This is a genomic window from Streptomyces aureoversilis (assembly GCF_042657885.1).
Lineage (GTDB): Bacteria > Actinomycetota > Actinomycetes > Streptomycetales > Streptomycetaceae > Streptomyces > Streptomyces aureoversilis.
Map to the genome: position 1 here is coordinate 444,755 of NZ_JBHSKJ010000003.1, position 51,990 is coordinate 496,744.

The 51,990-nt window shown below is 71.2% G+C and carries 40 protein-coding genes and 6 pseudogenes; 32 read left to right on the plus strand and 14 right to left on the minus strand.

The genetic code is table 11. From position 1 onward, the window contains the following. Nucleotides 1–453: 453 nt before the first annotated feature. Both ACFPP6_RS07585 and ACFPP6_RS07590 read right to left on the minus strand, forming a co-directional pair. Nucleotides 454–813 (minus strand): transposase, encoded by a 360-nt coding sequence (locus ACFPP6_RS07585; RefSeq protein WP_382038429.1) that lies wholly within the window; start codon nucleotides 811–813, stop codon nucleotides 454–456. Between the two features lie 85 nt (nucleotides 814–898). Further along, entirely contained in the window at nucleotides 899–1,372 is a 474-nt protein-coding gene (locus ACFPP6_RS07590) for a carboxymuconolactone decarboxylase family protein (protein ID WP_382038431.1), read from the minus strand. 356 nt (nucleotides 1,373–1,728) lie between these two features. Between ACFPP6_RS07590 and ACFPP6_RS07595 the strand changes: the two genes are divergently transcribed. Continuing rightward, the gene (locus ACFPP6_RS07595; protein WP_382038433.1) at nucleotides 1,729–2,313 is read left to right on the plus strand and encodes a hypothetical protein; all 585 of its coding nucleotides are present in this window, start codon (nucleotides 1,729–1,731) and stop codon (nucleotides 2,311–2,313) included. A 182-nt stretch (nucleotides 2,314–2,495) separates the two neighbouring features. Further along, the gene (locus ACFPP6_RS07600; RefSeq protein ID WP_382038435.1) at nucleotides 2,496–6,254 is read left to right on the plus strand and encodes an eCIS core domain-containing protein; all 3,759 of its coding nucleotides are present in this window, start codon (nucleotides 2,496–2,498) and stop codon (nucleotides 6,252–6,254) included. 193 nt (nucleotides 6,255–6,447) lie between these two features. Here the strand turns inward: ACFPP6_RS07600 and ACFPP6_RS36645 are convergent. After that, nucleotides 6,448–7,090, minus strand: a pseudogene (locus tag ACFPP6_RS36645) (IS701 family transposase); the annotation flags it as partial. A 589-nt stretch (nucleotides 7,091–7,679) separates the two neighbouring features. Continuing rightward, complete coding sequence (locus tag ACFPP6_RS07615; protein ID WP_382038440.1) at nucleotides 7,680–8,486, minus strand: helix-turn-helix domain-containing protein; 807 nt, start codon at nucleotides 8,484–8,486, stop codon at nucleotides 7,680–7,682. Between the two features lie 248 nt (nucleotides 8,487–8,734). Between ACFPP6_RS07615 and ACFPP6_RS07620 the strand changes: the two genes are divergently transcribed. The 5 genes from ACFPP6_RS07620 to ACFPP6_RS07640 all read left to right on the plus strand — a co-directional run bounded on the left by ACFPP6_RS07620 (nucleotide 8,735) and on the right by ACFPP6_RS07640 (nucleotide 13,788). Beyond that, complete coding sequence (locus ACFPP6_RS07620; protein WP_382038442.1) at nucleotides 8,735–9,313, plus strand: hypothetical protein; 579 nt, start codon at nucleotides 8,735–8,737, stop codon at nucleotides 9,311–9,313. A 215-nt stretch (nucleotides 9,314–9,528) separates the two neighbouring features. Beyond that, nucleotides 9,529–10,071 carry a hypothetical protein gene (locus ACFPP6_RS07625; RefSeq protein ID WP_382038444.1) on the plus strand — a complete coding sequence of 181 codons (543 nt, stop codon included), beginning with the start codon at nucleotides 9,529–9,531 and terminating at the stop codon, nucleotides 10,069–10,071. A 181-nt stretch (nucleotides 10,072–10,252) separates the two neighbouring features. Continuing rightward, entirely contained in the window at nucleotides 10,253–12,505 is a 2,253-nt protein-coding gene (locus ACFPP6_RS07630) for a glycoside hydrolase domain-containing protein (RefSeq protein WP_382038446.1), read from the plus strand. Nucleotides 12,506–12,511: 6 nt separating this feature from the next. Further along, the gene (locus ACFPP6_RS07635; RefSeq protein ID WP_382038448.1) at nucleotides 12,512–13,027 is read left to right on the plus strand and encodes a hypothetical protein; all 516 of its coding nucleotides are present in this window, start codon (nucleotides 12,512–12,514) and stop codon (nucleotides 13,025–13,027) included. Further along, nucleotides 13,024–13,788 (plus strand): hypothetical protein, encoded by a 765-nt coding sequence (locus ACFPP6_RS07640; protein ID WP_382038449.1) that lies wholly within the window; start codon nucleotides 13,024–13,026, stop codon nucleotides 13,786–13,788. Before ACFPP6_RS07635 ends, ACFPP6_RS07640 begins: the two co-directional genes overlap by 4 nt. Nucleotides 13,789–14,401: 613 nt before the next feature. Here the strand turns inward: ACFPP6_RS07640 and ACFPP6_RS07645 are convergent. Continuing rightward, complete coding sequence (locus tag ACFPP6_RS07645; protein WP_382038451.1) at nucleotides 14,402–15,307, minus strand: NADP-dependent oxidoreductase; 906 nt, start codon at nucleotides 15,305–15,307, stop codon at nucleotides 14,402–14,404. A gap of 47 nt (nucleotides 15,308–15,354) precedes the next feature. On the opposite strand from ACFPP6_RS07645, the pseudogene ACFPP6_RS07650 reads away from it, so the two are divergent. The 6 genes and pseudogenes from ACFPP6_RS07650 to ACFPP6_RS07675 all read left to right on the plus strand — a co-directional run. Further along, nucleotides 15,355–16,227, plus strand: a pseudogene (locus ACFPP6_RS07650) (lantibiotic dehydratase); the annotation flags it as partial. A 226-nt stretch (nucleotides 16,228–16,453) separates the two neighbouring features. Then, nucleotides 16,454–17,239: pseudogene (locus tag ACFPP6_RS07655) on the plus strand (thiopeptide-type bacteriocin biosynthesis protein); the annotation flags it as partial. A gap of 10 nt (nucleotides 17,240–17,249) precedes the next feature. Continuing rightward, nucleotides 17,250–17,915, plus strand: a pseudogene (locus ACFPP6_RS07660) (lanthionine synthetase LanC family protein); the annotation flags it as partial. Between the two features lie 71 nt (nucleotides 17,916–17,986). Continuing rightward, nucleotides 17,987–18,469 carry a lanthionine synthetase LanC family protein gene (locus tag ACFPP6_RS07665; RefSeq protein ID WP_382038452.1) on the plus strand — a complete coding sequence of 161 codons (483 nt, stop codon included), beginning with the start codon at nucleotides 17,987–17,989 and terminating at the stop codon, nucleotides 18,467–18,469. Between the two features lie 140 nt (nucleotides 18,470–18,609). Then, a complete protein-coding gene (locus ACFPP6_RS07670) occupies nucleotides 18,610–18,942 on the plus strand; it encodes a hypothetical protein (protein ID WP_382038454.1) in 333 nt (110 codons plus the stop codon). Nucleotides 18,943–19,678: 736 nt separating this feature from the next. Continuing rightward, complete coding sequence (locus ACFPP6_RS07675; protein WP_382038456.1) at nucleotides 19,679–21,331, plus strand: APC family permease; 1,653 nt, start codon at nucleotides 19,679–19,681, stop codon at nucleotides 21,329–21,331. Between the two features lie 644 nt (nucleotides 21,332–21,975). On the opposite strand, the gene ACFPP6_RS07680 is transcribed toward ACFPP6_RS07675, so the two are convergent. Further along, nucleotides 21,976–22,737 carry a MerR family transcriptional regulator gene (locus tag ACFPP6_RS07680; protein ID WP_382038457.1) on the minus strand — a complete coding sequence of 254 codons (762 nt, stop codon included), beginning with the start codon at nucleotides 22,735–22,737 and terminating at the stop codon, nucleotides 21,976–21,978. A gap of 276 nt (nucleotides 22,738–23,013) precedes the next feature. Beyond that, on the minus strand, nucleotides 23,014–24,429 hold the full coding sequence (locus ACFPP6_RS07685) for an amino acid permease (RefSeq protein ID WP_382038459.1): 1,416 nt from the start codon (nucleotides 24,427–24,429) through the stop codon (nucleotides 23,014–23,016). Nucleotides 24,430–24,762: 333 nt separating this feature from the next. On the opposite strand from ACFPP6_RS07685, the gene ACFPP6_RS07690 reads away from it, so the two are divergent. From ACFPP6_RS07690 to ACFPP6_RS07700, 3 genes are all read left to right on the plus strand, one after another. Next, the gene (locus ACFPP6_RS07690; RefSeq protein ID WP_382038461.1) at nucleotides 24,763–26,130 is read left to right on the plus strand and encodes a radical SAM protein; all 1,368 of its coding nucleotides are present in this window, start codon (nucleotides 24,763–24,765) and stop codon (nucleotides 26,128–26,130) included. A 184-nt stretch (nucleotides 26,131–26,314) separates the two neighbouring features. Next, the gene (locus ACFPP6_RS07695; protein WP_382038463.1) at nucleotides 26,315–27,655 is read left to right on the plus strand and encodes an erythromycin esterase family protein; all 1,341 of its coding nucleotides are present in this window, start codon (nucleotides 26,315–26,317) and stop codon (nucleotides 27,653–27,655) included. A 103-nt stretch (nucleotides 27,656–27,758) separates the two neighbouring features. Beyond that, the gene (locus ACFPP6_RS07700; RefSeq protein ID WP_382038465.1) at nucleotides 27,759–28,223 is read left to right on the plus strand and encodes a cytidine/deoxycytidylate deaminase family protein; all 465 of its coding nucleotides are present in this window, start codon (nucleotides 27,759–27,761) and stop codon (nucleotides 28,221–28,223) included. A gap of 14 nt (nucleotides 28,224–28,237) precedes the next feature. Here ACFPP6_RS07700 and ACFPP6_RS07705 read toward each other — a convergent pair whose 3' ends face one another. The 3 genes and pseudogenes from ACFPP6_RS07705 to ACFPP6_RS07715 form a co-directional block, all read right to left on the minus strand. After that, nucleotides 28,238–28,513, minus strand: a complete 276-nt coding sequence (locus ACFPP6_RS07705) for a DUF1876 domain-containing protein (protein WP_382038467.1) — start codon at nucleotides 28,511–28,513, stop codon at nucleotides 28,238–28,240. Between the two features lie 20 nt (nucleotides 28,514–28,533). After that, nucleotides 28,534–29,172: pseudogene (locus ACFPP6_RS07710) on the minus strand (phosphoribosyltransferase); the annotation flags it as partial. Between the two features lie 201 nt (nucleotides 29,173–29,373). Next, a complete protein-coding gene (locus tag ACFPP6_RS07715; protein ID WP_382038469.1) occupies nucleotides 29,374–29,808 on the minus strand; it encodes an HIT family protein in 435 nt (144 codons plus the stop codon). A gap of 174 nt (nucleotides 29,809–29,982) precedes the next feature. Between ACFPP6_RS07715 and ACFPP6_RS07720 the strand changes: the two genes are divergently transcribed. The 4 genes from ACFPP6_RS07720 to ACFPP6_RS07735 all read left to right on the plus strand — a co-directional run bounded on the left by ACFPP6_RS07720 (nucleotide 29,983) and on the right by ACFPP6_RS07735 (nucleotide 35,693). After that, nucleotides 29,983–30,747: a DUF72 domain-containing protein gene (locus ACFPP6_RS07720; protein WP_382038471.1), complete on the plus strand. Its 765-nt coding sequence runs from the start codon at nucleotides 29,983–29,985 to the stop codon at nucleotides 30,745–30,747. 113 nt (nucleotides 30,748–30,860) lie between these two features. Next, complete coding sequence (locus tag ACFPP6_RS07725) at nucleotides 30,861–32,543, plus strand: serine/threonine-protein kinase (RefSeq protein ID WP_382038473.1); 1,683 nt, start codon at nucleotides 30,861–30,863, stop codon at nucleotides 32,541–32,543. A 127-nt stretch (nucleotides 32,544–32,670) separates the two neighbouring features. After that, nucleotides 32,671–34,293, plus strand: coding sequence for a DUF6777 domain-containing protein (locus ACFPP6_RS07730; RefSeq protein WP_382038474.1), 1,623 nt, complete (start codon nucleotides 32,671–32,673; stop codon nucleotides 34,291–34,293). 80 nt (nucleotides 34,294–34,373) lie between these two features. Continuing rightward, the gene (locus tag ACFPP6_RS07735) at nucleotides 34,374–35,693 is read left to right on the plus strand and encodes a TerD family protein (RefSeq protein ID WP_382038476.1); all 1,320 of its coding nucleotides are present in this window, start codon (nucleotides 34,374–34,376) and stop codon (nucleotides 35,691–35,693) included. Between the two features lie 13 nt (nucleotides 35,694–35,706). Here the strand turns inward: ACFPP6_RS07735 and ACFPP6_RS07740 are convergent, their stop codons facing one another. Then, the gene (locus tag ACFPP6_RS07740) at nucleotides 35,707–36,876 is read right to left on the minus strand and encodes a glycosyltransferase (protein ID WP_382038478.1); all 1,170 of its coding nucleotides are present in this window, start codon (nucleotides 36,874–36,876) and stop codon (nucleotides 35,707–35,709) included. A gap of 134 nt (nucleotides 36,877–37,010) precedes the next feature. On the opposite strand from ACFPP6_RS07740, the gene ACFPP6_RS07745 reads away from it, so the two are divergent. From ACFPP6_RS07745 to cynR, 4 genes are all read left to right on the plus strand, one after another. Continuing rightward, entirely contained in the window at nucleotides 37,011–37,808 is a 798-nt protein-coding gene (locus ACFPP6_RS07745) for a glutamate racemase (RefSeq protein WP_382038480.1), read from the plus strand. Between the two features lie 68 nt (nucleotides 37,809–37,876). Then, nucleotides 37,877–38,482 (plus strand): hypothetical protein, encoded by a 606-nt coding sequence (locus ACFPP6_RS07750; protein WP_382038482.1) that lies wholly within the window; start codon nucleotides 37,877–37,879, stop codon nucleotides 38,480–38,482. A 74-nt stretch (nucleotides 38,483–38,556) separates the two neighbouring features. After that, a complete protein-coding gene (locus ACFPP6_RS07755) occupies nucleotides 38,557–39,054 on the plus strand; it encodes an NUDIX hydrolase (RefSeq protein WP_382038483.1) in 498 nt (165 codons plus the stop codon). Between the two features lie 74 nt (nucleotides 39,055–39,128). Next, nucleotides 39,129–40,028 carry a transcriptional regulator CynR gene (cynR, locus tag ACFPP6_RS07760; protein ID WP_382038485.1) on the plus strand — a complete coding sequence of 300 codons (900 nt, stop codon included), beginning with the start codon at nucleotides 39,129–39,131 and terminating at the stop codon, nucleotides 40,026–40,028. On the opposite strand, the gene ACFPP6_RS07765 is transcribed toward cynR, so the two are convergent. Beyond that, a complete protein-coding gene (locus ACFPP6_RS07765) occupies nucleotides 39,976–40,704 on the minus strand; it encodes a DedA family protein (RefSeq protein ID WP_382038487.1) in 729 nt (242 codons plus the stop codon). The two genes, cynR and ACFPP6_RS07765, sit on opposite strands and share 53 nt — an antisense overlap. A 78-nt stretch (nucleotides 40,705–40,782) precedes the next feature. Beyond that, nucleotides 40,783–41,151 (minus strand): hypothetical protein, encoded by a 369-nt coding sequence (locus tag ACFPP6_RS07770; protein WP_382038488.1) that lies wholly within the window; start codon nucleotides 41,149–41,151, stop codon nucleotides 40,783–40,785. A 616-nt stretch (nucleotides 41,152–41,767) separates the two neighbouring features. On the opposite strand from ACFPP6_RS07770, the gene ACFPP6_RS07775 reads away from it, so the two are divergent. The 8 genes from ACFPP6_RS07775 to ACFPP6_RS07810 all read left to right on the plus strand — a co-directional run bounded on the left by ACFPP6_RS07775 (nucleotide 41,768) and on the right by ACFPP6_RS07810 (nucleotide 51,700). Then, nucleotides 41,768–43,120, plus strand: coding sequence for an MFS transporter (locus tag ACFPP6_RS07775; protein WP_382038489.1), 1,353 nt, complete (start codon nucleotides 41,768–41,770; stop codon nucleotides 43,118–43,120). Between the two features lie 261 nt (nucleotides 43,121–43,381). Continuing rightward, complete coding sequence (locus tag ACFPP6_RS07780; RefSeq protein WP_382038490.1) at nucleotides 43,382–44,791, plus strand: NADP-dependent succinic semialdehyde dehydrogenase; 1,410 nt, start codon at nucleotides 43,382–43,384, stop codon at nucleotides 44,789–44,791. A gap of 271 nt (nucleotides 44,792–45,062) precedes the next feature. Then, on the plus strand, nucleotides 45,063–45,170 hold the full coding sequence (locus ACFPP6_RS07785; protein ID WP_382038492.1) for a keywimysin-related RiPP: 108 nt from the start codon (nucleotides 45,063–45,065) through the stop codon (nucleotides 45,168–45,170). A 78-nt stretch (nucleotides 45,171–45,248) separates the two neighbouring features. Then, nucleotides 45,249–47,111, plus strand: a complete 1,863-nt coding sequence (locus ACFPP6_RS07790; protein WP_382038493.1) for a lasso peptide isopeptide bond-forming cyclase — start codon at nucleotides 45,249–45,251, stop codon at nucleotides 47,109–47,111. A gap of 31 nt (nucleotides 47,112–47,142) precedes the next feature. Further along, a complete protein-coding gene (locus ACFPP6_RS07795; RefSeq protein WP_382038495.1) occupies nucleotides 47,143–47,373 on the plus strand; it encodes a lasso peptide biosynthesis PqqD family chaperone in 231 nt (76 codons plus the stop codon). Nucleotides 47,374–47,407: 34 nt separating this feature from the next. After that, entirely contained in the window at nucleotides 47,408–47,824 is a 417-nt protein-coding gene (locus ACFPP6_RS07800) for a lasso peptide biosynthesis B2 protein (protein ID WP_382038497.1), read from the plus strand. A gap of 4 nt (nucleotides 47,825–47,828) precedes the next feature. Further along, nucleotides 47,829–49,703, plus strand: coding sequence for an ABC transporter ATP-binding protein (locus tag ACFPP6_RS07805; RefSeq protein WP_382038499.1), 1,875 nt, complete (start codon nucleotides 47,829–47,831; stop codon nucleotides 49,701–49,703). A 104-nt stretch (nucleotides 49,704–49,807) separates the two neighbouring features. After that, a complete protein-coding gene (locus tag ACFPP6_RS07810) occupies nucleotides 49,808–51,700 on the plus strand; it encodes an ABC transporter ATP-binding protein (protein WP_382038501.1) in 1,893 nt (630 codons plus the stop codon). Between the two features lie 94 nt (nucleotides 51,701–51,794). Here ACFPP6_RS07810 and ACFPP6_RS07815 read toward each other — a convergent pair. Continuing rightward, nucleotides 51,795–51,990: pseudogene (locus ACFPP6_RS07815) on the minus strand (hypothetical protein); the annotation flags it as partial.

Consider the following 51,990-nt stretch of genomic DNA (forward strand, 5'->3'; position numbering starts at 1 on the left):
CTCGGCGCACTCGGCACGAACGCCCTGCTCACGCTCGGCTTAAGCCAGCTGGCCACGCCACCGACCGACGGCAGCGGCCTGCCAGCGCCAGGCGATTACGCCTTCGCACACCGGGTCGACACCGTGGAAGAGGCTCGCCGGGCCGATCAAGCCGGTCATCTCGGGGCCCCGACAGGGAAGCGACTATCAAGTCACCTTCCTTGAACGACACTTCTCAGACTCCCTCTAGACCCAATGCCGTTGCATTACGGGTTTGCGGTTTGGGGTCTTGTGATGAGGATGGCTTGTCTGCCGGTGCGAATCGGTTGCGGCCAGTCACGGTGTTGAGCTCACTTGAGTCCGTAGTTGGACATCATGCGCTTGACGACTCGGGGCTGGCTGCGGAGCTATCTGATGGGCAGGAGTCTTTCCCAAAGATCCTGCTCGAGCATCATCTAGGCCCTGACCAGGAGGTCAGGGGGAAAGGCTGCCCGGCGTGACGGTCACGCTGCGCCGGGCAGAGCGCAGGGTTTCGGTGAAGGAGACCCGATCGAGGTCCAGACCCCGCGTGGCAGCCGTTCTCAGCATGAGCGTGCGCAGGGCGTGGTGGACCAGCAGGTGTGCCCAGATCTGCTGACGGACGCCATCAGGCGTTTTGCTGCTCAGAACGACGCGGGCGCCGCGCTGATGGGTTTTGATCTCGGCGAAGACGGACTCGGCCTCCCAGCGCTCGTGGTAGAGCGCGGCCAGCTGCCGGGCCGGATGGCGCCGGGCGCCCCTCAAAACGTTCTCACCTGGCCGTATTCGCCGGCGCAGGCGCTTTCTGGTGATCATCCGGACCAGCGGCGGGTCAGAGTAACGCCCCCGGGCCCGGGGCCCTCGGGCCCGTAGCCGGTCCCGGGCCAGTCGCCCGCGCCGTTCAGTGGAGCTGCCCGGGCCAGTAGGCGCCGGCCGGCTGCCGGGTGATGACGTTGATCCGGTTTGCCATGTTCATGAAGGGGATGAGGAGCACCAGAGCGGTGAGCTGCTTCTCGTCGTAGTGCTTGGCCGCGGGCGCCCACACCTCGTCGCTGACCCCACCGGCCGCGTCCGCGACCCGGTTCCCCTCCTCCGTCAGCTCCAGCGCGGCACGCTCGGCCTCGGTGAAGACCGTGGCCTCCCACCACGCCGCGACCAGGTGCAGCCGCACCGGGGTCTCGCCGGCAGCGGCGGCCTTCTTGGTGTGTATGCCGATGCAGACGGCGCAGCCGTTGATCTGGCTCGCGCGCAGCGCCACCAGTTCCTGCGTCGCGGCCGGCAGCGACGATTCCTTGACCGCCTTGCCCGCGGACATGAAGTACTTGACGGTCTTGCCGGCGGTCGGGTCGGGGAGGAAGTTCAGTCGCGCGTCCACGGTGTGCTCCTCCGTGTTCGTCAGTGGCTACACCCCCGAGACGAGATAGCCCCGCCCCTGTGGCATTGGCGGATGTGACCTGCGTCTCCCCGGCGGCATCGGCGACGGCAGGGCTGGCAACCGCCCGCGGAAGACGAGCCGGGCGGCTGCGACAGCGCCGGGTCGTGCTCCCTGTTCAGTACCTGGCGCAGCGGCCAAGCGAGGGAATTTCCCTGTGCGGCCCTGCTGGGTGACGTCGGCCTCGGCACGGCTGGCTCTAGTGTCAAGCATGTGATCAGAAAAAGGATCATCATCTCGGCCACGGCGTGCTGTTGCATCGCCGATACTGCCCTGGACGCCCGGGCTGCACGACTGCCGTGAACGGCACTACGGCGACGGTGCAAGGCAACCCCGTCGAACTTCCGGACAACGCCAAGGGGGACAACTACGAAAGTTTCACTCTCTGGCGCCGCCCTTCGGGAGGCTTGTTTGCGGTGTGGGCCACTCGGGGCAAGAGCAACGAAAAGGCCGTGGTGCGCGCAGCCCCGGCAACCGTCGACCGGAACGGGTTCCGCATCGGCAGACCCACCGTGCGACGCGTGTTCGCTGTGCCGTTCCCGAACCAGGACGAGGCACGGCACGTCAGCGACCTCAAGGTCCTGACCGGCGGGACCGTGCTGGTGGCCTCGGCATCCGATCCCGATGTGGACGACGGGCCGTTCAGCTCGGCGGTCTACAAGGCGGGACGGCTGTCCGCGAACAACACGCGCCAGGCCGCATTGACCCTGAAGGAATCGAGGAGCCTTTTTCCGCTGCGCAAGTTCACCCGGCAGGACAACCGCAAGATCGAAGCGATCGCCGTCCTGCCCGACGGGCAGCCGATCTGGGGCACCGACGACGAGAACCACGGAGGATCCATTCGGTTCGATCAAATCGGACGCACGACGACGCCCCGCACATGACCTGGGCCCGGGTACCTGCCGACCAATGAGTGCCGCCACCCCAAGGCCGCAATAGGCATCGATCGGCGGTGACATGGTAGGTACGGGCGGAGGCGGAGGCGGAGGCGGAGGTGGGGGTGGGGGCGAGGCTGCGGCGGCGCTGATTCACCCTGTCCGCCGCCCTGAGCGAGGGAGCAGTCAGGATGGCCCGATCGGTCGTAACAGCGGCGAACCCGCAGCCGAAGGCGGCGAACCGGCCGGTCACCGACGCCCTCCGCTCACCGGGGCGGCCGCTCGACACGGCCACGCGCCGCTTCATGGAGCGGCGCCTCGCCGGCGAGCTCGCGCACCGGCCCCCGCAGGCATCACCGAGGCCGGTCCAGGGCTTCGCCGTCGGCCGCCAGGACGATCCGCTGGAAGCCGCCGCGGACGCCGCCGCACTGCGCGCACTCATGAACGGACCGCAGGTCCCGCCGGGGTCCCGGTACCCGGACTTCAGCAAGGTCCGCGTCCACACTGACCCACGCGCGGCGGACGCGGCCCGGACCGTCGGCGCCCGTGCCTTCACGCTGGGGCACGACATCGTGTTCGGGGCGGGGGAGTACCGGCCTCACACCCACACCGGCCGGCGCCTGCTCGCCCACGAGCTCGCCCACGTCCTCCAGCAAGGAGGCCCGGCGGCAGCGCCCTGCCGGATCATCCGACGGCAGCCGGCGCCCGTCAAACCGGACGCCGACGAGTACGCAGCACACTCCATCAAGATCCCGCCCGGGATCACGAGCCGCCCGCAGCTGCTCCGGTACGTCGAGACGGTCATCTTCGGGCACCCCATGAAATTCAGCTGGTCTTCGCCGTCGCAAGCCGTCGAAGCCGTCCTGAACGACCCCGGGAAGCACGTCGGCACTCAGCTCACCTTCAGGGTCCTTCGCTCACTGCTCGCCGAACACGGCGGCCCGCCTTCGGCCGGAGCGAAAGCCGCGGCCGACAAGGCGTACAACGAGTTGGACCGGCAAGCCCGCGACGCTGTCAACCAGGAGATCGACCGCCGGTACTTCTCGGGCACCGGCCTCGCGCCCGGCACGGTGATCGAGAAGGGACAGCAGGGCCGGGCCGAGATCTGGCACGGTTTCAAGCGCCAGGTCATGGGCGACAAGCAGAAGCTCGACGCGCTGCCTGAGGAGATCAAGGCGCTGCTCGGCGGCCCCCAGAACTTCACACCGGCGCAGTTCGCGGTCATGGTGCGACTTGCCGGCAAGCTTTCTCCGCTCTCCGCCGCCGACCTCCGGGAGTACGCAGCCGGCGTCACGAGCCGGACCTCGGACCTCGCGCAGCTGGAGACGTCGATCGACCGTTTCCTGGCCGTGAAGGCCGAGCGTGCGAAGGCGGAGGGGCGACGGGAGGACCTGACCCGGAGGCTCCATGGTCTCCGTGGCCTCTACGAGGAGTACCGGCAGCTGGGACAGCAGTCCGCGGAACTGGAGAAGAAAGCCACCGCGATGGAGGCAGGGGGCCCGGGACCCGAGGAAGGCGCTCGGGGCCTGCGCCTTCAAGCCGCGCAGCTCCGCCGGGATGAGGTCGCCGCGCTCACTCCGAAGGTCAAAGCGGCCGGCTTCGCGGGCATCGAGGACTTCGAGCGGACACTCGACGCCTACGAGAAGGAATTCCTCGACGAGACAGTGGCGATCACTCTCACGTATCTCCAGCAGTACGAGCACCGGCTCTGGAAGGCCGAGCAACAGTACGCGAGCGACGCCGCGGTGGATGCCCTCATCGCCCAGGCCAAGGCCACGGCGGCGCCGAATCTCATGGCGGAGGCCGCGAAGAAGATCGACGAGGGCGCGAGGATCAGCGCCCGTACCGTGCGGGGAGCCAGGGACACGCCCGACGACGTCCCGTACGAGGCCCGCAAGAAGTACAAGGAGGCGGAACAACTCGTCAGCAAGGCGAGCGGGGTGCTCAAGACACTGCCGGGACAGCCACTTGTCGAGGACGAGAAGTTTCCGCGCCTCGAACTGCTGACCCGTGACCGTGCCACGGTGAAAGCGGCGATCACCGCCTACGTCAAGGACCGGCGGGTGGCCATCAACACGTCGCGTGACCATCTGCGGCAGGAACCGAAGACGGTCTACAAGTTCCCGAAGATCCTCGAGTCGTCCATGAAGGAACAGGGCGTCGAGCAGGGCTCGGTGTTCCACTCGATCATCATGGACCGCCGGGACCGGTACCACGCCGACGAGAAACAGCTGGTGACCATCCTCGCGGTGGTGGGCTTCGCGCTGACGCTCATGACGGCCGGAGGCGGCGCCCTTGCCGCTGCGGCGGCGATCGGCGCCTTCGGCATCAGTGCGTACCAGGCGGTACTGGAATTCCGGGAGTACGAGCAGAAGTCCGCGTTCGCCGGCGCCGGTCTGGCCGATGACCCGAGCTTTACCTGGGTGATCGTCGCCATGGTCGGGGCAGCCATGGACCTGGGTGCGGCGGTCTCCGCGATCCACGGTATGAAGGGCGCCATCCTCGCCTTCAACAGAACACGTAACCTGGCGGAACTGAGGGCACCCGTTCAGCAGCTTCCGGAGAAGGTGCGCCAAGAGGTGCTGAGGGCAGCGGTGGCGAAGATCGAAGCCGACGAAGCCCTGCTGAGGTTCGGCTCGAAGGTCACGAGCTCGATGTACGGCGGTGGCGGCGGACTCAACGCCGTCCCCCAACTCGCCGAAGTGATCTACCGCATGGCGAAGCACGCGCGCATCAGCTTCGGACGTTTCATGCGGGAAGCGACGGCGATGAAAATGATCGACGAGGCCAAGCTGTCGGCCGAGGAGCTCACGCGGCTGAAGTCGATGTTCCAAGAGGCGCGCAGCGTCGTCACCGACGTGACCGGGCAAGGAAAAGCCCTCGGACTCACGGAGGAGGAGATCGGCGGTTTCATCAAACAGATGGCAGCCGACCCCGCGCTGTCGACCGGGCAGGTCAAGGCCGCCATGAACGTGGCCGCCAAAGCCAAGCGCGTCGCGGGTGCCGCCAAGGCCGGGTCGCGGGGGAAACCGAAGACCCCGCTCGACGTCCGGGAGCAGGTCGCGGCGGCGGAAAAGCTCAAGAGCACGGCGAAGCAGGCATCCGAGGTGAGCGCGGCTGTCCACGCACAGGAAAACGCTGTCGCCGGCGCCAGGCTCGAAGCGAAGGAACTCGCCGAGTCCCGGCCGCCGCTTCCCGACTCTCTCAGGGGCGCGCTCGACCGCCTCCACAGGCTCGACAGCCTCGAAGCCAGGGGCGAGGCCCTCGAGAAGATGCTCAGCGCCGGGAACCTGACCACCGAGGAGAGGAACTACCTCCAGTGGCGAAGCCGGGCCTTGCTGCTCCAGCAGCAGGTAGCGGAATTCGAAGGCACCATCGGCGCTCTGAAAAGACAGCTCGAGGGGCTGGAGGTGGCGGAGAGGGCTGCGGCGGCCAGTCTCCAGCAGGCCAGCAAGGACGTGAAAGGCGTGCTGCGAGAAGTGGGGCCGAACTACCGGGCGAAGAAGGGCGCAACTTTCGACGCGATCATGGGCGCGGAAAGCCCCGTATGGAAGTCCTTGAAACCAGAGCAGCGGGCCCTCTCTCCGGATCACCTCGTAGCCCTCGACCGGATTGCGAAGCTGCCTCAGCTGGACCCGCTGATCAAGCTGTACGCAGAGGCGTCACCTGCCGTGAAGGACGAGATCCGGGCTGGGCTGAAGGGCCTCGGTGACCGGTCGAGCAACCTCTACGCCATGAGAAGGGACGCCAACTTGATGAAGTCGAACAAGTCATGGGAGGACGTGACGTATCAGCAAGCGCAGAAGTTCGGGTACAGCGTGGCCGACGTCGATAAAATGCGCAGGTTGGAGAAGGCGGAATTGGCCGAGATCACTCGGGAGGTCGAGGGAATGACCGCCAAGTACGCGAACAAGGTCAAAGCGCCGGCGGTGCCGGCACCGGCTCCGTAGCGGCGCCCGGAGCGCCTGGCCCGAATTCGGGCGGACCGATGTGCTCAGCCGGAGACGGCGGCTCCGGCGGTCCGGTAGACGTCGATTGCCCGGGCCACGGAGTCGTGGATCAAGCCGTAGTCGTTGACCAGCTGGGGGGAGACAGGGCCGGTATCCGTGCGGAGGTCGCTGCCCGTACGGGCGTCGGCTGGTCGACGGTGGTGCTGGCGGGAGCGTGGGCCAGGTAGTAGGCGATCTCTTCGGGGCGGGCGAAGCTGCGGCGGGCCATCACCTACCTGCGGTGCGACGCTCGCCGCTGTCGAAGAACGGGATGGCCGGCAGCTGGGCGGCGGCCCAGTCGTAGAGGCGCGGGCCCTTGGCGCCGTCTGCGCAGGACAGTCTTTCCCAGGCATCGTCGGGGGCGTCGCCGATGAGCTGGTCGATGCGCCAGCAGCCGGCGAGGGACCTGACCTGCTGCGATTTCGGGACCGCGACGACGTAGCCGAGGCCCGCGTCCTCGATCATGCGGCGGAAGTGCCAGTCCTGGCCGTAGAGAGCGTCCGCGGTCACCCAGGAGAAGGGCAGCGGCGAGGCCAGTGCCCGGGTGACCAGGACCCGGGCCAGCTCGGTCTTCGTGGCAAACCACGGTGGTCGGGTACTTTCGCCGCCCGGCACCGGCACCGGCACCGGCACCGGCCCCGGTCCGAGGTCCAGGCCTTCGGCAGATACGACTTCCGGTCCACCAGCGTCCGGCCCCGCGAGGACGTGTAGGCCGCGAACACCGCGACCTGGCAGTTCTCCGTACGCCCTGCGGTGGGGCTGCGGGGCTGGCTTTTGCCTCCAGTGTCGTCTACCAGCCCCTCAGGGGGAGCCCCCGCGCCGGCTGGCGCACATTCGTGGGCGAGAGTGGCGAGGAGTCCACCGCCAGGACCGGCGGCGTGCAGGCGTACTCCACTGCCCACGACGGCTGTAGCCATGAGCAGCAAGCCCGTCAACGCTGCGAGGTGCTCGCCCGGGGTGGCGACCCGTACGAAGGGGGCAAGGGCTTCGGCAAGGCAGGGCTGACGTGCGTGATGCGTCTCCGCCCGCCGTGCGAGACGACCGGGGCTGGCAGGGGGATCGGCGCGGCCAGGGGGTCGGCGGTCATATCGTCGGGCCGCCCCGGAGCCAGTATGTGCTCGGCCAGCTGCTCGCACTCGTCGGTCTGGGGGTGACTGCATCCGGCCGCGGTCATGTCTCCCTCGTCCAGCAGTCGCTGCACCAGCCCCGAAGGGGAAGGACTGCCTCAACGACGACGGGGTCGGCAACGAAAGCCGCCGCCGACTTCCCCGCGACGAACGACTCCAGCTGATCATCAAGGAGCGGAAATCGGCCACCTTCCCGTTGAGGAGGAAGGAAGCTGCGCGGGAGCGGGCGCCGGACCGTCGGGCCGGGAGCGTGATCGCACTACTGACTTGGCTGAGCCGGCCTCCACACCAGGGAGCATCGAGAGCCCGCACCGGGAGCCGGCGAGCCGTCGTCGCGAGTCTGCGGTGCTCGCCGGGCGGAGAGGACATGTTGCCAGTGCTCGACGGACCGGAGCAGGTCGTGGCTGACGTGTTCGAGGAGCTGACCCATGTTGTTCAGCCGGGCCCCGGCGGGGCTTTGGGCTCCAAGGACGCCGGCGCCGTCACGGGCGGTCGCGGCCAAGGCGGTGTTGAACCGGATGTTGGCCAGCATGGCCCGGTGCCACACGTCATCGTCGATGACGTACCGGTCGCGCCGTTCACGGGCGTCGCGTTCGCGCCGGATCAGCTCCTGCTTTGCAAGGCGGCCGACAGCCTTGGAGATTGAGGCCGGGCTGACGCTCAGCCTCCGGACAAGGTCGGCGGCCGTGACGCTGCCGGAGTCGGTGGTGAATATACAGGCGAGTATGCGGGACATCATTCGTGGTACGCCCATATCGACGAAGAGTTGTGTGAGCCGCTCTTCGTAGTCGCGCACCGCTTCCCCGTCCCGGACGCGGATGCCGGTGGCGGAGGCGGCGACCTGCGGGGCGCCGGCGCCCGCACGCCCGCGTCGCCGGGCACGCCGCGCTGCCGCCTGGTGAGCGGGATCCGCGCGGTACTCGACGGGACCGCCGTTGCGCATCACCTCCCGGGTGACGGTCGACGTCGACCGGTCCAGACGCCTGGCTATCTCGGTGTACGAAAGCCCTTCGCCCAGCCCTGCGGCGATGCGTCGGCGGTCCTGCCGCGTGAGTCTTCCCGGCATCGGTGGTCACCTCATGTGGTGTGGAGTCAGCGGCCAGCGTGCGTTCACCATCAGATCGTTGCAACAATTTTTCTCAGTTGACCTGCGGTCTTACCCAAACCTCATACTTCATTCATTGACGTAGACATGAACGCAACATAGTTTTCCTCACAGTGAAGGCCGCAGCTACTTTGCGGTACTAGCGGGAAGTCAAGGGCATTCGCGAACTCTCCAGTCGCGTTCACCATGCGATCAAGAAGCCTGGCCGAATGCTGGCGCTACGGCGAGTACTGGCCGTCGAAGACATTGCAACGGAAGTGAGGCTCACCGTGTCAAGACTGTTGGGCGTCAAGCGAGGTGTTCTCGTCGCTGCAGTCATGGTCTCAGCTGTGGCGGCTACGCCTTACGCTGTCGCGTCGGACGTGCCGGGTATGCGCGTCGCGGCAGATGCCGATGCGACCACGAGGGCCATAGCGCAGACGGAACCGCAGGTCGTGGAGGCGGCTGCGACAGTTTGCGGGGCCGGCTACACGTTGCGAAAGGCTGTACCCCTACCCCTGGGAGACCCGCCCCGCGAGCGTCTGGCCACTCTGTTTGCGTACGAGAATTCTGGGAAGGGCTGTGCGATCCTGGACAACAACATCGGCAGCAAGCGGTATATGTACCTGAAAGTCTGCAAAGTAGGCGGTTCGAGCTGCGATACCAACTCCGGGAACTTCACTGAGTATGCGGGGCCCGTGCGCGTCTCGAACTTCGCGTGTGCTCCGGTGACTGCCAAAATGGCAAAAACATCCAGCAGCACGCCGTTCATCAACTACAAGTCCGACTATGTTTTTCCCTGCGGGTAAGACCAGCCCGCGGGCGCCGGAAGCCTACATCCTCCTTACTCTTCGCAGTGGCCGTGTCGCTTACGCCGACCTCCTGCGGAACCGAGTGGCTCGGCGCCCCTGCATTCGCTTGCCGATCCAAGAACCCGTCCGTCCGCAAGCATGAATTCGGCAAGGGACACCAGCGTACGCCGGGCGCCGCAGCGCCCAGCCGTGCCTGAAAGGATGCCAGATTCGTGAGACGTCGTATTGGCTCGCTGATCGCGGCGGGCGCCGTCGCGGCCGGTTCCGTGTTGCTGTCCGGAACAACTCCTGCACAGGCAGCTCCAGTTCCCTGTACGGGTAAGGAAGAGAACGTGCAGGTGTTCGCCGGGAGTAACGTAAACCGGGTCGATGTGAAGCTGTGTGGGTGGCGCACTGTGGATGAAGACACGGTGCAGGGGTTCTCCGAGATCGACTGGCTCATAGAGGACCCGGACATCACCTTCTCAAAGTTCAAGATACAAACGCGGGTTGAGAAGCGGGCAGCGGCAGACGGCAAAGACACCGTGGTTGACTCCGCAACATGTGACATCACCAAGGCACTCAACTCGGCGGCCGAGCCTCGCTATCCCGAGCAATGCCACCCGGCAGCGGTGGTGTGGTACGACCCGAAATACTGGTGGTCGACTGACGCCACGGTCACCTACGACGTCGAAGGGGACGGCAAGGGCGACATCACGTGGGAGCTGAGCGGTTCGCCGTTGGTTCACACGCCGCCACTGGTCCACGCCCGGTGAGATGACATGCCGCGATGTGCCCCTGGGGCGCCGGTGGTTCGGGGCGCATCGCAGGCGGCTCAGTAACGCTGTCTGCCCACTCCCAAGGATGTGAGTGTGTCCGTCATGGCGACGGAGAAGGATTCAATTTCTCAGGCCAGGGCATTGCTCGCATCGACTGCGTAAAAGGATTATGCATTCTGTGGCTGATGAGATGGTGCGTCGCGCTCAAAGATTCATCAATGCCCAGTACGGCAATGGTGCCACGCTCGGCATCGCCAAGCTGGAGGAGAACGGCCAGACCAGTTGGACGGTCATGTATGCCCTTACCCGGGCGCTGCAGTACGAGATGGGCATCGATACCCTGTCCAACAGCTTCGGCCCAGGCACCTTGGCGGCCCTCCAGGAGAAGTACGGCAAGCTGGATGAGACCACCGTCCCCTCGGCAATCTTCTGCCGGATCATCCAGTCCGCGCTGTACTGCAAGGGCTACGACGGTGGTGAGATCGACGGCAAGTACAACTCCCGGGTCAAGGCCTCGGTGGTGCAGCTGCATCAGAACATGGGTGTGGAGAAGGTCTACCCGGGCAGTTCTCTCTGGCCGAAGGTGGTCAAGGGCCTGTTCAATATGGACGCCTACGTCACCGTCAACAACGGTTCGGAGACCATACGTTCCATCCAGCAGTGGCTCAATGGCCGGTACCTCCTCCGCAAGGACTACTACGCCATCCCGTGCGACGGCCACCACTCGCGCGACGTGGCCAAGTCGATGGTGCTGGCGATCCAGTACGAACTGGGCATGGCCGATGGCGTCGCGAACGGAGTCTTCGGCCCTGGAACACAAAACGGGTTGAAGAGCCACACATTGTCCACCGGGGCCTCCGGGGTCTGGGTGCAGCTCTTCTCTGCGGCCATGGTTCTCAACAAGCGTCCGGTCTCCTTCTCGACCGCGTTCACGTTCTCGCACGCTGACGCGGTAAAGGAGTTCCAGTCCTTCCTCAAGCTGCCCGTCACCGGACAGGGCGATTTCCAGACCTGGTCATCCTTGCTGGTTTCCTATGGCGATCAGTCCCGGAAGGGCGAGGCATGCGACGGTGTCACGAAGATCACCCCCGCTCGTGCGCAGACACTGAAGGATGCCGGCATCAAGTACATAGGCCGCTACTTGTACAACTCCGGCACCGGCTTGCCGGAGAAGGAGATCCAGCCAGGCGAGCTGGCGACGATCAAAGAGCACGGCCTGCGCTGCTTCCCGATCTACCAGACGTGGGCGCGATCGGTCGACTACTACAGCCCTCGGCAGGGTGTCCTGGACTGCCTGAACGCTGCGGCCAAGGCGGAAGATCACGGGTTCAGGACCGGGACCCGGATCTATTTCGCGGTCGACTACGACGCGGTCGACCAAGAGGTCACCTCACACGTCCTGCCGTACTTCCGGAGCATCCGGGAAAAGATGCGTGAAATAGGAAACCCATTCGAGATCGGAATCTACGGGCCTCGCAACGTGTGCTCCCGCGTCTCCCTCCAAGGGTATGCGGATGCGAGTTTTGTGTCCGACATGTCCTCCGGATTCTCCGGAAACCTGGGATATGCGATGCCGGAAAACTGGGCCTTCGACCAGATCGTCACGAAGACGATGGGCTCCGGTGACGGACGAATCGAGATCGACAACAACATCGCCTCCGGACGCGACACCGGCCAAGGCGACTTCCGTCCGGCTCCGTCCGAGAAGCTCGACATCGGGTTCAACCTGGGCTACTGGGATTCCCTACGCGCGGAAGCCGTCAGCTTCATGGAATCCGCCATGGAGAGCGACAAAGACAAGCTCATGTACAGCAGGGAAAGGTGCCTGGAGGAGATCATCAACCAGGACCAGGCCATCACTTCGATGGCCCGCAGGCTCCGCATGCGCAAGGCGCTCATCCAGACCACGACGTACTGGGAGTTCTGTCACTACAACAACATAGACCACTGGGGTGCTGCGGCCGTGTGGCTGTACCACAAGGGCGTCATTCCGGACTGGGCCAAGGATTTCCCTCCGGTCGAATCGAAGATCCGGGACAGCAGTACCGGAATCGGCAAGACATTCGGGCACACCGGCATCGTCGCCTGGAACAATGCGATCCGTTCCGGCCTCACCCAGGGGGAGACCCTCGATACTGCCAAGGACGCCGACATCTTCACGATGTGGGACAGGCTGCGCACGGACAACCCATTCAGCGCGCGCACCGTGGCATGGGTACAACTCTGGTGCGCCGATGGGAAGAAAGGCGACCAGAGCGGTCACGAAGAGACGAAGATGCGGCGCCCGGCGCTGGACTACACCGACGATGAGAAATTCGAGATCCTGCGCCGGTACCAGGGATATGACGGGGAAGCGGAAAGACATGCGAGGAAGCGGATGAATCTGTACGCGATCTTCGAGAAGTATGCCCGCGTGATCCGCGAGTCCTGACTGCGTATGATCGGTGCAGCGTCAGACCCGTTTGAGGGCCATGACTTCGGGACGCTCCTGGCCATCATGCTCTGCGGCACGGCCACTCTGGCGGGGCTTGCCAGCTACCTGCTCTCCTCGTTCACGCGGCGTCGCCGTTCCTCGTACACGCCGGCCACGATCTGCGGGGACGTGGCTGCCTCGTTCTGCGCCGGGGCGTTATCCCTCTATCTGTGGGGCTGTGCCCAGATCCTCTTGACCTCCCTCGAAGGTGAGTACAAGTTCGAGGCATGCGAGAAGGCTGGGGGATTCGAGAGGGCAAAGCAGGTGGACGCCTACATCGGGGACTACATCCCGTTGCGGTTCACGTGCCACATGCCGGGTGGCGAGCCCGGCTTCGAAGCCGTTATCCCCGGCTACCTCAACCCATCCATGGCCGCCTTGCTCCTCGCCGCACTCGCAGTCGGCATCGCCTCCGCCGCCCTCCACATGCGGCAGCGCCGTGGCAGCACGCCACCTCAAGGAGTGGGAGAGCCCACATGACCGGCACCGGCATACCCCGTCGCAGACTCATGGCTCGCGGAGCGGGCCTCGCCGTAGGCACGGCCCTCGTCAGCTCCAGCGCCGCAACCCTGCTCGCGAGCCCTGCTCGCGCTGCCACCGCCGCACCGGCTTCCGCCGACCCACAACCGGACGAAGCCTTGCGGCGCTTCCGCGCCCGGCAGCGCCGTGTCCTCACCGGCCGCCCCTCCGCCAACGGCTGGGAGATGCACAAGGCCATCGACGCAGACATGTCGATCTCCACCTGCTCCGTGCCCGGCACTGGTCTGCACGTCGCGGTACGCACAAGTGCCCCGGAAACAGTCCTGGTGCACGTGATCCGCCGCTTCCACTACGACATCGACGCCCTCGGCCTGCAAGGTGAGCCCGACCCGGTCAAAGGCTGGATATCTCCGTCAAGCGTCCGCGACAGCCGGCTTCCGGAATCCAACCAGGCATCCGGCACCGCCGTGGCGATCCGGCCCGGCTCGTATCCGCCAGGCGTGCGGGACGGCTTCACCGCGGGCCAGCAGCTGATCATCCGGGACATCCTCGCCGACACCGAGGGCATCGTTCGGTGGGGTGGGGACGACCGCCGCCCCTACGAAGCCTTGTTCTACCTCAATGTCCGCCCCGGCGACCCACGCCTGATGCGGGTCGCGGACAAGATCCGTACGTGGAACGAGGCCCCAGGCGTGGGAGCCGGAGTCCTTGCCGACATGACACAACCGTCCCGCCGCCGCCGTGCGGCCCGCTACCAGTAGCGGTACCCATCCCGCCTCCTGGGACAGGGTCGTGATCCAGGGGGCGGGATGCGGCCGGTAGAGGCGGACGATGGTCGGCCCGAACACCGTCCACAGACCGTTGGCGTCGATGCCGAGGCCGGGTGGCGTGCTAGTCGGCCTGGTCGAGAAGCACGGGCACCTCGACCGCCGCGGCCGCCGCCTGGCCTGAAGGCCGTCGCCTGTCGCCTCCCATGTCCCACCGTGCATTCGCCGGCCACACGGGGTCGCCGGGGCGCGTCGGACCTCCCGTGGTGGACGCCCCGGTGCCGGGACACCCACGGCTGCGCGGCCAGGACGACGACGGTCCGGTTGCCGAAGGTCCCGCGGGCCCCGTAGTCGCGGCCGCCTGTGTCGTCCTCCGGGTGCCAGAGGTTGACGGGCAGCCCCTCCGGCGACGGCACGGACGTCTGCTGCGAGGCGAAGCCCGACCGGGATCCACTCCCACGCCCGGCCATGCTCAGCGGCACCGGCTTCCCCTCGCCCTCGCTCTCCTCGACGACGGGCGTGTCCATCATGGTCACCGCGCCCCTGACCTTCACCACGGCCTTCCGCAGCTTCGGTATGCCCTCAGCCGGGCCTTGCCCTCCTCGCGTCAGAAGACCACGGCGATCTTTCCTGCCAAGCCTCCCTGGAGAAAGCGAGCGTGTGCGGCTTGGATCTCGTGGAGGCCGAAGGCGGAGTGCATCCGCAGCTGCAGGGAGCCGTCGTCGACGAGTTCGGTCAGCTCGTTCAACCCCGCGCCGTCCTCGCGCACCTGGTTGACAGTGGTACGCACGCCACGGGAGGAAAGATCGGGGACCGGACCGGCTTGGGTGGCGATCGACGCGTATCGGCCGCCATCGGCCACCGCCTCGGTCACGAATGCCCCGAAGGTGTCGAAGACTGCGTCATAGTGACGGTCTTGCAGAGCGTTGCGGTCGGTGGTGACGAAGCCGGCACCGTGGTCGTGGGCGAAGGCGACGTGCGCATCTCGGGAGACCAGAGCATCGACCTGGGCGCCGCGCGCACGGGCGATCTGCAATGCCAACCCGCCAACTGCCCCCGCGGCACCAGCGATCAGCAGCCGCTCACCGGCCTTGACCGCCAGCCAGTCCAGCGTCTGCAGGGCTGTCAGCCCGGGAAGCGGCAACGTGGCGGCTTCGGCCAGACTGACCGACTGCGGCGCGGCAGCCACTGCCTCTGCGGGAAGCGCGACCAGATCGGCCCAGGTCCCTCGGCCGGTGCTGAGTTGGTGCGACATGGCGATCACGCGTTCACCGGCGCGCAGCCCGGTGGCGCCGCCATCGACCACGATGCCGGCCAGGTCCCAGCCAAGCGTCATCGGCAGTGGCGGCGTTCCTTCACCGATAGCTCCCTCCCGCGTCTTGTCGTCAACAGGGTTGAGGCTGGTCGCTACCGTCCGGATCAGCACTTCTCCAGGGCCGGGCTCGGGCTCGGGAGCATTGACAATGCCGAGGACGTCAGGGGTGCCGAAGCGGTCGATCTGTATGGCGCGCACGAAAAGCCCTTCACATGACGGGTCTGACAGCAGGGCCAACACCAATGATGATCAAGGGATTCCCGATTCGGCGCAGGCTCGCACGCCGGGCCGGCCGGCCGCAGCCGGGGCCGCACCCACGTGTCGAGCCGAACTACTGCCGCGGGTGCCGGCGGCCGGCAGGACCAGCCCGAAGCGGCCGAGATCCCCGCGGAAGAGTTCGAACGGGCGGGGGCCCGCCCCCACGAGGGCCGGTTCCGGCTGTTGGTCGGCGCCGTCTCGGCCGTCGCGGGCGCCGTCGCCGGGCGCTTCGCACCCGCCCTGGGCGAGGAGGCCCACCGCTTCGGCGAGGTGCTGCGCTCCGTCCCCCCCCACGCGACCCGCGCGCCGTCCGCGCCCAGCTGGCCTTCCGCACGCTCAGCGGCCGGGCCGCCAATGTGGCCCGCGTCCCCCGCTGGACGGACCACGTCATCACGGTAGCGGCCTTCACCGACCGGGCGTCGCGGTACACCCTGGGCCTGGACGACCTGGCCGTGGTGGCGGCGACGGACCGGCTCGCCCTCGTCTCGGCCGCGCCGGCGGCGGAGGTCGTCCCCACCATGCCGAGCATGCTCAGCCTGCGCGGCAACGCCCCCGGGACGGCCCGCTTCCTGGCCGAACTGCCCCGCTCCGGGGAGTCGGCGCTGCCCACCTGGGACTGGGGCGCGGCCGCCGCCCTGCCGTATCTGCCCCGCGTGCGCTCCGGCCGCTCCGTTCTGGCCCCCGCCCGCTGGTACCCGGCCGACCCGGACCTGCCCGCGGCCGCCGGCGACCCGGCCACCGGCCCGGCCGAGTGGCGGCGGCTGTTCACCACCTGGCGCCAGCGCGCGCACGTACCCGACCGGGTCACGGCGGTCCACGGCGACCAGCGCCTCACCCTCGACCTGACCTCCGACACGCACCTGGAACTCCTCCGGCACGAGTGGCGGCGCCGGCCCACGGCACACCTGCAGGAGGCACCGGAAGGCGAGGAGTACGGCAGCGGCTGGTCCGCCGGGCACCGCACCGAGATCGCCTTCCCCATGGTCCGCACGGCCGCTCCCGCTACGCCCCGGGAGCCACTCGCGGCCCCGCCGCGCCGCCCGGCCGCCACCGCCCACCACCCCCGGCTCCCGCTGGCTCTACGCCAAGCTCTACTGCTCGCCGGAACGCCACGACGAAATCCTGACCACCCACCTGCCCGGCCTACTGGACGGATCCGGCACCCGCTGGTTCTACCTGCGCTACGCCGACCCCGACCCCCAACTGCGCCTGCGCTTCCACGGAGAGCCCGCCGACCTCGGCGGGCGGCTGCTGCCGCGCCTGGGGGAGCGGGCGGCGCGCCTCGCGGACCAGGGGCTGTGCGGGCGGCTCGCCCTGGACACGTACGACCCCGAGCTCGAGCGCTACGGCGGCCCGGCAGCCATGGCGGCAGCCGAAGCGGCCTTCGACGCCGACAGCAGGGCCTGCCTGGAACAGCTCGCCCTACTGCGCGCAGGCACCCTCTCCCTCGACACCCGGCTCCTGGCCGCCGCGAACTACATCGACCTCCACCACCGGTTCCTCGGCCGGCCCGACGGCGCCCTCCGCCTCCTGGGCGACAGCGCCACGCGCGGCCACGACGACGCACCCACCACCCTGCGGGAGCCCGCCCGCCGCCTCCTCGACGCCGACGGCCACTGGCAAGCCCTGGACCGCCACCCCGGCGGAGCCGAACCGCTGCGGATCTGGGACCGCCGTGCCACCGCCGTGGCCGCGTACGGGCGGCGGCTGCGCGCCCTGCCCCCGGCGGAGCGGTGGGGCGGGGAGGCGCGCGCACTGGCCTCCCTCCTGCACATGTACCACAACCGGCTCGCAGGCATCGACCGCACCGCCGAACGGCAGTCACTGGCCCTCGCCCTCGCGCCGCCCTGCGCGCACACCTCGGCCGGGTAGAGGCGGGGGCATGACCGCCCGCCGCGCTGCCGATGCCCTGGCCGCCGACATCGCGGAACGGCTCGCCGACCCATGGCAGGTCGTGGCACACCACCCCGCCTCCCGGCCCGCCTGGCAGGACCTGACCCTCAGCGAGGGCCTGCCCGGCATCGCTCTGCTGCACCTCGAACGCGGGCACACCGACGGCGACGCGCTGCGCACCGCTCACCGCTGGCTGGCCGAGGCGACGGCACGCGCCGCGACAGCACCCTCCGCCGCCCCCAGGCCCAGCCTCTACTACGGCGTGCCCGCGCTCTCCTTCATCCTGTCGCGCGCGGCGGCGGCCGTCGGCCGCCCCCTACGGGCCGCCGAACGGCTCGGCGCCCAACTCCGCCGCTACGCCCGCGACACGGCCGCCCGGGAACTGCGGCGCCGGCCCGGGGACGGCGAGTGCGTGACCATGGCCGCCTACGATGTCGTGTCCGGGCTCACCGGCTTCGGCGCCCAGCTGCTCGACGACGCCCCGGGCCGGGACGCGCCGGCCGACGTGCTCGCCGCCCTGGTGGCGCTGACCGTGCCCGTACGCCTGAAGGACGGCCGCACGCTGCCGGGCTGGTGGACCGCCCAGGGCCCCGGATTCGGCTATCCGCCCACCACACCCGAGGCCGGGCACGCCAACGCCGGGCTCGCGCACGGGGCACCCGGGCCACTCGCCCTGTTCGCCCTGGCCTGGGAACAGGGCGTCGTGGTCCCCGGCCAGGAGCGGCCATGCGCACGCTCGCCGACTGGCTGGCCGACATCCGTGTCCACGACGAGCGGGGCACCCGCTGGCCCAGGGCCCTCGTCCTGCACCCGGCGGGCGGCACCCCCGTGGCCACCGACGACGCCCCGGACCGCCCGGCCTGGTGCTACGGAGCGGTGGGCGTCTGCCGCGCGCTGTACCTCGCCGGCCGGGCCCTGGACGTACCGGAGTGGCGGAGCACGGCCCTGGCCGGCCTCCGCTCGGAGCTCGCCCGGGCACGGCGGGAGGACCACGAGGAGCAGACGGATCCGGGGCTGTGCCACGGCTGGGGCGGCGCCCTGCAGATCACCTGGCGCATGGCCCACGACACCGGGGATCCCTGCCTGCGCGACCTCCTGCCCTGGCTCGCCCGACGCGTCACCGACAACCGGGCCGCGCCCGACGAGCCGTTCGGGCTGCGGCACCAGCCCCGCCGCGCGGCCGGCCGGCCGACCGCACCGGCTTCCTGACCGGCGCGGCCGGCACGGCCCTGGCCCTGCGCACCTTCGCGACGGACACGGCACCGGCGACGGGCTGGGACCGCGCCCTGCTGATCGCGTGAGCCCTCGACACCCCGGCCGGGCCCAGCGGGACACCGGGTCGTACGTTCGTGATCACGCACGCGCCCCTTGCAGACCACGCGCGATGCCTGTACGGCGACGAATCGCGATGCCGGTACGGCGACGAATACCGGGACGCACCCAAAAGCGGCGGCGACCACCGCGAGCACTACTTCGTGGGGGAGCTCACCTTCGCCGACGCGGACTCGATCGTCACCGTGCTGTGGGAACTCTCTCCCCACCTGGTCGGAGGGTGCCTTCCCGTCCGGCTCCGGAACCTGTCGTACCGGCTGCCTCTCCTGCAGCGTCCCGACAACTCCGTCCTGATGCGCGAGGCGGCCGACAGCCTCTATCTGCTATCTGCACGGGCCCGACTGGGATGACGTGGACGCCGATCTACGGCGCCGGGCCGACGCCTTCGGCGCAGGCGCCGGGACCACCTGACCGCATGCGCGTGGTCGCTCAGGGTGAGGGGCGAGGGTCCCGCGTGACGCGGACGGCTTGGGCGCTGGTTGTGCGCTGGCTGCCCTGGATTTGTGTGCGTTCAGTGGGCATCGGCCCAGGTCGGCAAGAGTCGTCCCCGCACCCGTGGGGTGGTCCTGGGAGATGGACGACAAGGGCGCCGCCTGGGTCGTGAGCTCGGCGCTGTGGGCGCCTGCGATGCGGCGCCGTTCCGGAAAAGTATTTCCGCCGATTTGCTCGGTAGGCTCACGGAAAGCACGTGCTCGGTCACTCGGCAATTATGAAATGGCGTGCTCGCGCCCGAAATAAGGGCCGACCGGCGGCGATTGGAGACGTTCCGTCGATTGTCGTACGATGACGGGCGTCGCTATTGCGTCCTCGGTGATCTCGTCGCCAGTGTGAGCCCGGACCACCGCTGATCGAATTCCTCAGGTTCGTCGTGCGCAGCCGCCCGGTGTCCGCTCCCGGGGATTTTCGGCAGAGCCGCCGGGCCGCTTCTTGCTGTGCGCGGCTGAATTCCGTCCGGTTCGGAGGGTTCGGCCCGGAAGACGATGTCGTCCTGCGGCGTGAGCCGACGAAAAAGGGCGGCAGCCGCAGGGCCTGAGAGGTGCACGGGCTGCCGTCGGACTTTGTCTCCGGCAGAACGGAATGCACGTCGTGGATGTGAGCGCGGCCAATCGAAAAGGCCTCAGCCTCTTCGCCCTGATCATGATCGGGCTGGGGTCCATTTTCGGCTCCGGCTGGCTCTTCGGAGCCGGTCAGGCGGCTCAGGTCGCGGGCCCGGCCGCGCTGGTCGCCTGGGTGATCGGCGCGATCTTCATCGGCATGATCGCCATGTCCTACGCCGAGGTCGGCGCCGCCTATCCGCTGCCCGGCGCCATGGCCCGGTTCGGTTCCATCTCGCACGGGCCGGTGCTCGGCTTCATCACGGGCTGGGCCGTGTGGATCGCGACCGCCTCGCTGATCCCGATCGAGGCCATCGCGGGCACCCAGTACATGTCCTCGTGGAGCTTCGGCTGGGCCCGCGGGCTGGTCGCCGACGGCAGCCTCACCGGCACCGGCATCGCGATGGCCCTGTTCCTGACCGTCGCCCTGTGGCTCGCCTGCTACTGGTCGGTCGAGCTGCTGGCGCGGGCCAACAACCTGCTGACGCTGGTCAAGTTCGCCATCCCGGTCCTCGCGGTCGGCGCGCTCATCGCCTCCGGCTTCCACACGGACAACTTCACCGCGCACGGCGGCTTCGCCCCGAACGGCTGGTCCGCCGTCCTCACCGCCGTCACCGCCTCCGGCGTCGTCTTCGCCTTCAACGGCTTCCAGGCCGTCGTCAACCTCGGCGGCAACGCCAAGAACCCCGGCCGGGCCATCCCGCTCGCCCTCGTCGGCGCGCTCTCCCTCGGCCTGGTGATCTACCTGGCCCTCCAGGTCGCCTTCCTCGGCGCCGTCCCGCCGGAGAAGCTCGCCGAGGCCGGCGGGTGGAGCGGCGTGAACTTCGCCTCCCCCTTCGCCGACCTCGCCAAGCTGCTGATGCTGCACTGGGTCGTCACCATGCTCCAGTTCGGCGCCTTCATCTCGCCCAACGGTGCCAACATCGGCAACGTCGCCTCCTCCGCCTACCTGGCGCAGAACCTCGCCGACACCGGCTTCTTCCCCAAGAAGATCGCCGAGGTCCACCCCCGCTATGGCGTCGCCCGCCCCGCGATGTGGCTCAACCTGGGCTTCTCCGTCCTCCTGCTGCTGACCATCGGCCACAGCTGGGAGGCCCTGGCCAGCGTCGTCTCCGCCGCCATGGTCGTCTCGTACCTGATGGGCCCGATCGCGGTGGGCGTCTTCCGGCAGACCAAGCCGGAGCTGCCCCGCCCCTTCCGGCTCCCCGCCGCCAAGGTCCTCTGCCCGCTGATCTTCGCCTTCGCGGCCTGCGCCCTGTACTGGTCGAAGTGGCCCAACACCGGCAAGGTCACTCTGCTCACGCTGGTCTCGGTCCCCATTGCGGCGGTCGTGCTGCGTCGCCGTGGCGAGAACCTGCGCCGGCAGTTCGCGCCGGCGTGGTGGATGGTCGGCTTCCTGCTGTGGCTGTCGCTGCTGTCGGCTCTCGGTAGCCCCGAGTTCGGCGGCCACGGGGTGATCCCGGGCGGCCTCGACACCGCTCTGGTCGGCGTCTCGGCCCTGGGCTTCTACTTCTGGGCCGTGCGCGCGGGCGTCCAGGCCCACCGCGCGGGTCTGCCGGGGCCGGACCCGGTGCTCGGCGGCGTGGGGGGCAACGTGCCCGCCCAGACGCGCCACGAGGAGCCCGCGCAGGCCGCGGCCTCCTAGGCGGCGCCCCACACGCACAGCGGCAGGCCGGCCTCGGACGTTCCGGGGCCGGCCTGCCGCTTGTGTGGCGCCGACGCGCGGCCGGGCCGCCCCTGGGGCGGGGGCACGTCAGCTCGGGGCGGGGCCGGAGCCGGTGCCCGGGAGCAGGTGACGGCCGGGCCGGTGAGCACGGGCTCATGACCGTCGAGCCCGTGACCGTCATTCCTGATTGCTGCCGCCCTGCCGCCTGGGCTCGTGCCATCCGGCCCGTGACGGGCGGGTCCGGTGACGCTCTGGCCGCCCACGACTGCCGAGACGGCGACCGTTGTCCCCGTGTCGGCTGCTTGGTCACTACGCGCTCCATGGCAACCGGCTGGGCCCCCGGCCCGTGACCGCTGGCCTCGTGGGAGCCCGTGGCCGCAGGCGTGACCCTAGCTCCAGGACCGCCGAGCTCATGCCTCCACGGGGTCCGTAACAGCCAGGCCTCCGCCCCGGCCCGTGACAGCCGAGCCGCACTCACGGGCCCTGTGAGCGTCGAGCCCGATCTCCCGGGGCCCGTGAGCGCTCAAGCCCGCGCCCCGCTGAGGCCCTGTTGCCGGCGGAACCGGCAAGTGGCCCGACCCGGCCGGGCCGCCGCACCCCCGTGGCGGCGGCCCTGTTCCGGCTCAGCTCAGCCGGGTCGTGGCGTACACCTCGATGGCGGCCCGCTGGTACGCGGCCAGGCCCGGCGCGATCGACTCGTACACCGCGTGCCAGTGCTCGTTCTCGACGCAGGTACGCCCGATCGCGCGGTACTCCTCGGCGGTGGCTGCCCGGATCCGGGCCAGTGTCCGGTACTGGGTGTCGATCTCGGCCTGCACCGCGTCGGCGTCGGCGGGCAGGCCGATGGCCAGCAGGTCGGCCAGCCGGATCATCTGCGCCGTGCGCTCGCGCTCGTCGGCCTCGATCTCGTCCTTGCTCCATGCCGAGGTGTGCCGTTCGGCGGCCCCGACCAGCTCCGGGAAGTCGCCCAGGACCTTGATGCACCGGGCGGGCCCGAGACCCTCGAACAGGTTTTCCGGTCGGCTGATGCTGATCATGTCTGTGCCGTCCTTCCTGGACTGCTCCAGTTCGGTGATCGTGCGGGCGACGGTGCCGGCCAGGGCGTCCAGCCGGTCGCGCTCGGCCAGCAGCCGACGGTAATGGCCCCGCAGGGCCTTCAGCTCGTCGACCTGCGCGGCCAGGACCCGGCCGATTTCAGGCAGTCCCAGGCCCAGTGCCCGTAGCACGAGGACCTGCTGCAACCGCAGCAGTTGGCGCTCCTCGTAGTAGCGGTGGCCGTTGGTGCCGATCCAGGCCGGTGGCAGAAGGCCGATCTCGTCGTAGTGGCGTAGCGTCCGGGCCGTCACACCCGACATCCGGGCGACCTCCGCGATCGGCCAGGCCATCGCCGCCTCCCTCCCTCACACGGGCTTCACCGGGCCGGAATCTCCGGCCCTGCTCAGGACGGTAGAGGCTTCCGCTGCGGCAGCTTCAAGCCCAGATCGCAGGTTTCCGGGTCGCGTGCTGGCCGGCGACCGTCCCCCTTCTCATGGACAGAGCCAGGACCCGTGACTCCAACCACCCCCGCACCCCCGGGCGCAGTTACGGCGAAGGCCGGCCCTCGTCCGTCGGGACGGGGGCCGGCCTTCGCCGTATCGGGTGCGCGGTGCCGGAATCCGGGCTCAGTCGCCCGCAGGGCGGGCCGCGGCGGCCGCTCGCTGCTGGACGTAGCCGACCACGGCCAGTGCCAGGGCCAGGCCGCCCGTGGAGTACAGCTGGACGCGGGTGTCGGTTTCCAGGCCCATCAGGACCAGGGCGCCCGCCACGCCGGCCAGCGTCACCCAGGTGAGGACCGGGAAGGCCCACATCCGGACCACGAGCCGGTCGGGTGCCTCGCGCTCCAGGCGGCGGCGGAGGATCAGCTGGGAGGCGGCGATGAAGCCCCAGACGATGAGGACGACGCCGCCGACCATGTTCAGGAGCCAGGCGAAGACGGTGGTGGGGTACCAGTAGGACAGCAGGACGGCGAAGAAGCCGAAGGCGGAGGAGGCGAGGACGGCGCGGCGGGGCACACCGCCGGAGACCTTGCCCAGTGCCTTGGGGCCCTGGCCGCGGGAGACCAGGGAGTAGGCCATGCGGGAGGAGCCGTAGATGTTGGCGTTCATCGCGGAGAGCAGGGCGATCAGGACGACGACGTTCATGATCTGGCCGCCGCCGGGGACGCCGAGGCGGTCGAGGACGGCGGCGTAGGGGCCGTTCTCCGTGACGGAGCCGTCGTTCCAGGGGAGCAGGGTGACGATCACCATCATGGAGCCGACGTAGACGATGCCGATGCGCCACATGGTCGTCTTCACGGCCTTGGCCACGCCGCTGACGGGGTTCTCGGATTCGGCGGCCGCGATGGTCACGGTCTCCAGGCCGCCGTAGGCGGCGAGGGAGGCCAGGAGGCCGATGAGCAGGCCGTCCATGCCGTTGGGCAGGAATCCGCCGTCGTGCAGGAGGTGCGCGGTGCCGGGGGCGTCGTTGCCGGGCAGGACGCCCATGATCGCGAGCGCGCCCAGGATCAGGAACAGGGCAATGGCGCCGATCTTCAGGGCGGCGAACCAGAACTCGAATTCGCCGAAGTTCGAGACCGCGGCCAGGTTGCTGCCGCAGAAGACCGCCATGAAGATCAGGACCCACAGCCAGGAGGGGGTGCCCGGGAGCCAGCCCTGCACGATGTGGGCGGCGCCGATCGCTTCGATGGCCACGCCGACGACCAGCAGGGTCCAGAACATCCAGCCTGCGGTGAAGCCGGCCCAGGGGCCGATCGCGCGGTCGGCGTGGACGGAGAAGGAGCCGGAGGCGGGGTTGGCGGCGGACATCTCGCCGAGCATTCGCATGACGAACATCACGAGCAGGCCGGACGCGGCGTATGCGAGCACGATCGAGGGGCCGGCGGCGGCGATGCCGGCGCCGGAGCCTACGAAGAGGCCCGCGCCGATGACGCCGCCGAGGGCGATCATCGAGAGGTGCCGCTGCTTGAGTCCGTTCGACAGGGGGGAGCCCTGCGGGGCGTCCTCCGTCTGCGGGGGAGGTGTGGTGGTTGTCCGGCTCATGGTCGTGCCTGTCCAATATGCGAGATCGGGAATGTCGAGTATGAGCAGGCGGCCGAAGATCCGGTTAACTCGTCCGTTATCCGGACAGTCACTTCACGGAGCGTGATCGTTTCGCAGCAGCCCCGTATGTACGGGGGCGAAACGCCGCAACTGCGGACCCGGTTGATTCTCCTGCGCCGGGCAGGACTAGCGTCAGTGATCACGAAGCGAGTCTGCCGCAGAGATCGCGCCAGGCCCACAGGGGAAGCAGAAGAAGCTGACGCCCGGGTAAGCAAGCGGGCCACGCAGAAGCGGACGCCGCGAAGAGCGGACGCACGAAGGGGGAGCACCGAGATGACCGGCCGTACCCACCTGATCGAGAGCCTGATGGAGCGCTTCCCGCACATCCCGCGGGAAGCCGTGATCAAAGAGGACCTGCTGCGCGGAGGCATGGCCTTCGACGACTCCGCCCTCAGCGACACCACCAACGAAGCGACCGGCGGGATCAAGCCCAAGTCGTACTTCATCTTCTCCTTCGACCACCGCACCCTCCCCGAGCTCGGCGCCGCCGCCCTGCGCCGCCCGCCCGAGGAGATCGTGCTGACCGGCGGCCCCTACGAACTGCGCCGCACGGTCGTCTCGGTACGCGTCAACCCCGCCTCGCCCTACCGCGTCCAGGCCGGGCCCGACGGCACGCTGGGCCTCTACCTCGACGGGCGGCGGATCTCGGACGTGGGCCTGCCACCCATGCCCGACTACTACCGCGAGACCCTCCCCAACGGGAAGTCCGTGATGGAGGTCGCCCCGACCATCCAGTGGGGCTACCTCGTCTACCTGACCGTCTTCCGCGTCTGCCAGTACTTCGGTGCCAAGGAGGAGTGCCAGTACTGCGACATCAACCACAACTGGCGCCAGCACAAGGCCGCCGGCCGCCCCTACACCGGCGTCAAACCGGTCGAGGAGGTGCTGGAGGCGCTGGAGATCATCGACCGGTACGACACCGCCCGGGCCTCTCAGGCGTACACCCTGACCGGCGGGGCCATCACCTCCAAGGTCGCGGGGCTCGGCGAGGCCGACTTCTACGGCCGCTACGCCCAGGCCATCGAGGAGCGCTTCCCGGGCCGCTGGATCGGCAAGGTCGTCGCGCAGGCCCTGCCCAAGGCGGACGTGCAGCGCTTCCACGACTACGGCATCCGCATCTACCACCCCAACTTCGAGGTGTGGGACGAGCGGTTGTTCCAGCTCTACTGCCCGGGCAAGGAGCGCTACGTGGGCCGCGACGAGTGGCACCGGCGGATCCTCGACTCCGCCGACGTCTTCGGCGCCCGCAACGTCATCCCCAACTTCGTCGCGGGCGTGGAGATGGCGACCCCGGACGGATTCGCCACCGTCGACGAGGCGATCGCGTCCACCGCGGAGGGGCTGCGGTTCTTCATGTCCCACGGCATCGTCCCGCGGTTCACCACCTGGTGCCCCGAACCGACCACGCCCCTGGGCAGACTGAACCCGCAGGGCGCGCCGCTGGAGTACCACGTACGGCTGCTGGAGGTGTACCGGGCGACGCTGGAGGAGTACGGCCTGGCCTCGCCGCCCGGATACGGGCCGCCCGGACCGGGGCGGGCCGTCTTCTCGGTGAGCTCCTTCATGGACAGCCTTCCGGCGACGGGCGACCTCCCCGCCACGGACGGCCTCCCGGCCGGGGAACCGGAAACGGCGGCCTAGCCGTCGGCCGCTCTCCGGTCGCCCGCGAAATCCCTTTGCCCGCCGTCCGTCGCGACGGTTAGGGTTGGATCATGGTTCCGGGCACTCTCTTCCGCTGACGCTCTCCGGGAGCCGCCCCTGCGGCGCGCTCCCGCATCGGTGATCTGCATCTGCACACCACTCCACCGAGAGACGAGCCTTCAGCATGCCTTCTCAGCCTCAGCCTTTCCAGCCTCAGCCTTCTCAGCGCTCTCAGCCTTCGGGCCGTCAGCCGTCCGCCGACCGCGCCCCTTTCACCCACTGGCTGCGCGAACACGCCACGACCCTGACCACCCTCGACCCCGATGCCCCGCTCGACGACCTGGAGCCGCTGCGGGACCTCATCGGCGACGCCCACGTCGTCGGCATCGGCGAGAACTCGCACTTCATCCACGAATTCGGCCTCGTACGCCGGCGTCTCCTGCGCTTCCTCGTCGAGCGCTGCGGCTTCACCGTCCTCGCCTTCGAGTACGGATTCAGCGAAGCCTTCGCCCTCGACACCTGGGTCCGGGGCGACGGCCCGGACGGCGACCTCGAACGGCTCACCGGAGCGGCGCTGCCCATGGGCCTGCAGGAACCCCTGCGCTCGCTGCGTCTGCACAATCGCACGGCGGCCCGGCCCGTGGGCTTCGCCGGCATCGACATCCCGGCCGCGGGCGGCTCGCTGCTGCCCGCGCTGCACCCGGTCGCCGACCACCTCCGCGAGGCCGACCCCGAGGCGCTGCCGCTGGCCGAGACGGCCATCGGCATCGCCGGGCGGTTCGCCGGCGAGTCGGGCGCCGCCGCGGCGCCCGCGTGGGCTCGCCTGGACGCCACCGAGCAGGACGCCCTCACGGCCGCCCTCGCCCGCCTCCTCGTCCGCTTCCGCGCCACCGAGCCCCTGCAGGTCGCCCGCACGGGGCGGTACGCGTACGAGGTCGCGCTCCGGCGCCTGGAGGCCGCCTCCCAGGCGGACTACACCATCCGGGCCATGGCTGCCCTCTTCGCCGGCACCGGGCTCCCGGCCGACACCTCGTCCCGCGAGATCTACATGGCCGGGTCCGTCCTGTGGCACCTGGAACGCGCCGAGCCGGACGCCCGCGTCGTGCTGATGGCCCACAACGGCCACCTCCAGAAGGAGCCCGTCGCCTTCGACGGATACCCGACGGCCCTGCCCATGGGCCAGTTCCTCCACCACGCCCTCGGTGACGACTACTTCGCCCTGGGGGTGTCGTGCGTCGGCGGCCGCACGGCGGAGATGCGGCTGGAGGAGGGTGCCCGGTTCGGCTTCACCGTCGACGACACGGAGCTGGAGGCACCCGAGCCGGGAAGCATCGAGGCCGCCTTCGCCGGAGCCGTTCCGGCCGGCGCCATCGGCCTCGCGGGGCTGCGCTCCGCACCTCGGGGCGGCGACATGCCCGACCGGACCCGGATCCAGAGCGCGTACATGCACACGCAGGTGGCCGACGCCTTCGACGGTATGCTCTGCGTCCCGTCCTCCCGGGTGGCCGACGGCATCGACATCTGACCGCGGCATCGAGATGTGACCGGGCGTCGACATGTGACCGGGCGTCGACATCCGACCGCGGCGTCGGCGTCCGGCCTGCCGGTCGGCGGTAGCCTCTCGCCCTGTGACACCTGATCTTGATCACGAGCTGATCGCGGTGGCGGCGGAGCTCGCCGCCACCCGCGCCAAGGGCGACGTGCACACCATGGCGGCGGCCGTCCGCAACCGGGACGGCCGCATCGCCACGGGCCTCAACGTCTACCACTTCACCGGCGGCCCGTGCGCCGAGCTCGTGGCCCTCGGGGCGGCCGCGGCCGCGGGCTCCTACGACCTCACCACCGTGGTGGCCGTCGGCAGCGACGACCGGGGCGTCATGCCGCCGTGCGGCCGTTGCCGCCAGGTCCTCTTCGACTACTTCCCGGGGATCGAGGTCATCGTCAGGACGGGAACGGGCGCAGGAACGGGCGCAGGAACGGGCACAGGAAAGGGAACGGGAACGGGCACAGATGACGGCACCGGCGTCTTGCGCGCGGTGCCGGTGCGCGAACTGCTGCCGCACGCCTACGGTTTCGCCGAGCGCAACCCGTAACGGCAAGGCGCTGATCAGTGGCTCAGGCGCGTCGGGGTGTGCGTGGTCTCCTCGATGTCCACCCCGGCCTTGTCGAGCAGTTGCTCGGACAGGTCGCGCAGCGCGCGTGCCGCCGCGACCTCCTCGCCGACGCGCGGCTGGGAGGGATCGGCGGGGTTGCGGTTGCTCCTCCCGACCGCAGTGAAGTCCGTGCCGTCGTGCATGTGCAGCCGCACCGCCGCCTGCGTCAGCGCGCCGGCCTCGCGGAACTCCATGTCGATGGGGCTTTCGACGATCTTCTCCGTGGTCATCACACACCTCCCGGGTCCGTCACTGCCGCCCTGTTGCGCTCCAGCAGGTCGATCACTTCCTCGTCCGGGGTCTGGGAGAAGTCCTGGTACCACTCGCCGACCGCGAAGAAGACGGCCGGAGTGCTGAGGCAGACCAGCTCGTCCACCTCCGCGCGGAGCGCCTCCGCCGCGTCCGGCGGCGCCACCGGCTCGGCGAGCACCACGCGGGCGGCGTCCTGGGCCCGGACCACCCGGCAGGCGGCCGACGCCGTGGCGCCGGTGGCGATGCCGTCGTCGACGACGATCGCCGTGCGGCCCTGCAGCGGGATGCGCGGGCGGCCGCCGCGGAACCGCTCGGCCTGGCGGACCAGGTTCGCCTCCTCGCGCTGCTGGATCTCGGCCAGGTCGTCCTCGTCCACGCGGCCCATCCGGACGATGTCGCTGTGGACGACCCGCACGCCACCTTCGCCGATGGCGCCGAAGCCCAGCTCCTCGTGGAAGGGCACCCCCAGCTTGCGCACGAGCACCACGTCCATCGGGGCCCCGAGCGCCTGCGCGACCTCGTAGGCCACGGGCACGCCGCCGCGCGGCAGACCCAGGACGACGGGGTTCTCGGCGCGCAGGTGGCCCATCTGCTCCGCCAGGCGGCGGCCGGCGTCCACGCGATCGCGGAATCTCATGATCCACCTCTTCTCCCGGGCTCCGGAGAACGAGGGAAGCCATACATCCAATATGGTCAGATTCCCGCGGATAGTCCACGTCGGCAGATCGGGAGCGCACACAGGAGTGCCCGCCGGGCCCGGTCGGCAGCCCATGCCGGGGCGGGCCGACAGGCCGACCGGCCGTTCGCCGCCGACCGGCCGCTCGCCGGGGCGGACGGCTCAGCCGGCCTCCAGCGCCTCCCGTACCCGCTTCGCCACCTCCGCCGCCTCCTCGTCCGAGGCGTAGCGCCCCCGGGGCCAGAAGAAGCCGCGCAGGCCGTCCTTGCGGTTGCGCGGCACGACGTGCACGTGGAAGTGGGGCACCGACTGGCTCACCCGGTTGTTCGCGGCCACGAACGACCCGGCGGCGCCCGTCCCGCGCTCCACGGCCCCCGCGATCCGTTGCACCCGGGCGAAGAACGGCCCCACCTCGTCCGCGGAGAGGTCGGTGAGCGTCTCGGCGTGCCGCCGGGGCACCACCAGCACGTGGCCGGGGAAGAGCGGCCTCGCGTCGAGGAAGGCGACCGCCGTGCCGTCCTCGAAGACCCGGTGGGCGGCCGTGCCGCCCCCGGCGATCGCACAGAAGATGCAGGCAGCCTCGTCAGCCTCGTCCATGCCCCCAGTCAACCGCAGCCACCGGCCCCGGCCCACCGGCCCCGGCCCACCGGCCCCGGCCCGTCGGCCCCGGCCCGTCGGTCCACCGGCCCCGTGCCGGCCCGCACACCGCCGATCCGGCGTTCTCCGCGGCCCGCCCGTGACGCCCCCGGGCACCCGGGGGAGGGATCACCCATGCCCCTCCACGTCGGCACCTCGGGCTGGCAGTACAAGGACTGGCGCGGCGTCCTCTACCCGGACGGCTGCCCGCAGCGGCTGTGGCTGGAGGAGTACGCCAAGGGATTCGCCACCGTCGAGAACAACAACGCCTTCTACCGGCTGCCGCCGCCCGGAACCTTCGGCGACTGGCACGACCGCACCCCCGCGGGCTTCGTCATGGCGGTCAAGGCCAGCCGCTACCTGACCCACATCAAACGCCTCCGCGACCCCCAGGAGCCGGTCGGGCGGCTGATGCGGCACGCCGCCGCGCTCGGCGACCGGCTCGGCCCCGTCCTGCTCCAGCTGCCGCCCACCCTGCGCGCCGACCCCGCCCTCCTGGACACCGCGCTGGGCTGCTTCCCCGACGGCGTCCGCGTGGCCGTCGAGCCCCGCCACGACTCCTGGTGGACCGACGAGGTCCGCGCCGTGCTGCGCGGCCACGGAGCCGCACTGTGCTGGGCCGACCACGGTTCCCGGCCCGTCACCCCACTGTGGCGGACGGCCCCCTGGGGATACGTGCGCTTCCACAGCGGGCGGGCCCGGCCCTGGCCGCGCTACGGCCGGGCGGCGCTCGCGAGCTGGGCCGGGCGCATCGCCGACACCTGGCCCGACCGGGCCCACGTCTACGCCTACTTCAACAACGACCCCGGGGGAGCGGCCGTCCACGACGCCGTCGCCTTCGCCCGTACCGCCGCCCGGCTGGGGCGCACGGTGAGCCGCACTCCGGATACGCACGCCTGAGCCCGCACCGATGCGCCGTGCACCCGCTTCCGGCGGCCGCGGAACCGGGAACGCCGGACGGGGCTGCCCCGTCCCAGCCAGTGTGGCCCGAAACGCGCACGGCTGGGGGTGCCGTGCGTACGGGGAGGGGGGCGCACGGCGTGGACGGCGAGCAGCAGCGACATCCCTTACTGGCCGGGCGGTACCGGCTCATCGACCAACTGGGCAGCGGCGGCATGGGCGTGGTCTGGCGCGCCCTCGACGAGCTCCTCGACCGGGAGGTCGCCGCCAAAGAGGTACGGGCCCCGGAGCACCTGCGTGAGCACGACGTCCGCGTCCTCTACGCACGCCTGAAGCAGGAGGCCCGCGCCGCTGCCCGCGTGAGCCACCCCAACGTGATCACCGTCCACGACGTGGTCGAGCAGGAAGGGCGTCCCTGGATCGTCATGGAGCTCGTCCGCGGCCGGTCGCTCGCCGAGATCCTGCAGCACGAGGGCGTGCTCACCCCCAAGGAGGCCGCCAAGGTCGGCTCGATGGTGCTGCAGGCCCTGCGCAGCGCGCACTCCTCCGGCGTCCTGCACCGCGACGTCAAACCGGCCAACGTCCTGCTGGAGCCCAGCGGCCGGGTCGTGCTGACCGACTTCGGCATCGCCCTCGTGGAGGGCTCCGGCACCCTCACCCGCACCGGCGACCTCGTCGGCTCGCCCGACTACCTGGCGCCCGAGCGTGCCCTGGGCCGGCGACCCGGTACCCCGTCGGACCTGTGGTCGCTGGGCGCCACGCTGTACGCGGCGGTCGAGGGGGTCTCGCCCTTCCGCCGTACGTCGGCGCTCGGCACCCTGCAGGCCGTCGTCCAGGACGAACTGCCCACACCGCGGCGCGCCGGGCCCCTCACGCCGCTCCTCGAAGGGCTCCTCCGCAAGGACCCGCAGACCCGCATGGGCTCGACCGAGGCGCAGCGCCTGCTGGACGCCGTCGCCTCCGGCCGGATGCTCACGCAGCCCGACCTGGCGAGGGGGGAGCCCGCCGGATACGTGCCCACTGAGCGCTCCACGCCCACCCCTTCCCCTTCTCCGCCTGCCGACCCCAGGACCACCTACGGCTCGGGCTACAGGTACGGCTCGGGCGCCCGCCCGTACGGGGGGCCGGCGCCGTCGGGCGCACGCGCGGGGATGCCGTCGGGCGCACCCGGAGGGGGGCAGTCGTGCCCGCCCGCCGGGACGCCGTCCGGGGGGCCGTACGGCACACCCTCCGGGACTCCCTCCGGCACACCCTCCGGCACACCCGCCGGGGGTCCGTCCGGTGCGCCCGGCGGTGCAGTCAGGAGCCCGGCCTACGGATATCCGGTGCCCGCCCCGGGGCCGGCACCCGGCCCTTTTCCGACGCCGACGCCGGCTCCAGCGCCGTCGCCGGCCCCGAACCCGTCGCCTGCCCCGGCACCCGGACCGGCCCCGGCTCCCGGCCCAGGAGCCCCGCACCGCGGCTGGCCCGTCTACCTGGGCCCGCTGCTGGCGCTGGTCCTCATCGTGGGCGGCACCGTGGCCGGGGTCCTGGCCGCCGGAGGGCCGGGGGACCCGGACAACGGGCATCAGCCGGGCGGCGGGACCACGGGCACCGCGCGCCCCGCGGACAACTCGCCTACGCCCGACGGCTCGGGCGGGACCGGTGAGACCGGCGAACCCGGAACTCCCTCGCCGCATCCCAGCCCGTCGGGCCACGCGACGGACCATGCGACGACCTATCCCACCACCGAACCCACGAAGAACCCGCCCGGTACGTGCAACGGGGGCTGGGTCACGAAGTGCGCAACACGCTGACGAGCAAGAACAACTGACGCGAAAGAACAACCGACAAGCAAGAACAACTGGCTGAGCGAGAACAACCGACGAGAAAGCACAGACGACAAGGAACAACCGGCTTTCGGGGGGTATACACATGCGGCTGGTGTCCAATCCGTTCCGGGAGAGGCGGCGGGAATCCGCCCGGCCCCGTACCCGGCGTGCGCTGTCACGGCGCCGCCGGATCCAGGCCGTCGCCCTCTTCACCGTGCCCGTGCTGATAGGTGGCGCGAGTCTCGCCGGGTGCGGTGCATCGGGGAAGAAGAAGGCGGTCAAGCTGGTCCTGGAGGCAGTGGGGGAGGCCGGTGCCTTCCCGTTCACCGAACACCCGGACACCGACCTGCGGAACGTCGTCTCCGCCTCCCCCGGCGGGGGCGAGTGGCAGGGCGACGCGCGGGGCGCGTTCGGCGGGGTCCAGGGCACCACGCGCTGCGACAAGGCCTCGCTCATCAAGCAGATCACCGAGGACCCCGACAAGGCCCGGGCCTGGGCCGCGGTGAAGAAGATCGACGAGCGCAGCATCGGTGAATACATCAACAAACTCACCGAGAGCTACCTGGAGTTCGACACGCTCGTCAAGAACCACGACTTCCGGGACGGTCAGGCGGCCGAATACCTGTCGGTGCTGCAGAAGGGCGTGCTCGTCCTCGTGGACGACTACACCGCGCCCGCCGTCAAGTGCAACTGCGGCAATCCGCTGGCGGAGCCGGACCGCGGGGTGGACGTGAAGGACGCGTCGTACTCGGGCACCCGCTGGAAGTCGTTCTCCTCCACGGAGGTCACCGTCATCAAGGCCCGCACCAAGGAGCAGGGCCCGGTGAAGCAACTGCCGCTGGTCGATCCCTTCCAGGGCGACAAGGCCTTCGACCGCAGCGTCGGCAGTGACGGCAGCAAGGACAGCAAGCCGTTCCGGTGGGATCCGCCGAAGACGCGCCCCACTCCGGGCACGGGCGGGACCTCGGGGCCGTCCGGCGGCCAGGGCAAGCCCTCGTCCCCCTCGGCCGGTTCGCCCGGCGCGGGCTCGTCCGGCCCGGGTTCGTCCGGCGCCGGGTCCGAGGACCCGTCGGGCGGTTCCTCGGCGCGGGGAGTGCCGGGCAGCGGGTCGCCCTCAGGGGCAAGTGCCGGGACGGGCACGGGCGGTCCGTCGCAGTCGCGCAAGCCGGGCAGCGCGGTGCCCGGGACCGGGCGGCCGACGCCCTCGCGGACCAAGCCTCCGCTCACCACGCCGTCGAGGGCGGTCGTCCCGCCCACGACCTCCAAACCGGTGACGCCGACCGCCAGCAGGCCGGTCGTGCCGGCCTCGCCCAAGCCCGTGACACCGACGGCGGTCAAGCCGGTGACGCCCACGGCTGCCCGCCCGGTGACGCCCACTGCGGTGAAACCGGTGACGCCCACGGGTGTTCGCCCCGTGACGCCCACGGCCGCCCGTCCCGCGACGCCGACTGCGGTCAAGCCGGTGACTCCGACCGCCGCCAGGCCCGTAGCGCCCACGGCCGCCAAGCCCGTGACGCCCACCGCCGCCAAGCCGGTGACCCCGACCGCCGCCAGGCCCGTGACGCCCACCGCGGCCAAACCCGTCGCACCCACCGCCGCCAGGCCTGCCGCGCCGACCGCCGCCAAACCCGTTCCCCCGACCGCCGCCAAGCCCGAAGCACCCACGCACCACCCACCGGCCACCAAGCCGAAACCCCCACCGGCCACCCACGCACCAGCCCCCCAACCCTCCTAATCCGCGGCAAGCAGGGACAAACGGCTGTCACGGTACGTTGTCCCTGCAAGCAAGAGGCCGTCCATACACAGGGGTGCAGCATGGGGATGATGAAGGGTGCCAACGTCCGGATTCCGGCGCCGGCGGTGCGGGTCGAGCTGGGGTGGCACGCGGCTCCCGGGGTGCCGGACGTCGACGCCTCCGCCCTGCTGCTCGTGGGCGGCAGAGTCCGCTCGGACGCGGATCTCGTCTTCTACAACCAGGCGGTGCACCCCTCGGGCGCGGTCCGTCACGAGGGCAAGCAGCCGGCGGGCGCCGGCGTGACGACCGACAGCCTCACCGTGAACCTCGCCGCGGTCGAGCCCGCCGTCGAGACCGTGGTGCTCGCCGCCTCGGCCGACGGCGGGACCTTCGGGCAGGTGCCCGGCCTGTACATCCGCGTCATGGACGCCTCCGCCGGTACGGAGCTCGCGCGGTTCGACAGCACCGACGCCACGGTCGAGACGGCCTTCGTCCTGGGCGAGCTCTACCGCCGCCAGGGCGAGTGGAAGTTCCGGGCGGTGGGCCAGGGCTACAGCAGCGGCCTGGAGGGCCTGGCGACCGACTTCGGCATCACCGTCGACGAGCCCCAGGCGGCCGCCGCACCGGCCCCGGCGCCCGCCCCCGCCCCGCACTCCGTCGCGGCCGCCATACCGGCGCCGCCCGCCCAGGCTCCCGCGGTGCCGCCCGTGCAGCCGGTCGCCCCGCCGCCCCCGCCCGTGGCCCCGCCCGCGCCCCAGCCGGTGCGCCTGACGAAGGTCACGCTCACCAAGGAATCGCCGACGGTCTCGCTCACCAAGCAGGGCGGCACGTCCGGTTCGCTGCGCGTCAACCTCAACTGGGGCGTGCAGAAGCAGTTCAAGGGGTGGGCCCACAAGTTCGGCAAGGCGATGGCCATGCACTCGGACCTGGACCTGGACCTCGGGTGCCTCTTCGAGCTGCGCGACGGCTCCAAGGGCGTGGTGCAGGCGCTGGGCAACTCCTTCGGGTCGCTGCACCGCCCGCCCTTCATCCAGCTCGACGGCGACGACCGCACGGGCGCGGTCGAGGCCGGTGAGAACCTCACCGTCAACCTCGACCACATCGCCGACTTCCGGCGCATCCTCGTCTTCGTGACGATCTACGAGGGCGCCCGGAGCTTCGCCGGGCTCCACGCCACGGTCACGCTGCAGCCGCAGCACGGCGCCCCCGTCGACTTCTCGCTCGACGAGTGCACCGTGCTCTCCAACGTCTGCGCGCTGGCCCTGATCACCAACAACAACGGGGACCTCGTCGTCCAGCGCGAGGCCCGCTACCTGGTGCCGGACCGCGGCGTCAGCCCGCAGCGCACGCTCGACCACGCGTACGGCTGGGGCATGAACTGGACGCCGGGCCGCAAGTGACCGGCGGGGGCGCTCAGGGCGTGGCCTCGGGGCGGGCGTACGTCCGCCCCTTCCAGGCCGCGCCCCGGCCCCGGTAGTGCTGGACCGCGGAGTCCACGGTCATCAGCAGGTAGAGCAGGGCGGTGAACGGCAGCAGGGGCGCCAGCACGAGGGGCTGCCGGTAATAGCGGAGCATCGGCACGTACGTGCCCGCCATCACCGCCCAGGCGGCGGCCCCTGCCACCAGCACGAGGGTCTCGCCGGTCAGGGCGCCCGCCACGACGGCCACCGGCGGCACCAGGTAGACCACGGCCAGCCCGGCGACCGTCCCGGCCAGCAGCAGGAGGTTGTGGCGCAGCTGCGCGTACGCGCTGCGGGAGACCATCCGCCACAGCTGCCCCAGGCGCGGGTACGGGCGCACGCTGTCCACGCGGTCCGCGAGGCCCAGCCAGATCCGGCCGCCCGTGCGCCGTACGGCCCGCGAGAGCGTCACGTCGTCGATCACGGCCTGGCGGATGCTGCCGGGGACGCCGGCCCGCTCGGCCGCCTCGCGGCGCAGGAGGACGCAGCCGCCGGCGGCCGCGGTCGTCCGCGCGCCCGGCCGGTTGATCCACCGGAACGGGTACAGCTGTGCGAAGAAGTAGACGAAGGCCGGCACGATCAGCCGCTCCCAGACGGTCGCCACGCGCAGCCGGGCCATCTGCGAGACGAGGTCCAGGCCGCCCGACCGGGCCGCCGAGACGAGCTCGCGCAGGCTGTCCGGTGCGTGGGCGATGTCGGCGTCGGTGAGCAGCAGGTACTCGGCGTCGGTGCGGGCGCGGGCGAGCGCCATGCCGTGCCGCACCGCCCACAGCTTCCCCGTCCAGCCCGGCCCGGGCTCCCCCGGGCAGTCCACGGTCAGCGGCAGTCCGCCGTGCTCCGCCGCCAGGGCCCGGGCCAGGTCGCCGGTGCCGTCGGAGCTGCCGTCGTCCACCAGGAAGACCTCGGCCCGGCCGGGGTAGTCCTGGGCGAGGAGGGAGGGGAGGCTGGAGGGGAGGACTTCGGCCTCGTCCCGGGCGGGCACCACGATCGCGACCGACGGCCATTGCGCGGGCGGTGTGCGCCCGGGCAGCCTGACGTCCGTCCGCCAGAAGAAGCCCTGGCCCAGCAGCAGCCACACCCACGCGGCCAGGGAACCCACAGTGATCCAAGTCAGCGCGCTCATCCGCTGAAGTCTGCCGCACACAAGGCTTTCGTTCCGGGAAACGGAGCGAACCCGGCCCGGGCGGACCGGCCGTTCGTGGCCGGGTGTGACGCCCGGCGGGCCGTCCGCCTCCCGCCATCGATTAAAGTGACCGGGTGAAGATCGCGCTCATGGACTCCGGCAACGGTCTGCTGGCGGCGGCCGCCACTGTGCACCGGCTGCGGCCCGATGCCGATCTGGTCCTCTCCTCCGACCCCGCCAGCATGCCGTGGGGACCCCGTACGACCGAGGACATCATTGCGCGCGCCCTGGGCTGCGCCCGGGCCGCGGCCGCCCAGGGCCCCGACGCGCTGATCGTCGCCTGCAACACCGCGTCAGTGCACGCGCTGGCGGCGATAAGGGCGGAGCTGGAGCCCGAGCTGCCGGTCATCGGCACCGTGCCCGCGATCAAGCCCGCTGCGGCGGCCGGCGGTCCCGTGGCGATCTGGGCCACCCCGGCCACCACCGGCAGCCCGTACCAGCGCGGCCTGATCCGCGACTTCGCGGCCGGTGTCGAGGTCACGGAGGTGCCCTGCCCGGGCCTGGCGGACGCCGTCCAGCACGCGGATGCGGCGGCCGCGGACGCGGCGATCGCCGCGGCGGCCGCGCTCACGCCCCGCAATGTAAGAGGCGTCGTCCTGGGCTGCACCCATTACGAGCTCCTCGCGGAGCGTATCCGCGCGGCCGTCGAGTCCCGGCTGTCCCCGGCGGTGCCGCACCTGACCCTGTACGGCTCGGCGGAGGCCGTCGCGGCCCAGGCGCTGCGCCGGATCGGGGCCGCTCCCGCCCCGGACGCCGAGCCGTCGGGGCGTCTGACGGTGCTGCTCGGCGGCCGTGAGGGCGCCATGGAGCCGGCCTCCCTGACCTACCCCGAGGGCCGCTCCCTCCTCGAGGCCGCCGCCGTGCGTCCCTGACCACCCGATCCGGTGCGGTCCGTGCATCACCCCTGCCGTGGTGGCGGAAGGTGAGTAGGCTGCGTGGTATGAGGGACCATTCCACGGGCCCGCAGGGCCACGAGGGCGACGAGAAGACGGACGCGGCCGGACCCCCTTCCCCGGCCGACGACTCCGAGGACCTCGCCGTCTGGACAGGTCGTGCGACGAACCGCGTCCAGTGGCTGCTCGCCGCGGCCGGCGCAGCCTGCCTGGCGCTCGGCGTCGAGCTGGCAGTCGACAGCGCATGGACCTCAGGTCTGGCCCCTCTCGTCATGGCGGTCGTCGGATGCGTCGCGGCGGGGCTGTTGATGCTCTACGGCACGCTGGCGTTCGTCCATGTGGCCGTACGGGTCGACAAGGAAGCGCTGGAGGTGCGCTGCGGGCACATCGGCGTGCCGCGCACCCGCATCCTGCTCGCCCATGTGGTCGACGCCGACTTCGCCCCCCGCGTCACGCCGCGGCAGTGGGGCGGCTGGGGCTATCGCTGGCGTCCGGAGAAGGGCACGGCCGTCGTGGTGCGGCGCGGCGAGGGGTTCGTGCTGCGCCTGGGCGACGGGCGGACGTTCACGGTCACGGTCGACGACGCGGAATCCGCCGTACGGGTGATCCGTCAGGCCCTGCGGCTCACCCCTGGGCGCAAGGCTCCGGCCTGACCTGGGGTTTTTCCGCCGTCCATGCGGCCACCTGGGTGAAGGACAGGTCCTCGCGGCCCACTAGGCTCCTGCCTATGCCCACCCCCGATTTCATCCGGGACCTGCGCGCGACCGCGGGCCATCAGCTCCTCTGGATCCCCGGCGTGAGCGCCGTGGTCCTCGACGCCGAGGGCCGTGTGCTGCTCGGCCGCCGCTCGGACAACGGGCAGTGGGCGATCATCGGCGGCATCCCCGATCCCGGCGAGCAGCCCGCGGCGGCCATCGTGCGCGAGGTGTACGAGGAGACCGCCGTCCACTGCGTGGCGGAGCGCGTGCTGGTCGTGGAGGCCCTCGATCCCGTCACCTACCCCAACGGCGACGTCTGTCAGTTCATGGACACCTGTTTCCTGTGCCGGGCCGTGGACGGCGAGGCGTGCGTCAACGACGACGAGTCCCTGGAGGTGGGCTGGTTCGAGCCGGACGCCCTGCCGCCGATGCAGGAGTTCGCCGTGCGGCGCATCAAGCACGCGGCGGAGGCCGGGGCCACCTGGTTCGCGGGGATCGGAGAGGCCGACGGGGCGCGGCGCTCGTAGACGGCCGGACAGCACCCATAGGCGGCTTCCGGTGTGATCCGCAGCGGCCATCGGTGCTGTCTATAGTTGCGCGCATGGAACTGCGCCACCTCCGGTACCTGCTGGCCGTCGCCGAGCACGCGAACTTCACCCGCGCCGCGGAGGCCCTGCACGTCTCGCAGCCGACGCTGTCCCAGCAGATCAAGCAGCTGGAGCGGTCCCTGAGGGTCCAGCTGCTCGACCGGTCCGGGCGCACCGTACGCCTCACCGACGCCGGCGAGGCGTACACCCGGTACGCCCGCCACGCCCTGCAGGACCTCGCGGCGGGCGAGCGCGCGGTGCTGGACGTGCAGGACCTCTCGCGCGGCAGCCTGCGGCTGGCTGTGACGCCGACGTTCACCGCGTATCTGATCGGACCGCTCGTGGCGGAGTTCCACGCCCGGCACGCGGGGATCGCGCTGGACCTGCGCGAGATGGCGCAGGACCGGATCGAAGCGGCCCTCCTGGCCGACGAGCTGGACCTGGGCATCGCCTTCAGCGGTGCGCATCTGCCGGGGATCGCCGGCACCGACCTGTTCACCGAGACGCTCGCTCTCGTCGTCGGGCCGGATCACCCCTGCGCGGGCCGCAGCGAACCGCTGCCGGCGGCCGGGCTCGGTGACCACCCACTGGCCCTGCTCAGCCGCGACTTCGCCACCCGGGGGCACATCGACGCCTTCCTCACCGAGCAGGGCGTCACGCCGCGCATCGCCGTCGAGGCGAACTCGATCAACGCGCTCGCCGAGATCGTCGGCAGGAGCGCGCTGGCGACCGTGCTGCCCGAGGCCATCACCCGCGGGCCGTGGCGGCTGCACCCCGTGCCGGTCGCGCCGCCGCTGCCGGCGCGCACCGTCACGCTGCTGTGCCGGGAGGCGGGCTACCGCAGCGCCGCGGCGCGGGCCTTCACGGCTCTTGCCGGGCGCTGGGTGCGGGAGCAGGGCCGGCCTCCGGCGTGACGGCCCGGCGCCGCCCGCGGCTGCGCACCACTTCGAGGACGACGGGCAGCAGCGACAGCGCGACGACGGCGCCGACCACGGGCAGCAGGTAGCGGTCGATGTCGGGCACGACCGACCCCAGCCCGTAACCGGCGAGGACGAGGCCCACGGTCCACACCAGGCCGCCTGCCACCTGCCAGAGGGCGAAGGTGCGGGGCGCGACGCCCAGGGCCCCGGCGAGGGGGTTGAGCACGGTGCGCACGACGGGCACGAAGCGGGCGAGGACGATGGCGCGCGCGTGCCCGTAGCGGGCGAGGAGTTCCTCGGCCCGCTCGGCGCCCTCGTGGAGCTTGCGGCTGCGGGAGCGGCTCAGCAGCGCCCGGCCGCCGCGCCGTCCGAGGACGTAGCCGACCTGGGCGCCGGCGAGGGCGCCGGCCGCGGATGCGGCCAGCACCTGGGCGAGGTCCAGGTGCGGTCCGGAGTGGGTCCCGCTGCGGGCGAGCAGCCCGGCGGTGAAGAGCAGGGAGTCCCCGGGGAGGAAGAAGCCGATCAGCAGGCCGGTCTCGGCGAACATCACCACGGCGATGCCGAGGGCGCCGAAGGCGGTCAGCAAGGAGGAGGCGTCGAGGAGGTTGACCGCCAGACCGGTGGTCAGGTCGGCGGCGGGCGAAGCGGGCACGAGGGCGTGGCCTCCCATGATCGGGGTCGGGGCGGTGGCCCCGCCGCCCGCGGCCCTGCGGACGGCGGACGAGACTGTAGACGATGCGCCGGCCGGTTACGGGCGCATGCCACTCGCCCGGGCGATGGCGTCGACCTCGTGCCGGTCGCGCTCGCCGGAGTCCGCGCCGCCCGGAGGTCCGGCGTCCGAGGGCGTGCCGTGGGTGCCGACGACGACCTGCATGCCGTGCGGCCCGAGAAAACCGGCGAGTCTGGTGAGGACCCGGCCGAACTCAGGTGTGAACAACTCTTTTTCGCGCGGGGAGAAGGGAATGTCGACCCCGCGCTCCCGGTGCACGATCGCCTCGTTGAAGCCCTTCAGAATCCGCAGCAGCAGTGCGTAGGACTCCGGGTCGAGGCTCGTCTGGAGCTCGGCCAGGTAGAGCGCGAACTGCTTGGTGCGCTCCAAGAAGTTCCGGTCGTTCATACGGACATCGTCGCGAAGTTGCCCGCGGCACGTGGGTCTTTCGGCATCTTCGGGCGGGCTGTGGTCTGAAGAATGGATTCGGCGGAGAATCCGTGTTCTGTTCACGGGAATTCAGTCGCGGTTTTCACCCGTGCGGGGGAAGGCCGGTTGCCCCGGGGGAGTGGCGGGCCGAAGACCCGGAGATCCGCGGACCGGCGGAAGGGACGCGGGCGGCAGTGGCACGGCTTGGCCGGTACGCCGCCGCATGCCCCCGCCGAGACCACCCGTTCCGTGAACGGAATAACGGGGCACGAGAGTTCCAGCTCTCGAAGGAAGAGCCGGGCGCAATTCCCTTGTGCCGGTGTGCTCCGGGCGCTGCCGCCGCCCGGAATCTCACCCTGTTGATAACAGGTCGGCTTTGCTAACGTATCGCTGAGTACCCTTCCGAGCGCGGCCGGGGAGCTGCCGGGCACCAGTCGACCCAAGCATATGATCGGCCGCTCCGCCAAGTCACCGAGTGCGTCTGCTCCCGTGCGTGGGAACCCGGGCTGACGAGCCATTCGCTGGGGCGCACCGGCCCCCGACCGGGGCCGGAACCCATGATGTCCCCTCGCTCGGGCTGACTGCAGGGACGCACATGAGAACTCTTCGGGCGGTCCGCGAGTGCCCTCTCGCATTGCGATTGCTATTCATCAACCAGTGCGGCATCGATGCCGGTTTCTATCTGCTGATTCCCTTTCTGGCGACCTATATCGGGCATGATCTCGGAATGTCGGCAGCCGTCGTCGGGCTGGTCCTCGGAGTGCGCAACCTCAGCCAGCAGGGCATGTACATCATCGGCGGCACCGCGGCCGACCGGCTCGGGCCGCGCGTGGTCATCATCGCCGGGTGCGCCCTGCGGACCGTGGGCTTCACGCTCTTCTCCTTCGGCAACTCCCTGCCCCTGCTGCTCGCCGCCTCCGGCATCAGCGGTCTCGCCGCCGCGCTCTTCTACCCGGCCGTGCGCTCCTACGTCTCGCACGAGTCGGGCGAGCGGAAAGCCGAGGCGTTCGCTCTGCTCAACGTCTTCGCGACCATCGGCTCGCTCGTCGGGCTGCTCGCGGGCAGCGTGCTCTACCTGACCGACTTCCGGATCTGCGCCCTCACGGCGGCCGGGCTGTTCGCGGTGCTGACGGTCGCTCAGGCGTTCGTGCTCCCGGCGCGCGAGGTCGACGCGGAGCACGATCCGATCCTGCGGGAGCTGCGCGAGGTGCTCGGCAACCGGCGGTTCCTGTGCTTCGCCTTCGCCACCACCGGCATGTTCATCATGGAGAACCAGCTCTACATGCTGCTGCCGGACGGCGCCCAGCAGGCCTCGGGCTGGGGCGGGGCAGAAGCGTTGCTGCTGAGCGCCGGGGCGGTCGCCAACCTGCTGTTCCAGTTCCGGATCACCCGGAGCCTGGAGCAGCGCGGCGGCGGCATGCGCTGGGTGGGGGCCGGCATCGCCGTCATAGGGCTGGGCTTCGTCCCGCCGCTGCTGGTGTGCGACGCGGCGCCGCCGGACGGGGCGGGCGACGTGGTGCCCCGGCTCCTGGTCATGGTCTCGGCCTCGCTGCTGCTGTACTTCGGCGGGATGGTCGCCTATCCGCCGGTGCTGGGGCTGATCCCGCGGTTCGGCCGCGAGCGGCTGACGGGGACGTACTTCGGCCTGTTCTACGTGCTCTCCGGGGCGACGGCGGCCGGCGGGAACGCCGTGATCGGCTGGGTGATGGATGTCGGCGAGCGGACCGGGCGGGCCTGGCTGCCGTGGGTGTCGTGCCTGGCGTTCGGGCTGGCCTCCGGCTGTGCCGTGGCCTGGATGTACCGCTGCCGTGCGCTGCCGTGCCCGTACCCGGCGGTGGCCGGCGCGGGGGCGGAGAGCGGGGCGGGTGCCGGGGCGCAGGAGGCGATGCGGATGCTGCCCGGCCAGCAGCGGGTCGCGGACGATGCGGGGGAGCGCAGGACGGGGTGAGGGTGTAGAGCGGGTGAGAGCCGCAGGACGGAGTGGGAGCCGTAGGACGGGGCGAGAGCCGCGGGACGGGGTGAGGCCCGTACCGCTGAGCGGGCCCTCACCGGATGGGTCAAACGGTTCCCGACACCGGATTGACCCGCGCCCGGCGTGGTACAGGACGGAGGGGGCCCGCCCCCGGGTGCGCACGCCCCCGAGCGAGCCCCCGGGCACGTCCCCGTCGAGGCGCACTGGTCGAGGCATCGAGCTTGAGGAGGGCACCCCATGCCCATCGCAACGGTGAACCCCGCGAACGGCGAGACGCTCAGGTCGTTCGAGGAGATGGGAGCCGAGGAGATCGAGCAGTGCCTGGCCACGGCCGCCTCGGCGTTCCGCGGCTACCGCACCTCCGACCCGGCCGAGCGGGCCCGCCTGCTGAACCGGGCCGCGGACCTCCTGGAGCAGGACCGGGACGCCGTCGCCCGCACCATGACCACCGAGATGGGCAAGCCGTTGGCCGCCGCCCGCGCGGAGGCGGCGAAGTGCGTGAAGGCCATGCGCTGGTACGCCGGGAACGCGGCGGAGCTGCTGGCGGACGAGCGTCCGCCGCAGCCCGAGGTCGACGACTCCGGGGCCTCGCTCGCCCGCGTCCGCTACCGCCCGCTGGGCGTGGTCCTCGCCGTCATGCCGTGGAACTTCCCCCTGTGGCAGGTGATCCGCTTCGCCGCCCCCGCCCTCATGGCCGGCAACGTGGGCCTGCTCAAGCACGCATCGAACGTGCCGCAGACCGCGCTCTACCTCGGCGACCTCTTCCGCCGCGCGGGCTTCCCCGAGGGCTGCTTCCAGACCCTGCTCGTGGGCTCCCGCGCCGTCGAGGGCATCCTGCGCGACCCCAGGGTCGCCGCGGCGACCCTCACCGGCAGCGAGCCCGCCGGGCGCTCGGTCGCGTCGATCGCCGGTGACGAGGTGAAGAAGACCGTCCTCGAACTGGGCGGCAGCGACCCGTACGTCGTGATGCCGTCGGCCGACCTCGACCGCGCCGTGCGGACCGCGGTCACGGCCCGCGTCCAGAACAACGGCCAGTCGTGCATCGCCGCCAAGCGCTTCATCGTCCACGCCGACGTCCACGACGCCTTCCTCGAACGCTTCGCCGCCCGGATGGCCGCGCTGACCGTCGGCGACCCCATGGAGGAGGCCACCGACGTCGGCCCCCTCGCCAGCGAGCAGGGCCGCGCCGACCTCGAGGAACTGGTGGACGACGCCGTGCGGCGCGGCGCGACCGCCCTGTGCGGCGGCCGGCGGCCCAAGGAACACCCGAAGGGCTGGTTCTACGAGCCGACGGTCCTCACCGGCATCACCCCCGACATGCGCATCCACCGCGAGGAGGCCTTCGGGCCGGTGGCGACCGTCTACCGCGTGGCGGACGTCGACGAGGCCGTCGACCTGGCCAACGACACCCCCTTCGGCCTGAGTTCGAACGTCTGGACAAGGGACGAGGCCGAACAGGAACGCTTCGCCCGCGACATCGAGGCGGGCGGCGTCTTCTTCAACGGCATGACGGCCTCCCACCCCGCCCTGCCCTTCGGCGGCGTCAAGCGCTCGGGCTACGGCCGCGAGCTGTCGGGCCACGGCATCAAGGAGTTCTGCAACGTGACCACGGTGTGGCACGGGAAGGAGCCGGCGGCGGGAGCGTGACCTTCTCCCTCCCGAAAGATTAACGATTCTCCTCACGGATTTTTCCGTTTTCGCAGGTGGTGTGAGGGGTCGTGCAACGGTGGCGCGGAGGAGCGGCGCGCCCCCGGCGTAACCCCATGGCCGCGGCCGGGACGTTGTGACGATGTGCTTGTCGTACTTACGGTGAGTGCCGCGGATCCACCGCCGGATATCCGGTACGGATTTCAACGGACTCCGCAGCAGGCGCCTGTCGTAGTCGCACCACCATCCCTCGAAAAGAAGGAGAACGGTCATGACGTACGAGCGTCCCACCCTTGCCAAGGCCGGCAGCTTCCGCAAGGTGACCGGCCTCAAGGACCGCGGCCCGAAGGACGTCCTGGGCGGCAAGCAGGTCCTCTGACCTGAGAGCGGGTGGCGGCCACGGGCCGCCACCCGCCTTCTTCCGCCCCGGATCGTCGCCGACGGAAGGCCGTGCTCCATGGATCAGTCCCTGTCGCTCCGTTCCGTGCCCGCCTGGTTCGTCGTCCTGCCCGACACCGACGCGGCGGCCGCCCCCGCCGCCAAGGCGCTCTCCTTCGCCTCCCGCAGCCTGTGCCACGCCTCCGGACGGCCCTGGGTCGTCGGCCGCTGGGACCCGGAGACGGTCGTGACGGGCGCGCACCGGGACACGCGGGTCGTGGTGATGGGGGAGCACGCCGTCACGGCACCGGACGCCGAACGGGCCGCCGCCTCGGCGACCGGCACCGCCTCGGCGTCCGGGCTGGACCGCCTCGCCGCCCGGGCCGGCAGCTTCCACCTGATGGCCAGCTGCGCGGGCCGGATCCGGATACAGGCCGGTGTCGTCGCCCTGCGGCGCGTCTTCCACGCCGAGGCCGCGACGCCCGGCCGACCGGTGAGCCTGGCGTCCGACCGGGCCGACGTGCTCGCCGAACTGGTGGGCGCCGGCCTCGACGAGCCTCGCATCGCCCTCGAAATGCTCGCCTCCGGCGTGCCGTACCCGTGGCACGGCGATGCCCTGTGGCGGGGTGTGCACGCCGTGCCCGGCGGCCACCGCCTGACGCTCGACGAGGGAGGCCGGGCCCGCACCGCCCGGTGGTGGTCACCGCCCGACCCCGTCGTCCCGCTCGCCGCGGGCGCCGTGCACCTGAGGGAAGAACTCGCCGAAGCCGTCGCCGTACGTACCCGCGGACGTGACCTGGTCACGTCCGACCTGGGCGGCCTGGACTCCACCGCGGTGTGCTGCACGGCGGCCCGCGGCGGCACCAAGGTCGTCGCCTACACGGCCGCCGTCCACGACGAAGCCGGCGACGACGTGTACTGGGCCGAGCGGACCGTGCGGGCGCTCGGCGGCGTCGAGCACCACGTCGTACCGGCCCGCGAGGTGGCCATGACGTTCGACGGCATCGACACCCTCGGGGACGTCCTCGACACGCCCAGCATCCTCACCGTCGACCGCAACCGCCGCATGGGCATCGTCGAACGGGCCGCGGCCCGCGGATCCGGCCTCCACCTCACCGGCCTGGGCGGCGACGAACTCTTGGCCGGCACGCCCGCCCGGCTCCACACGCTCCTGCTCACCCACCCCTTCGTCGCGCTGCAGGCGATACGGGGGTACGCCGCCAAATACCGCTGGAGCCGGCGGGCCGTGCTGGGCCGGCTCCTGGACCGCAGGTCCTACGGAGCCTGGCTCGACCGCCTCGCCCGCGACCTGACGGGGCCCGCCGCCCCCGTGGACGAGCCGTTGCTCGACTGGGCCGTTCCGCCCCGGATGCCGCCGTGGGCCACGCCCGACGCGGTCTGCGCCGCACGGGAACTGCTCCTCACCCGCCGGACCCCCGCCGGACCCCGGGGCCGGGACCGCGGCGAACACCGCGAACTGGTCGCCATGGACGGGATCTCCCAGTGGGTCCGGCACATCGGGCAGATGGCCGCCCCCCTGGGCATCGCGGTCTCCGCGCCCTACTACGACACCCGCGTCATCGAGGCGGCCCTCGCGGTCCGCCCGCAGGAGCGGATCACCCCCTGGCGGTACAAGCCGCTCATCGTCGAGGCCATGCGCGGCGTCGTGCCGGAGGCCGGACGCACCCGCGGCACCAAGGCCAACGCGACCTTCGAGGAGGAGGCCGGGCTGCGCCGCAACCGCCGGGCGCTGCTGGCCCTGTGCGAGGACTCCCGGCTGGTCCGGCTCGGCCTGGCCGACGGGAAGACGCTGCACGAATGGTGCCGCCGCGCCCTCTCCGCGGAGACGGAGAGCTACCGGCTCCACCCCACCGTCGCCTGCGAAGTGTGGCTGCGCTCGCGGGAGACGACGCCCCTGCCCGCCGCCGACCGGGAGGCGTGAACCGGTGCCCGCACTCAAGCCTGGTGTCCTGATGACCGAGACCGAGTACGGCATGGCGCTGCTCGACCAGGAGAGCGCCGAGTACTGGACGCTCAACCCGACGGCCGCCCTCGTCCTGCGGACGGTGCTGGACGGCCACGGCCCGGAGCGCGCCGCCGAGCTCCTCACGGCGCGCTTCGACGGCGTCGACGCCGCACTGGCCGGGGAGGACGTCCGCCGCATCATCGGCGAGCTGAACGCGGCAGGACTGCTCACCCCGTAGGACGCCCAGCTCCCTGCCGATCTGGAGGCACGCCGTGTCGACACCGGAAGCGATCCCCTACCACCCCCGTTCGATCCCTGCGGCCCGCCGGTGGACGGCCCGGCTGGCCGTCGGCTGCGCCCACCTGCTGGCGACCCAGCCGCCCGCCCGGATACGCGCCGTCCTGCGCGGGCTGCGGCGCGGCGCCCGGCCCGCCACGCTCGCCGAGGCGAGCACGGCGCGGCGGACGGTGCTCGCCGTGAGCCTCGCCGCCGGAGGACACAAGGGGTGCCTGCCCCGCTCCCTGGCCACCGTGCTGCTCTGCCGGTGGTACGGCCAGTGGCCCACCTGGTGCGTCGGGGTGCGCAACCGGCCGCCGTTCGCCGCGCACGCCTGGGTGGAGGCCGAAGGGGTCCTCGTCGGCGAAGGCGCCCCGGCCGACTACTTCCAGCGCTTCTTCACGGTGGAGTGAGCCGATGGCCGCGCCGCCCTCCGTGGAGTCGCCCCGCACCGGCCCCGCAGTACCCCCGGGGGCCGGTGCGCCGGGGGACAGGGGACGCTCGTGGCCCGGGCAGCGGGCCCTGCTGAGCCATCTGCGCCCGCAGCGCCGGCGCATGGCCGCGGGCGTCCTCCTGGGACTCGTCGGCAGCGTCATGGGCCTGGCCCAGCCGCTGGCCGCCAAGCGCGTCGTCGACGACATGGGCCGGGGAGCGCCGGCGGCCGGCCCCGTCCTCGTGCTCAGCCTGCTGGTGGTTGCCGGGGCGGTCCTCGCGGGGCTGGGGTACTACGTGCTCCAGCACTCGGCCGAGTCCATCGTCTGCACCGCCCGCCGCCGGCTGACGGACCGCCTCCTGCGGCTGCGCGTGCCCGTGGTGGAGAGCGCCGAGCCCGGGGACCTGATCGCCCGCGTGACCTCCGACACGACGCTGCTGCGCCAGACCGCGCCCCAGGCGGTGTCGGCGGCGGTCACCGGCACCCTGGTCACCGCCGCGACGGTCGTCATGATGGGCCTCCTCGACGCCGTCCTGCTGGCCGTCACCCTCGCCGTGGTCGCCTTCGTCGGCGTGGTCGTCGCCCTCGTGGCACCGCGGATCGGCCGCGCGACCCGCCACACGCAGGAGGCCGTGGGGTGCATCGGGGCGGCGCTGGAGCGGGCTCTGGGCGCCTTCCGGACCGTCAAGGCGTCGGGTGCAGAGCAGCGGGAGGCGGAAGCGCTGCGCCGGGCGGCCGAACGCGCCCGGCGCGCCGGGATCCGGGCCGCGGCCTGGGAAGCCGTGTCGGCGACGACGTCCGCGGTGGTCGTCCAGGTCTGCTTCCTCGTGGTGCTCGGGGTGGGGGGTGCGCGCGTCACCTCCGGTGCGACGGACGTCTCCACGCTCGTCGCCTTCCTGCTCTACCTCTTCGCCCTCGCCCCGCGCATCGGCCAGCTGGTGGAAGGCGTCGGCCAGGTCCAGGTGGGATCCGCGGCCGCGGACCGTATCGCCCAGGTCGAACAGCTGGAGACGGAGGATCAGGACACCGGGAAGCCGGAGCCGGAGAAACGGGAGTCGGAGAAGCGGGAGAAGCCCGGAGCCCCGGAGGGCCGGGGGAGGAGCTGCGACGAGGGCGTCCGGCCGCCCCTCAGCGTGTCGTTCGACGAGGTGAGCTTCGCCTACCGCCCCGGACTGCCCCGCGTCCACCACCGGGTCTCCTTCACCGTGCCCGCGCGCGGCCTGACCGCGTTCGTCGGCCCGTCCGGCGCGGGAAAGACCACGGTCTTCTCCCTGATCGAGCGCTTCTACGAGCAGGATTCCGGCCGGGTGCTCCTGGGCGGCGAGGACGTGCGGCAGTGGCCGCTGGACCGGCTCCGCGCGTCCATCGGCTACGTGGAGCAGGACGTCCCCGTCCTCGCCGGCACCCTGCGCGACAACCTGACGCTGGGCACCCCCGACCCGGGCCCCGGGGAGCTCGCCCGCGTCGTGCGGCTGGCCCGCCTGGACCTGCTGGCGGACCGCCTGCCGGACGGACTGGACACCGACGTCGGCCACCGCGGCAGCCGCCTCTCCGGCGGCGAACGCCAACGCGTGGCGATCGCCCGCGCCCTGCTCCGCCGCCCGGGCCTGCTCCTGCTGGACGAGGCCACGTCCCAGCTCGACGCCGCCAACGAGGCGGCGCTGCGCGACACGATCACCGACACCGCCCGCCGCACCACCGTCCTGGTGGTCGCCCACCGGCTCTCCACCGTGACCACGGCGGACCGGATCGTGGTCATGGAGGCCGGACGCGTCCGGGCGGTCGGTACCCATGCGGAGCTGCTCGCGTACGACGCGCTCTACCGAGGCCTGGCGAGCACGCAGCTGCTCGGTCCGTAGCCCCTGTGCTTCCGGGCGCCCCCGGTCCGTCTGTGCAACGCTTGATCTCAAGTTTGGTTGAGGTTCTAGCGTGTCAGGCATACGACGACACCGGAGGAGCCCTCATGAGCATGGAAGTCACCGCCTGGAACTCGCTGCACAGCGCGATGAACGCAAAGGACGGCCGGGGGCGCTTCTCCCGGGCCACGCTGCGCCGCATCGGCGGCTTCGCGCGGCCGCACCGCAGGAGAATCGGGCAGTTCCTGCTCCTGAGCGTGGCCATGGCGTTGCTTGCCGTGGCCACGCCGATCCTGGCCGGGCGGGTGGTCGGCGCCATCGTGCGCGGCGACGACGCCGGCACGGTCACCCGGCTCGCGCTCCTCATCGCCGTGATCGCCGTCGCCGAAGCCGGCCTGGGGCTGCTCACGCGCTGGCTCTCCGCCACTCTCGGCGAGGGGCTCATCCTCGACCTGCGGACCGCGGTCTTCGACCACGTCCAGCGGATGCCGGTCGCCTTCTTCACCCGTACCCGCACCGGCGCCCTCGTCAGCCGGCTCAACAACGACGTCATCGGCGCCCAGCGCGCCTTCAGCAACACCCTCTCCGGGGTCGTCGCCAACACCGTCACCCTGCTCCTGACGCTCGGCGTGATGCTCAGCATCTCCTGGCAGATCACGCTGCTCGCCCTCGTCCTGCTGCCGGTGTTCGTCCTGCCCGCCCGGCGGATGGGCTCGCGCATGGCCGGGCTGCAGCGCGAGGCCGCCCGTCACAACGCCGCCATGAGCAACCAGATGACCGAGCGGTTCTCCGCACCCGGCGCCACCCTCGTCAAGCTGTTCGGGCGGCCCGCGGAGGAGTCGGCCGAGTTCGCCTCCCGGGCCCGCGCGGTGCGTGACATCGGCGTGCGCACCGCCATGGCCCAGTCGGCGTTCATCACCGCCCTCACGCTCGTCTCCGCCCTGGCACTGGCCCTGGTCTACGGGCTCGGCGGCTTCTACGCGCTGCACGGCCGGCTGGAGCCGGGGGCCGTCGTCGCGCTCGCCCTGCTCCTCACCCGCCTCTACGCCCCGCTGACCGCCCTCGCCGGCGCCCGCGTCGAGGTGATGAGCGCCCTCGTCAGCTTCGAGCGCGTCTTCGAGATCCTCGACCTCAAGCCGCTGATCACCGAGAAGCCGGACGCCCGGAAGGTGCCGGACGGGCCGGTCTCGGTCGAGTTCGACGGCGTCCGGTTCGGCTACCCGGCCGCCGACAAGGTCTCCCTCGCCTCCCTGGAGGACGTCGCAGGCCTGGACGCCCGCGGCGGCACCGAAGTCCTGCACGGCATCTCCTTCCGCGCCGAACCGGGCCGGATGGTGGCCCTGGTCGGCTCCTCCGGCGCGGGGAAGTCGACCATCGCGCAGCTGCTGCCCCGGCTGTACGACACCGACGCCGGGTCCGTACGCCTCGGCGGCGTCGACGTCCGCGACCTGAGCGCCGAGTCCGTCCGCGAGACGCTCGGCATGGTCACCCAGGACGGCCACCTCTTCCACGACACCGTCCGCGCCAACCTGCTCCTCGCCCGGCCGGAGGCCACCGAGGAGGAGATCTGGGACGCGCTGCGGCGGGCCCGGCTCGACGGGCTCGTGGCCGCCCTGCCCGACGGCCTGGACACGGTCGTCGGAGAGCGCGGCTACCGCCTCTCCGGCGGCGAGCGGCAGCGGCTGACCATCGCCCGCCTGCTGCTGGCCCGCCAGCGCGTCGTCATCCTCGACGAGGCGACCGCCCACCTCGACTCCACCTCCGAGGCCGCCGTCCAGGAGGCGCTGGCCGAGGCCCTGGAAGGCCGTACCGCCGTGGTGATCGCCCACCGGCTGTCCACCGTGCGGGCGGCCGACCTGATCCTCGTCGTCGAGGACGGCCGGGTCGTCGAACGCGGCACCCACGGCGAGCTGCTGGCCGCGGGTGGACGCTACGAGGAGCTGTACCGCACGCAGTTCGCGCGCGCGGAGGCGGACGGGGAGGCGGAGCCCGTCCACTGACGGGCGGCCCGAGGCGCTCGGCTTGCCGAACGAGAGGCCTCCCGGCCGGCGAAATGCCGACCGGGAGGCCTCTCGTTTCGGGTGGGACGCGCCGCTACTCGCCCTGGCGGAGCGTCAGGGCCGCGCGCTTGACGGCCGCGGCGACGGCCTCCGTGGCCTTCGGGTTGAAGACGCTGGGGATGATGTAGTTCGCGTTGAGCTCGTCCTCGGCGACGACGTCGGCGAGGGCGCGGGCGGCGGCGAGCATCATGTCGGTGTTGACCGTGCGGGACTGTGCGTCGAGGAGGCCG

Bases quoted from the DNA above. Each gene is read 5' to 3' on its own strand.
- ACFPP6_RS07585 (WP_382038429.1), bottom strand. From the start codon at position 813: ATGATCACCAGAAAGCGCCTGCGCCGGCGAATACGGCCAGGTGAGAAC.
- ACFPP6_RS07600 (WP_382038435.1), top strand. From the start codon at position 2,496: ATGGCCCGATCGGTCGTAACAGCGGCGAACCCGCAGCCGAAGGCGGCG.
- ACFPP6_RS07615 (WP_382038440.1), bottom strand. From the start codon at position 8,486: ATGCCGGGAAGACTCACGCGGCAGGACCGCCGACGCATCGCCGCAGGG.
- ACFPP6_RS07620 (WP_382038442.1), top strand. From the start codon at position 8,735: ATGCTGGCGCTACGGCGAGTACTGGCCGTCGAAGACATTGCAACGGAA.
- ACFPP6_RS07635 (WP_382038448.1), top strand. From the start codon at position 12,512: ATGATCGGTGCAGCGTCAGACCCGTTTGAGGGCCATGACTTCGGGACG.
- ACFPP6_RS07640 (WP_382038449.1), top strand. From the start codon at position 13,024: ATGACCGGCACCGGCATACCCCGTCGCAGACTCATGGCTCGCGGAGCG.
- ACFPP6_RS07665 (WP_382038452.1), top strand. From the start codon at position 17,987: ATGCGCACGCTCGCCGACTGGCTGGCCGACATCCGTGTCCACGACGAG.
- ACFPP6_RS07680 (WP_382038457.1), bottom strand. From the start codon at position 22,737: ATGGCCTGGCCGATCGCGGAGGTCGCCCGGATGTCGGGTGTGACGGCC.
- ACFPP6_RS07685 (WP_382038459.1), bottom strand. From the start codon at position 24,429: ATGAGCCGGACAACCACCACACCTCCCCCGCAGACGGAGGACGCCCCG.
- ACFPP6_RS07690 (WP_382038461.1), top strand. From the start codon at position 24,763: ATGACCGGCCGTACCCACCTGATCGAGAGCCTGATGGAGCGCTTCCCG.
- ACFPP6_RS07695 (WP_382038463.1), top strand. From the start codon at position 26,315: ATGCCTTCTCAGCCTCAGCCTTTCCAGCCTCAGCCTTCTCAGCGCTCT.
- ACFPP6_RS07705 (WP_382038467.1), bottom strand. From the start codon at position 28,513: ATGACCACGGAGAAGATCGTCGAAAGCCCCATCGACATGGAGTTCCGC.
- ACFPP6_RS07715 (WP_382038469.1), bottom strand. From the start codon at position 29,808: ATGGACGAGGCTGACGAGGCTGCCTGCATCTTCTGTGCGATCGCCGGG.
- ACFPP6_RS07720 (WP_382038471.1), top strand. From the start codon at position 29,983: ATGCCCCTCCACGTCGGCACCTCGGGCTGGCAGTACAAGGACTGGCGC.
- ACFPP6_RS07735 (WP_382038476.1), top strand. From the start codon at position 34,374: ATGGGGATGATGAAGGGTGCCAACGTCCGGATTCCGGCGCCGGCGGTG.
- ACFPP6_RS07740 (WP_382038478.1), bottom strand. From the start codon at position 36,876: ATGAGCGCGCTGACTTGGATCACTGTGGGTTCCCTGGCCGCGTGGGTG.
- ACFPP6_RS07750 (WP_382038482.1), top strand. From the start codon at position 37,877: ATGAGGGACCATTCCACGGGCCCGCAGGGCCACGAGGGCGACGAGAAG.
- ACFPP6_RS07755 (WP_382038483.1), top strand. From the start codon at position 38,557: ATGCCCACCCCCGATTTCATCCGGGACCTGCGCGCGACCGCGGGCCAT.
- cynR (WP_382038485.1), top strand. From the start codon at position 39,129: ATGGAACTGCGCCACCTCCGGTACCTGCTGGCCGTCGCCGAGCACGCG.
- ACFPP6_RS07765 (WP_382038487.1), bottom strand. From the start codon at position 40,704: ATGGGAGGCCACGCCCTCGTGCCCGCTTCGCCCGCCGCCGACCTGACC.
- ACFPP6_RS07770 (WP_382038488.1), bottom strand. From the start codon at position 41,151: ATGAACGACCGGAACTTCTTGGAGCGCACCAAGCAGTTCGCGCTCTAC.
- ACFPP6_RS07775 (WP_382038489.1), top strand. From the start codon at position 41,768: ATGAGAACTCTTCGGGCGGTCCGCGAGTGCCCTCTCGCATTGCGATTG.
- ACFPP6_RS07780 (WP_382038490.1), top strand. From the start codon at position 43,382: ATGCCCATCGCAACGGTGAACCCCGCGAACGGCGAGACGCTCAGGTCG.
- ACFPP6_RS07785 (WP_382038492.1), top strand. From the start codon at position 45,063: ATGACGTACGAGCGTCCCACCCTTGCCAAGGCCGGCAGCTTCCGCAAG.
- ACFPP6_RS07790 (WP_382038493.1), top strand. From the start codon at position 45,249: ATGGATCAGTCCCTGTCGCTCCGTTCCGTGCCCGCCTGGTTCGTCGTC.
- ACFPP6_RS07795 (WP_382038495.1), top strand. From the start codon at position 47,143: ATGACCGAGACCGAGTACGGCATGGCGCTGCTCGACCAGGAGAGCGCC.
- ACFPP6_RS07805 (WP_382038499.1), top strand. From the start codon at position 47,829: ATGGCCGCGCCGCCCTCCGTGGAGTCGCCCCGCACCGGCCCCGCAGTA.
- ACFPP6_RS07810 (WP_382038501.1), top strand. From the start codon at position 49,808: ATGAGCATGGAAGTCACCGCCTGGAACTCGCTGCACAGCGCGATGAAC.